The sequence below is a fragment of the Brevundimonas sp. SH203 genome (assembly GCF_002157625.1).
Taxonomy (GTDB): Bacteria; Pseudomonadota; Alphaproteobacteria; order Caulobacterales; family Caulobacteraceae; genus Brevundimonas.
The window spans coordinates 669,374-725,924 of record NZ_BDMM01000001.1; the positions used below are offsets into that span (position 1 = coordinate 669,374).

The 56,551-nt window shown below is 65.9% G+C and carries 55 protein-coding genes (1 of these 55 only partly in view); 15 read left to right on the forward strand and 40 right to left on the reverse strand.

From position 1 onward, the window contains the following. Window positions 1–1,512: the 5' portion of a TonB-dependent receptor gene (locus tag SH203_RS03350; RefSeq protein ID WP_159457526.1), read on the reverse strand. The gene continues 822 nt to the left of window position 1, outside the view; only the first 1,512 of its 2,334 coding nucleotides appear in the window; the start codon lies at window positions 1,510–1,512; its stop codon lies off the left edge, out of view. 327 nt (window positions 1,513–1,839) lie between these two features. Next, window positions 1,840–2,253: a hypothetical protein gene (locus SH203_RS03355; RefSeq protein ID WP_143275671.1), complete on the reverse strand. Its 414-nt coding sequence runs from the start codon at window positions 2,251–2,253 to the stop codon at window positions 1,840–1,842. Between the two features lie 271 nt (window positions 2,254–2,524). On the opposite strand from SH203_RS03355, the gene SH203_RS03360 reads away from it, so the two are divergent. Further along, a complete protein-coding gene (locus tag SH203_RS03360) occupies window positions 2,525–3,505 on the forward strand; it encodes a hypothetical protein (protein ID WP_087119413.1) in 981 nt (326 codons plus the stop codon). Window positions 3,506–3,576: 71 nt separating this feature from the next. After that, window positions 3,577–4,683 (forward strand): phosphotransferase family protein, encoded by a 1,107-nt coding sequence (locus tag SH203_RS03365; protein ID WP_087119414.1) that lies wholly within the window; start codon window positions 3,577–3,579, stop codon window positions 4,681–4,683. A 175-nt stretch (window positions 4,684–4,858) separates the two neighbouring features. On the opposite strand, the gene SH203_RS03370 is transcribed toward SH203_RS03365, so the two are convergent. The 15 genes from SH203_RS03370 to SH203_RS03440 all read right to left on the reverse strand — a co-directional run bounded on the left by SH203_RS03370 (window position 4,859) and on the right by SH203_RS03440 (window position 18,387). Next, the gene (locus SH203_RS03370; RefSeq protein WP_143275672.1) at window positions 4,859–6,193 is read right to left on the reverse strand and encodes an MFS transporter; all 1,335 of its coding nucleotides are present in this window, start codon (window positions 6,191–6,193) and stop codon (window positions 4,859–4,861) included. A gap of 261 nt (window positions 6,194–6,454) precedes the next feature. Next, a complete protein-coding gene (locus SH203_RS03375; protein ID WP_087119416.1) occupies window positions 6,455–7,465 on the reverse strand; it encodes an NAD(P)-dependent alcohol dehydrogenase in 1,011 nt (336 codons plus the stop codon). Further along, window positions 7,462–8,103, reverse strand: a complete 642-nt coding sequence (gene leuD, locus SH203_RS03380; RefSeq protein WP_087119417.1) for a 3-isopropylmalate dehydratase small subunit — start codon at window positions 8,101–8,103, stop codon at window positions 7,462–7,464. Before leuD ends, SH203_RS03375 begins: the two co-directional genes overlap by 4 nt. Then, window positions 8,103–9,506, reverse strand: coding sequence for a 3-isopropylmalate dehydratase large subunit (gene leuC / locus SH203_RS03385; RefSeq protein WP_087119418.1), 1,404 nt, complete (start codon window positions 9,504–9,506; stop codon window positions 8,103–8,105). The genes leuD and leuC overlap by 1 nt, the downstream gene beginning before the upstream one ends. Beyond that, window positions 9,506–10,420, reverse strand: coding sequence for a hydroxymethylglutaryl-CoA lyase (locus SH203_RS03390; RefSeq protein WP_087119419.1), 915 nt, complete (start codon window positions 10,418–10,420; stop codon window positions 9,506–9,508). The genes leuC and SH203_RS03390 overlap by 1 nt, the downstream gene beginning before the upstream one ends. Then, window positions 10,417–11,664 carry a CaiB/BaiF CoA-transferase family protein gene (locus tag SH203_RS03395; RefSeq protein WP_087119420.1) on the reverse strand — a complete coding sequence of 416 codons (1,248 nt, stop codon included), beginning with the start codon at window positions 11,662–11,664 and terminating at the stop codon, window positions 10,417–10,419. Before SH203_RS03395 ends, SH203_RS03390 begins: the two co-directional genes overlap by 4 nt. 101 nt (window positions 11,665–11,765) lie before the next feature. Then, window positions 11,766–12,590 (reverse strand): SDR family NAD(P)-dependent oxidoreductase, encoded by an 825-nt coding sequence (locus SH203_RS03400; protein ID WP_087119421.1) that lies wholly within the window; start codon window positions 12,588–12,590, stop codon window positions 11,766–11,768. A 24-nt stretch (window positions 12,591–12,614) separates the two neighbouring features. Beyond that, complete coding sequence (locus SH203_RS03405; protein WP_087119422.1) at window positions 12,615–13,589, reverse strand: nitronate monooxygenase family protein; 975 nt, start codon at window positions 13,587–13,589, stop codon at window positions 12,615–12,617. Continuing rightward, window positions 13,586–14,371 carry an enoyl-CoA hydratase-related protein gene (locus tag SH203_RS03410; RefSeq protein ID WP_087119423.1) on the reverse strand — a complete coding sequence of 262 codons (786 nt, stop codon included), beginning with the start codon at window positions 14,369–14,371 and terminating at the stop codon, window positions 13,586–13,588. The genes SH203_RS03405 and SH203_RS03410 overlap by 4 nt, the downstream gene beginning before the upstream one ends. Then, the gene (locus SH203_RS03415; protein ID WP_087119424.1) at window positions 14,364–14,738 is read right to left on the reverse strand and encodes a Zn-ribbon domain-containing OB-fold protein; all 375 of its coding nucleotides are present in this window, start codon (window positions 14,736–14,738) and stop codon (window positions 14,364–14,366) included. The genes SH203_RS03410 and SH203_RS03415 overlap by 8 nt, the downstream gene beginning before the upstream one ends. After that, entirely contained in the window at window positions 14,735–15,907 is a 1,173-nt protein-coding gene (locus tag SH203_RS03420; RefSeq protein WP_087119425.1) for a thiolase domain-containing protein, read from the reverse strand. Before SH203_RS03420 ends, SH203_RS03415 begins: the two co-directional genes overlap by 4 nt. Before the next feature lie 7 nt (window positions 15,908–15,914). Then, window positions 15,915–16,340 (reverse strand): MaoC family dehydratase, encoded by a 426-nt coding sequence (locus tag SH203_RS03425; protein ID WP_200808775.1) that lies wholly within the window; start codon window positions 16,338–16,340, stop codon window positions 15,915–15,917. Window positions 16,341–16,405: 65 nt separating this feature from the next. Continuing rightward, on the reverse strand, window positions 16,406–17,062 hold the full coding sequence (locus tag SH203_RS03430; RefSeq protein WP_087119427.1) for a 3-oxoacid CoA-transferase subunit B: 657 nt from the start codon (window positions 17,060–17,062) through the stop codon (window positions 16,406–16,408). Further along, window positions 17,059–17,766 (reverse strand): CoA transferase subunit A, encoded by a 708-nt coding sequence (locus tag SH203_RS03435; protein WP_200808776.1) that lies wholly within the window; start codon window positions 17,764–17,766, stop codon window positions 17,059–17,061. Before SH203_RS03435 ends, SH203_RS03430 begins: the two co-directional genes overlap by 4 nt. Before the next feature lie 9 nt (window positions 17,767–17,775). Continuing rightward, window positions 17,776–18,387: a VOC family protein gene (locus SH203_RS03440; protein ID WP_200808777.1), complete on the reverse strand. Its 612-nt coding sequence runs from the start codon at window positions 18,385–18,387 to the stop codon at window positions 17,776–17,778. Window positions 18,388–18,630: 243 nt separating this feature from the next. On the opposite strand from SH203_RS03440, the gene SH203_RS03445 reads away from it, so the two are divergent. Next, a complete protein-coding gene (locus SH203_RS03445) occupies window positions 18,631–19,467 on the forward strand; it encodes a helix-turn-helix transcriptional regulator (protein ID WP_159457527.1) in 837 nt (278 codons plus the stop codon). 12 nt (window positions 19,468–19,479) lie between these two features. Here SH203_RS03445 and SH203_RS03450 read toward each other — a convergent pair whose 3' ends face one another. Together SH203_RS03450 and SH203_RS03455 are read right to left on the reverse strand one after the other, a co-directional pair. Continuing rightward, complete coding sequence (locus SH203_RS03450; RefSeq protein ID WP_087119430.1) at window positions 19,480–20,622, reverse strand: acyl-CoA dehydrogenase family protein; 1,143 nt, start codon at window positions 20,620–20,622, stop codon at window positions 19,480–19,482. Between the two features lie 16 nt (window positions 20,623–20,638). Continuing rightward, the gene (locus SH203_RS03455; RefSeq protein WP_087119431.1) at window positions 20,639–21,820 is read right to left on the reverse strand and encodes an acyl-CoA dehydrogenase family protein; all 1,182 of its coding nucleotides are present in this window, start codon (window positions 21,818–21,820) and stop codon (window positions 20,639–20,641) included. A gap of 230 nt (window positions 21,821–22,050) precedes the next feature. Here SH203_RS03455 and SH203_RS03460 point away from each other — a divergent pair, with 230 nt between their 5' ends. From SH203_RS03460 to SH203_RS03475, 4 genes are read left to right on the forward strand one after another with little or no spacing between them, the layout of a single operon-like run. Beyond that, entirely contained in the window at window positions 22,051–22,974 is a 924-nt protein-coding gene (locus SH203_RS03460) for an SDR family NAD(P)-dependent oxidoreductase (protein ID WP_087119432.1), read from the forward strand. A gap of 1 nt (window position 22,975) precedes the next feature. Further along, complete coding sequence (locus SH203_RS03465; protein WP_087119433.1) at window positions 22,976–24,154, forward strand: S9 family peptidase; 1,179 nt, start codon at window positions 22,976–22,978, stop codon at window positions 24,152–24,154. Further along, the gene (locus SH203_RS03470) at window positions 24,111–25,334 is read left to right on the forward strand and encodes an acetyl-CoA acetyltransferase (RefSeq protein ID WP_234989358.1); all 1,224 of its coding nucleotides are present in this window, start codon (window positions 24,111–24,113) and stop codon (window positions 25,332–25,334) included. Before SH203_RS03465 ends, SH203_RS03470 begins: the two co-directional genes overlap by 44 nt. Then, the gene (locus SH203_RS03475; protein WP_087119435.1) at window positions 25,334–26,959 is read left to right on the forward strand and encodes a class I adenylate-forming enzyme family protein; all 1,626 of its coding nucleotides are present in this window, start codon (window positions 25,334–25,336) and stop codon (window positions 26,957–26,959) included. The genes SH203_RS03470 and SH203_RS03475 overlap by 1 nt, the downstream gene beginning before the upstream one ends. A 162-nt stretch (window positions 26,960–27,121) precedes the next feature. Here the strand turns inward: SH203_RS03475 and SH203_RS03480 are convergent, their stop codons facing one another. Beyond that, a complete protein-coding gene (locus SH203_RS03480; RefSeq protein WP_159457529.1) occupies window positions 27,122–27,943 on the reverse strand; it encodes an SDR family NAD(P)-dependent oxidoreductase in 822 nt (273 codons plus the stop codon). A gap of 170 nt (window positions 27,944–28,113) precedes the next feature. On the opposite strand from SH203_RS03480, the gene SH203_RS03485 reads away from it, so the two are divergent. Beyond that, window positions 28,114–29,784: an FAD-dependent oxidoreductase gene (locus SH203_RS03485; protein ID WP_087119437.1), complete on the forward strand. Its 1,671-nt coding sequence runs from the start codon at window positions 28,114–28,116 to the stop codon at window positions 29,782–29,784. Between the two features lie 40 nt (window positions 29,785–29,824). Here the strand turns inward: SH203_RS03485 and SH203_RS03490 are convergent, their stop codons facing one another. From SH203_RS03490 to SH203_RS03525, 8 genes are all read right to left on the reverse strand, one after another. Then, window positions 29,825–30,589, reverse strand: coding sequence for an SDR family NAD(P)-dependent oxidoreductase (locus tag SH203_RS03490; RefSeq protein ID WP_087119438.1), 765 nt, complete (start codon window positions 30,587–30,589; stop codon window positions 29,825–29,827). 35 nt (window positions 30,590–30,624) lie between these two features. Further along, entirely contained in the window at window positions 30,625–31,383 is a 759-nt protein-coding gene (locus SH203_RS03495) for an SDR family NAD(P)-dependent oxidoreductase (RefSeq protein ID WP_087119439.1), read from the reverse strand. After that, window positions 31,380–31,715 carry a hypothetical protein gene (locus SH203_RS03500; RefSeq protein WP_087119440.1) on the reverse strand — a complete coding sequence of 112 codons (336 nt, stop codon included), beginning with the start codon at window positions 31,713–31,715 and terminating at the stop codon, window positions 31,380–31,382. The genes SH203_RS03495 and SH203_RS03500 overlap by 4 nt, the downstream gene beginning before the upstream one ends. Further along, complete coding sequence (locus SH203_RS03505; RefSeq protein ID WP_087119441.1) at window positions 31,712–32,938, reverse strand: SRPBCC family protein; 1,227 nt, start codon at window positions 32,936–32,938, stop codon at window positions 31,712–31,714. The genes SH203_RS03500 and SH203_RS03505 overlap by 4 nt, the downstream gene beginning before the upstream one ends. A gap of 2 nt (window positions 32,939–32,940) precedes the next feature. Next, window positions 32,941–33,315, reverse strand: coding sequence for a nuclear transport factor 2 family protein (locus SH203_RS03510; RefSeq protein WP_159457530.1), 375 nt, complete (start codon window positions 33,313–33,315; stop codon window positions 32,941–32,943). 58 nt (window positions 33,316–33,373) lie between these two features. Next, entirely contained in the window at window positions 33,374–35,836 is a 2,463-nt protein-coding gene (locus SH203_RS03515) for a TonB-dependent receptor (protein WP_087119443.1), read from the reverse strand. Window positions 35,837–36,054: 218 nt separating this feature from the next. Beyond that, the gene (locus SH203_RS03520) at window positions 36,055–37,326 is read right to left on the reverse strand and encodes an NAD(P)/FAD-dependent oxidoreductase (protein ID WP_234989359.1); all 1,272 of its coding nucleotides are present in this window, start codon (window positions 37,324–37,326) and stop codon (window positions 36,055–36,057) included. A 2-nt stretch (window positions 37,327–37,328) separates the two neighbouring features. After that, window positions 37,329–37,649: a 2Fe-2S iron-sulfur cluster-binding protein gene (locus SH203_RS03525; RefSeq protein ID WP_307190373.1), complete on the reverse strand. Its 321-nt coding sequence runs from the start codon at window positions 37,647–37,649 to the stop codon at window positions 37,329–37,331. A gap of 265 nt (window positions 37,650–37,914) precedes the next feature. On the opposite strand from SH203_RS03525, the gene SH203_RS03530 reads away from it, so the two are divergent. Together SH203_RS03530 and SH203_RS03535 are read left to right on the forward strand one after the other, a co-directional pair. Beyond that, window positions 37,915–39,111 (forward strand): cytochrome P450, encoded by a 1,197-nt coding sequence (locus SH203_RS03530; protein ID WP_087119444.1) that lies wholly within the window; start codon window positions 37,915–37,917, stop codon window positions 39,109–39,111. A 5-nt stretch (window positions 39,112–39,116) separates the two neighbouring features. After that, window positions 39,117–39,497, forward strand: coding sequence for an EthD domain-containing protein (locus SH203_RS03535; RefSeq protein ID WP_087119445.1), 381 nt, complete (start codon window positions 39,117–39,119; stop codon window positions 39,495–39,497). A 144-nt stretch (window positions 39,498–39,641) separates the two neighbouring features. Here SH203_RS03535 and guaA read toward each other — a convergent pair whose 3' ends face one another. The 5 genes from guaA to guaB all read right to left on the reverse strand — a co-directional run bounded on the left by guaA (window position 39,642) and on the right by guaB (window position 45,206). Then, a complete protein-coding gene (gene guaA, locus SH203_RS03540) occupies window positions 39,642–41,198 on the reverse strand; it encodes a glutamine-hydrolyzing GMP synthase (protein WP_087119446.1) in 1,557 nt (518 codons plus the stop codon). Further along, window positions 41,195–41,899 carry a 5'-methylthioadenosine/S-adenosylhomocysteine nucleosidase gene (locus tag SH203_RS03545; RefSeq protein WP_234989361.1) on the reverse strand — a complete coding sequence of 235 codons (705 nt, stop codon included), beginning with the start codon at window positions 41,897–41,899 and terminating at the stop codon, window positions 41,195–41,197. The genes guaA and SH203_RS03545 overlap by 4 nt, the downstream gene beginning before the upstream one ends. Beyond that, window positions 41,896–43,206, reverse strand: a complete 1,311-nt coding sequence (locus SH203_RS03550) for an RsmB/NOP family class I SAM-dependent RNA methyltransferase (protein ID WP_087119447.1) — start codon at window positions 43,204–43,206, stop codon at window positions 41,896–41,898. Before SH203_RS03550 ends, SH203_RS03545 begins: the two co-directional genes overlap by 4 nt. A 9-nt stretch (window positions 43,207–43,215) precedes the next feature. Then, window positions 43,216–43,611, reverse strand: coding sequence for an MAPEG family protein (locus SH203_RS03555; RefSeq protein ID WP_087119568.1), 396 nt, complete (start codon window positions 43,609–43,611; stop codon window positions 43,216–43,218). A gap of 137 nt (window positions 43,612–43,748) precedes the next feature. Beyond that, complete coding sequence (guaB, locus tag SH203_RS03560) at window positions 43,749–45,206, reverse strand: IMP dehydrogenase (RefSeq protein WP_087119448.1); 1,458 nt, start codon at window positions 45,204–45,206, stop codon at window positions 43,749–43,751. 266 nt (window positions 45,207–45,472) lie between these two features. Here guaB and SH203_RS15235 point away from each other — a divergent pair, with 266 nt between their 5' ends. Together SH203_RS15235 and SH203_RS03565 are read left to right on the forward strand one after the other, a co-directional pair. Then, window positions 45,473–45,706 (forward strand): hypothetical protein, encoded by a 234-nt coding sequence (locus SH203_RS15235; RefSeq protein ID WP_143275673.1) that lies wholly within the window; start codon window positions 45,473–45,475, stop codon window positions 45,704–45,706. Window positions 45,707–45,782: 76 nt separating this feature from the next. After that, on the forward strand, window positions 45,783–46,310 hold the full coding sequence (locus SH203_RS03565) for a DUF2061 domain-containing protein (protein ID WP_234989362.1): 528 nt from the start codon (window positions 45,783–45,785) through the stop codon (window positions 46,308–46,310). Here the strand turns inward: SH203_RS03565 and SH203_RS03570 are convergent. Together SH203_RS03570 and SH203_RS03575 are read right to left on the reverse strand one after the other, a co-directional pair. After that, window positions 46,307–47,362, reverse strand: coding sequence for a DUF2332 domain-containing protein (locus SH203_RS03570; protein ID WP_087119450.1), 1,056 nt, complete (start codon window positions 47,360–47,362; stop codon window positions 46,307–46,309). The genes SH203_RS03565 and SH203_RS03570 overlap by 4 nt on opposite strands. Beyond that, the gene (locus tag SH203_RS03575; protein WP_087119451.1) at window positions 47,359–48,069 is read right to left on the reverse strand and encodes an RlmE family RNA methyltransferase; all 711 of its coding nucleotides are present in this window, start codon (window positions 48,067–48,069) and stop codon (window positions 47,359–47,361) included. Before SH203_RS03575 ends, SH203_RS03570 begins: the two co-directional genes overlap by 4 nt. 72 nt (window positions 48,070–48,141) lie before the next feature. Here SH203_RS03575 and SH203_RS03580 point away from each other — a divergent pair, with 72 nt between their 5' ends. From SH203_RS03580 to SH203_RS03590, 3 genes are all read left to right on the forward strand, one after another. Then, the gene (locus SH203_RS03580; protein WP_087119452.1) at window positions 48,142–48,603 is read left to right on the forward strand and encodes a peptidylprolyl isomerase; all 462 of its coding nucleotides are present in this window, start codon (window positions 48,142–48,144) and stop codon (window positions 48,601–48,603) included. A gap of 72 nt (window positions 48,604–48,675) precedes the next feature. Next, the gene (locus SH203_RS03585) at window positions 48,676–49,770 is read left to right on the forward strand and encodes a glycosyltransferase family 4 protein (protein ID WP_087119453.1); all 1,095 of its coding nucleotides are present in this window, start codon (window positions 48,676–48,678) and stop codon (window positions 49,768–49,770) included. Then, window positions 49,763–50,824 carry a glycosyltransferase family 1 protein gene (locus SH203_RS03590; RefSeq protein WP_159457531.1) on the forward strand — a complete coding sequence of 354 codons (1,062 nt, stop codon included), beginning with the start codon at window positions 49,763–49,765 and terminating at the stop codon, window positions 50,822–50,824. Before SH203_RS03585 ends, SH203_RS03590 begins: the two co-directional genes overlap by 8 nt. Here SH203_RS03590 and SH203_RS03595 read toward each other — a convergent pair. The 5 genes from SH203_RS03595 to SH203_RS03615 are packed head-to-tail and all read right to left on the reverse strand — an operon-like array spanning window position 50,764 to window position 56,470. Next, window positions 50,764–51,975 (reverse strand): glycosyltransferase, encoded by a 1,212-nt coding sequence (locus SH203_RS03595; protein WP_143275674.1) that lies wholly within the window; start codon window positions 51,973–51,975, stop codon window positions 50,764–50,766. The genes SH203_RS03590 and SH203_RS03595 overlap by 61 nt on opposite strands. Continuing rightward, window positions 51,972–53,207, reverse strand: coding sequence for an O-antigen ligase family protein (locus SH203_RS03600; protein ID WP_087119456.1), 1,236 nt, complete (start codon window positions 53,205–53,207; stop codon window positions 51,972–51,974). The genes SH203_RS03595 and SH203_RS03600 overlap by 4 nt, the downstream gene beginning before the upstream one ends. Continuing rightward, window positions 53,192–54,109: a glycosyltransferase gene (locus SH203_RS03605; protein WP_087119457.1), complete on the reverse strand. Its 918-nt coding sequence runs from the start codon at window positions 54,107–54,109 to the stop codon at window positions 53,192–53,194. Before SH203_RS03605 ends, SH203_RS03600 begins: the two co-directional genes overlap by 16 nt. Then, on the reverse strand, window positions 54,106–55,254 hold the full coding sequence (glf, locus tag SH203_RS03610) for a UDP-galactopyranose mutase (RefSeq protein WP_087119458.1): 1,149 nt from the start codon (window positions 55,252–55,254) through the stop codon (window positions 54,106–54,108). The genes SH203_RS03605 and glf overlap by 4 nt, the downstream gene beginning before the upstream one ends. After that, on the reverse strand, window positions 55,238–56,470 hold the full coding sequence (locus tag SH203_RS03615) for an oligosaccharide flippase family protein (protein ID WP_159457532.1): 1,233 nt from the start codon (window positions 56,468–56,470) through the stop codon (window positions 55,238–55,240). Before SH203_RS03615 ends, glf begins: the two co-directional genes overlap by 17 nt. Between the last annotated feature and the right edge of the window lie 81 nt (window positions 56,471–56,551).

Here is a 56,551-nt window from a genome sequence, read left to right on the forward strand (position 1 = left end):
GGCCGCATACAAGGTCTGGTTTGGAGCGGGATGCCAGGTCAGCGTGACTTCGGGAGAGAAGTTGTTCTCCTCATAGGAGCCATTCAGGACGCCGGGCTCGCTTTCGCCCGGGAAGGTCACCCCCACGACGTTGAAGGCGCCGAAGCCGTAGTTGACCCGCTGATGGTGCGTCTTGCGCTCATTGGTGTATCGACCGCCGACCGCGAACTCCAGATCGGGGACGATCTTGTAAAGCAGTTGGCCGAAGGCCGACACCGCCCTGCCATCCTGCTGGACGCTGGTATCGGTCGTCGTCACGCGGTTGTTCGCCGGATTGAAGTAGGCGTACCCGAGGCTGATGTCCTGGTGCACGCGTCTCGAAGTGTCTTGATAATAGAGGCCTGCCGCAAAGTTCAGCTTGCCGCCGAAGTCGCTGACGACCCGGATTTCCTGGCTGAACTCCTTGATCTCATCATCCTCGGTGGCGAAAAGCTGCGAGAACGAGGTGTTATCGAGGCCGTAATCCGAATTGAACTGATTATGGTTGAAGCCGGTCAACGACGTCCAAGTCAGCGGACCCTGATCGTAGGACATATTGAGGGACACCGATTGGAAGTCCGTCGCCCCGTAGTTTCTCCCGTCCCCACGGCTGTTCGGCAGCGCAGCACCGACAGCCGCCGGCAGATCGCCATTGGTCATGTGATTGTCGATGCGGCATTCGCCGAACGGATCCGCCACGCCATACATTCTCGGCGCGCTGCCGGTGCACGGTCCGATGTTCTGTCCACTCGCGCCAGCGCCGTCGTCCCGATAGCGATCTGCGAACAGTTTTAGAGTCGCCTGGAACGGGCCATCCGGCGTGTAGGCCAAGGTCAGGCGGCCTAGGAGTTCGGTATTGCCCGAGCGCGCGTTGTGCGCGCCCGGCAAGGTCGCGAACCCGGCGGGCATGGTCGCTGGATTATAGAACGGGTTCGGCGCTTCGCGAGAATCGTTGAAAAGCCATCCTGCGAGGTCACGGTAGCGAGCCGCCAAGCGGAAGCCGAAGTCCTTGCCCAGGGGGCCGGAGACCGCCGCTTCGCCAATCCACTCCCGTCCGCCGAATTCGTAGCCAAGGCTCCCCGATGCCTCCAAGGTGTCCGTCGGTCCCCGCGTCGTCACCGCGATCACGCCCGCCGGGCTGTTCTTGCCGAAGAAGAGAGCCTGCGGCCCCTTCATGAACTCGATCTGCTGCACATCGAAGATGCCGATCTGAGCGATCTTGCCGTTGCTGGTCTGAACGCCGTCAAGAGCGACCGACACGCTTTGTTCGAACCCCACGACGCCGGAAGGCGAACTGACACCGCGGATGGCGATTGATCCGCCACCCGAGGACCTGGAATTGGCGATGATCACGGAGGGAACGACTTCCGCCAGTTTGGGCAGGTCCGTTGCGCTGGCGCGGGCCAGCGCGGCGCCCCCAATCGCAGTCACAGCGACGGGGACGTCCATGAGGTTCTCGGCGCGGCGGCGAGCGACCACGACGATCTCGTCCACGGAGTTGACTTCAGGCTCAGTCGTAACCTGAGCATCGGCTTGAGCATTGGAGGGAATAGACGGCGTCGCGCTTGAGGATTGAGCCTTTGATGCGTCGGCGCACGCTGTAGAAGCGATCACCACCGCTCCGGCCAATAGCCAATTTTTAAAACTCATTCCCTGCAGCACCGTATCGCCTCCCGTATTATTGCGCAGTCATTTCGACACGCTTATCGATTGACGCTACGGAAGCCGAAGAATGTTGTCAGTCCCGGCAAATAGGGACACCACGACTGTGAAATCTCCGGGGTGCTTTAGGCCTTTGCCCTATCGCTTCCTTGCCCGCCACTACTTGCCCGCCAGGAGCGCCTCAAGAGCGGGCGCATCCGTTGTATTGGATAGTCCAGAAGCGGCGAACCAGGACCGCTCGAGACGAGCCTGATGACGGGCATGTTCCAGAATGGCCGTCCGAGCGCCCTCGTTCGAAAGCAAACCCCCGGCCTCTTCGATAAGGCGCTCGATCGCCAGTCCCAGGCTCTGGGTCACAGACCTCATCGCCCCAAAGTCGGCGTGATCAACCAGGCGGGCGGAGTCGCGACCTCTGACGACCTCTTCAGCCGGGTCATCAGTCGCCGCCAAAAGGGCGTCCGCAAGGTCGACCAGGTATCGGAGCTCAAGGGCGGCGACCTGAGGGATGTACCGCCACTGCGTTTCTAGAACCTTGAGATGCCCAATCGCGATCTCGGCCTGCTCGATCGCCAACCTTTGGTCAGCTGGCAGTGCGGGAACGATGACCTGTTCGAGCGCCTTGGCGACACTGCGAAGCCTTGTATCGATTGATGGAACCACCGACGCTCGCTCCCTCGCTGTTCCGCCAGGTCGGTCCAGCATAGCCGACAGCGCAGTGGTTAGCCCGGACAGCCACTTCGACGCAGTCCTATGCGACAGGGACAGCCCGCAAAGGAGCTGTCGGCTATCAAGCCGTTGTGTTCGGCGCGTTCGAGAACTCACATCCCGAAGCCTAGGAATCCCGATGTTTACCGATGAAGACGTTCGCTATCACCTTCCTGAAACGGTTCCTTACAACTGGGCGGAAACGAGCTTCTTCTACTTCTATGTCCCGAAAGCCAACATCATCGGCCTCTTCTACATCGTCGCCCGCCCCGGCGTCGGGACGATGATCAACGAAATCGAAATCTGGAGCGAGATGTCGGACGATCTGCTTCGTGCGTCCTACATCGACACGCAACAGAACCTCCCCATGCCCGAACGCTTCGAGAAGTTCTCGCTGCCCAACGGCACGTCTTATGAGGCCAAGGGAATCCGCAGCTACAGGATCGATCACGTGGGGTCCTACGACACCGAGCTGCATCTCGACGTCGTGGGGCTAATGCCGCCTTACGACATTCATGATCCCGAGATGGATCCTCTGGCATTGCCGCATGAAGACTCGGCCGTGGCCTCCGGCGTAGGCGCGAGCTTCTCCGCGCATTTCGATATGACCACGCGCGTTACCGGGACCATCAAGGTGCGCGGTCGGTCCTACGACGTGGACTGCATCGCGACCATGGACCACAGTTTTGGCGTGCGTTCCGAACGCGGTGGGCATCCCATGGCCTGGATCAACGCCAACTTCAGCGAGACCCATGCCTTCCACGCCATCTGGAAGTTTTTCCCGGACAGGCCGATCGACCAGCAATATGAGCTCGTTCACGGCTACGCCCTGATCGATGGCAAGGTGCGAGGGGCGAAGGGCGGACGCATGATCGCCCGCCATCTGGGGCGTGTCGCCGTGTCCTATGAGATGACAATCATCGACTGCGACGACGTCGAGCATAGGATGTACGGAACGGCGACCGCGTCTCACACCCTCCAGCCCTATGGGTATGTGACGGTCCCCGTCACGCTGACGCGCTGGCATAAGGGCGACCAGATCGGCTGGGGACATAGCCAGGAGGTCTATCTTCTGCACAAGCAGTCTGGACTTCATCTCGACGAAAAGGGCTCGGAGTGAACGCGCGGAGCCAATCCGCCCCAACAAGCGAACGGGCGGGTGGCGCAAGCCCCTATGTCACCGAACGGCGCGTGGGCGAGGTGTTCGACCGGAAGATCGCGCTCAGGTCCGGTCCGCGCTACGCCGTGAAAACGGATGCGGAAGTCCGAGCCGCTCTCGAACGACTCTTCACCGCGCATGGTTTCCGGGACATCACGATCTCAGACTTGCGGCGCATGACGGGCGGAGCGTCCAAGGAACAGTTTGCTTTCCGACTGGATCACGCCGCTTCGGATCAATCGGAGCGCCTGGTCCTTCGCATGGACCCCTACGCCAGCGCGGTCGACACCTGCCGGGGTCGCGAGGCGGAGATGATCCAGGCTGTAGTCGACGATCTGCCTGTTCCCTCTATCCGCCTCGTGGATCGCGACGGAATCCACCTTGGACAGCCCGGCATGATCATGGCGCTCGTCCCAGGCGTCTCGATGCCAAGCCAGATGGCCGGACGGGCCGTCTCGGGCATCGGAGGCAGCTACGGCGCCATTGGCGAACGGTTGGCGCCCCAATTCACGCGGCACATCGCCGCTCTTCACAATCTCGATTTTACGACACGCTCTCTGGAGCTTTTTGACGTGCCTCGCGCGAACAGCACCGACGCCGCGCTTTGGCAGGTCAATGCCTTCGCCCGCTCTTGGCATGACGATCGCCTTGAGGCCGCACCGATCCTTTCCTTGACGGAGCGCTGGCTGCGGGAAAACGCGCCCGTATGCGAGTCACCCTGCCTCGTGCATGGCGACTACCGGATGGGAAACTTCCTCTTCACCGAGCCGGATGGCCTGATCACGGCGGTACTCGACTGGGAGCTCTCGCACATCGGCGACTTCCACGAGGACCTTTCCTACATCCTGCGGCCCCGGTTCGGCAGCGTCGGTCCCGACGGCCAGCTTCTCGTCTCAGGCCTGATGCCGAAGCCTGTCTTCCTGGAGGAGTACGAGAAGCTCTCGGGCAGGCGCATCCGCAACGCGGTCATCGCTTATTACGACGTCTTCAGCGCCTGGAAGGCGGCGGTTGTCGTGCGGGCGTCGGCCGTCCGCGCGGCGCACGAGGGTCACAACCATCAGGACCTGCTGCTCGCTTGGCTTGCGACCGGGACAGGCAATCACCTGCGCGAACTCGCCGACATGATGGACCGTCTCTAGCGAGCGGCGATCCCGACCTCCTGGACGCCGTGCTCGAAGCGGTCACGGCTGAGTGCGGCGATGTGCGCGACTATCTGAACGCCGTGTTGCAGATCAACGCAGGCGATGTTCCGAACGATTGGACGGCGCCTGCTCATGTGAGCCGACGCCGAAAGTCCACCGCCGCTCGCCAGACTCAATCGGGTTGATGATCCATTCGTCGGCTAGCCTTCAAGCAAAGCAGAAAAGCCAGGCAAGACAATCCGCCCGCGAGGGCGGCATTGACGATCATGCCATGGATCAATGCGTTCGGCCCGGTCCAGAACTTCGCCAGACCCACGACCACCAACGGCCCCAAGGCATAACCAAACAGGGACGTCGCCAGGATATACAGCGATGTCAGACGGGCGCGGATCATTCGAGGGCCGAACATCTGCAGGGCGAGGGGCGCCAATACGCCCACGGACGCCAGGCCGAACATGGCGACGAAAAACGCGCCCAGGACCAGGTTCAGGCTCGACTGGCCGATCCCGAGCACAAGCGCGGCCACCGCGATGGCGCCGCTCGCCAACAGCCCGATCAGAGTTCCGTCCTTGCGTCCTTTCCCGGCGAGCCATTGCGCCAGCCAGGGCCAGAAGATCGTGGACAAGATGCCGGCGGTCAGGCCCATAGCGCCGACCTGATAGCCTGCCTGTTGAACGCTGCCACCGAAGTTCCGGACGATGGCTGTCGGCATCCAACTGATGGTGCCCATCGAGACTGTCGTGATGAGCGCCAGACCGAGATAGAATGCCAGATAGAAGCCCGAGCGCCCACGCAGATAGCCGAGCATCTCGACGAATGTCATGCCGGCCAGCTTGGTCGTGTTCGCCTGAGGCGCATGCCTCGGATCCTTCACGGTGAACAGCATCAAGAAGGCGATGAGCAATCCAGGGCAACCGAGAAAGATGAACGTCAGTTGCCAGGCGGCGAGGCCCACCTTGTGATCGATCGTGCCTGAGAAGGCCAGGACGGCCCCGCCGATGACGAACGCCCCTGTGCTCATCATGCTGCCCATGGACCCATAGACGGCGGTCGGTACTGCGCGGCGTTTCTGCGGGAACAGATCGCCGATCAGGGACACTGCGGCAGGCGTCAACACCGCCTCGCCAAGAGCGACGCCGGAACGCAGAGCGAAGAGGGTCCAGAAGTTCGAGGCGAACGCCGACGCCATGGTCATGACGCTCCAGAGCGCTACCCCCGCGACGACGATTTTCACGCGATCGTTCCGGTCGATCCGGTCCGCGATCGGCAAACCACTGAGGGCGTAAACGATGGCGAAGCCCGCCCCGAGAAGCAGGGCCAGTTGCCCATCCGTCAGGGTCAGGGCGCTCGCGACAGGCTGGGCCAGCAGGGCGAGCAGCAGTCGATCAGTGAATGACAGGGCGTAAAGAAGCGTGAGGAGGATGACGACATACCAGGCGCGTCGTGCATCCGGAAACTCGGCCGGTCCGGCGTCCGCCACGGCCGAACCGCTTTTGCTCTGACCCATCGTCCCTGCCCTCACCCTCAAAATCCTCAGCCTCGCTGGGCCGAGTTCCAGACTCTTCGCCCCCGAGAATCCGAGACGGCAAAAAGGGACACTACGTCTGTCTCAAACAGGAAATCAGTCCCGGCGGCTTGGGACAGACCGTACCGAGCGGTTTCCAACGTCATCCCGGACATCGGATATCGTGAGACGAGCAGGCTGGAGATCGCGGGCGATCCAATGTCCTGATCAGCCGATGTCGACCTTCTCATTGATCTGTTGAACTCAGACCTTGATCACGATCTTGCCGACATGTCCGGCGGCCTTGAGATGATGGAAGGCGGCAGGCGCCTCGTTAAAATCGAAAACCCGATCGATCTGGGGCCTCAGCGTATGGAGTGCGATCATGCGGTTCATCGCGTCGAGGTCCGAACGAGACCCCACTGTGACGCCTCTCAAGGCTCGCCAGCCGATCAGGCTGCGCGGGTTGATGGCTCCGTCCGTCAACACTCCAATCATATGGACCTGACCCGAAATCGCGGTCGCTGCGATGGATTTCTCCAGCGTCCCGCCGCCGCCCACCTCGACGACATGATCGACGCCGCGACCGCCCGTCAGTTCAAGCACGGCCTTCTCCCAATCGGGCTCCTCGCGGTAGTTTATGACATCCCACGCCCCAAGTCGGCGAGCCGCCTGCAGCTTGGCGGCGCTAGAGGATGTCGAGATGACCCGCGCGCCGGCGGCCTTGGCGAACTGTATCGCAAAGCAGGACACGCCGCCCGTGCCAAGAGTGAGCACGGTATCCCCGACCTTGATCGGGCGTGGCCCGTAGAGCGCATTCCAGGCCGTGACGCCGGCACAAGGCAGGCATGCGGCCTCCTCGTAGCTCAAATGGTCGGGTATGCGAGCCGCAATGGCCGCGTCGCAGACGAAGCACTCCGTCAACACGCCGTCGACCGCCGGCGAACCGTGGGTCAGAGCAAGGTCAGTTGCACTTGGCGGTCCCGCCGCCCAGCAGCTGGAAAAGCCAGGGGTTACGCGATCGCCCGGCCGGAACCGATCGACCCCCTCCCCGACAGCGACCACCTCGCCGGCGCCATCGGACAGAGGAATGTAGTCGCCTTTTACATCTCGCCCGTAGCGACCTTCAGCGATCAGGAGGTCCCTGAAGTTCAGGGACACCGCCCGGATGGCGATCGAAATCTGGCCGGGTCCGGGAGAAACCGACACTTCCTCTTGGCGCCTCAGACCGCTGAGTCCTTGGGAGAGATCGAGGCGATAGGCCCGGTGTCTCACCGCAAGTCCTGATCGACGAGGTCGCTCGCCACGATGTCCCGTCCCCACCGATCACCCGTGGCCGCCTCCCAGACGCGGATTGCGTCTATGGCCATGAGCGACTGGCCGATCTCGTCACGTCCTTCGAGCAAACCTCGTTTGCGGTCCGGATCGACATCGAAATGGAAGACGGCCCCACTGGCGAGGGTGACGGTCTGGGCTGGCAGATCGACCGTCATGGCGGCGCTGCCGGCCGTCTCGGCCGCCGCAATCAGGATTTGCATGGCCTCAGCGCCGAGAAGCACCGGAAGAATGCCGTTCTTGAAGCAGTTGTTGTAGAAGATGTCGGCGAAGCTCGGCGCGATGATGCAGCGGATGCCGAAGTCCAACAAAGCCCAGGGCGCGTGCTCGCGACTGGAGCCGCAGCCGAAGTTGGGCCCGGCGATAAGGATCGATGCGCCCCGCCACGGATCGCGGTTGAGAACGAAGTCTGAGCGATCCGAACCATCCGCCGCGTATCGCATCGCGTGAAACAGATGTACGCCCAATCCCGCTCGGCTTGTGGTTTTCAGGAACTGGCCCGCCAGAATCTTGTCGGTGTCGATGTTCACGAGCGGCAAGGCGGCCGCCACGCCTGTCAGGCAAGAGAAGGACTGCATCAGGCCAACCCCCGCGAATCCACGATCCTGCCGTTTACCGCAGCGGCGGCGGCCATGGCCGGCGACATGAGGTGGGTTCTTCCACTTGGTCCTTGCCGACCTTCAAAGTTGCGGTTGGAGGTCGACGCGCACCTCTGTCCGGGCTTTAGCTGGTCAGGATTCATGCCCAGGCACATGGAGCAGCCCGCCTCGCGCCACTCGAAACCGGCATCGACGAAGAGGGTCGCCAAGCCCTCTTGCTCGGCTTGCACCTTGATGGCTCCCGAACCCGGAACAACGAGCGCCCGAACCCCGGGCGCCACCTTCCGTCCTTCCACGATCCTGGCAGCGGCGCGGAGGTCCTCGATCCGACTGTTGGTGCAACTGCCGATGAAAACGACATCGATCGGCAGACCCAGCAAAGCCTGGCCCGGCGTCAGCCCCATGTAGTCGAGCATGTGGTTGGTTTCGGCTCTGCGCCCCTCCGGAACCTGGTCCAGTGTCGGCGCCGAGCCATGAATGGATACGACGGCCTCGGGGCTCGTTCCCCATGTGACCATCGGTTCAATCGTGGCGGCGTCGATTTCCACGATCCGGTCGAAACTCGCCCCGGCATCCGACGCCAGCTCTCGCCACATGACCTTTGCGGCGGCGAAGTCTTCGCCTTTTGGCGCCAGCGGCCGGCCTTCGATCCAATCGAAGGTCTTGTCGTCGGGGGCGATCAGGCCCGCGCGCGCGCCGGCTTCGATCGACATGTTGCAGACCGTCATTCGCCCCGCCATGTCCAGAGCCGTAATAGCTTCGCCGGCGTATTCGATGACGTAACCCGTCGCCCCGGCAGTCCCCAGTTGTCCGATGATCGCCAGGACGAGATCCTTGCCTGCGACGCCGGCGCCGAGCTTTCCCTCGACCCTGACGAGCATGTTCTTCGCAGGCTTCTGGATCAGGGTCTGGGTCGCCAGCACATGCTCGACCTCGGACGTCCCGATCCCGAACGCCAGCGCTCCAAACGCCCCATGGGTCGAGGTGTGGCTGTCGCCGCACACGACCGTCATCCCCGGCAAAGTCATGCCCATCTCAGGGCCGATGACGTGGACAATCCCCTGCAGACGACTACGCAACGGCACATAAGGAACCCCGAACTCGGCCACGTTGCGCTCTAGCGTCTCGACCTGGTTTCGGCTCGCCGGGTCCTCGATCGGGCGGTCGCGGTTCTCGGTGGGGACGTTGTGGTCGGCGACGGCGATCGTGCCGCCGGGTCGGCGCACGGATCGCCCCGCCAAACGCAAGCCCTCGAATGCCTGAGGGCTGGTGACTTCGTTGACCAGGTGGCGGTCGATGTAAAGAAGCACGCCCCCTCCGGCGGCAGGCCCTACGACATGAGCGTCCCAGATCTTTTGGAACATCGTCCTCGGCGCGGACATCAGGACGACAATCCCAGCGCCGGAGCCAGAACATCGCGCACACGCCCGCCGATGAGAGCGCCGGGCAGTTTGGTTCCCGCAACAGCAGCCCCCACCAGCCGGCCCAGATCCAGACCGGTGGAGATTCCCATCTGTTCGAAGGTCCATACGACGTCTTCGGTCGCGACATTGCCGGTCGCGCCGGGTGCGAACGGACATCCGCCCAGGCCCGCGAATGAGGCGTCGATGACATTGATGCCCGCGTTCCATGCCGCGACGACATTGGCGACGCCCAGACCGTAGGTGTCATGGCCATGATAGGCCCATCGCCTGGCTTGCGGGAAGCGCGCCTTCGCCGCAGCGAACAGCGCAGAAACCCGATCAGGAGTCACCTTGCCCGTCGTGTCGCACAGGCAGATTTCGGCGTCCGGAAGAATGTCCACCAGCGGCTCCAGCAAGGCCAAGGTTTGTTCCGGGGGCATCTTGCCGTCCCAGGGACAGTCGAAAGCGGTCGCCACATTGAGGCGCATTCGCGCGCCGTCAGGCAACAAGTCGGCAATGGCGCGATAATCTTCGACCGACTCCAGCGGCGTGCGCCGGACATTGTTCTGATTGTGCTTTTCGGACACCGAAAGCACGAAGGCGAGGTGCGCGGCGCCTGCGTCCAGCGCCTTTTGGGCGTTGCGCAGATTGGGCACCAGGACCTGGACGTCCAGACCCTGCATGGACTGAGCGTGCCGCATGACCTCGCCGGCGTCGGCGAGTTGCGGCACCGCCGCTGCGCTGACGAACGCCGTCGCCTCCATGCGCCGAATGCCCGCCGCATAGAGCTGGTCGATCAAGTCCAGTTTGGTCGTCGTCGGTATGACCGCCGCAATGGACTGAAAACCATCACGGGGACCGACCTCCACGATGGTCAGATGGCGAAACCTCATGCCAGGGCTCCTTGCGCGCGCAGGGCGGAGATCCGGTCGGCGTCGCAGCCGAGAAGATCATGCAGAATTTCGTCGCCGTGCTGACCGATGTCCGGCCCGGTCCAGCGTATTACGCCGGGACTTTCGGGCACATGAGGCACAACGCCGGCGTGAAGAATCTCCCCTAACCCGGGGTCCTCCACCGCTCGGACCATGCCTCGGGCGAGATACTGGGGGTCGGACGCAATGTCGGCGGCCGTATAGACCTTGGACGACGGAATATCGGCGGCCTCCAGCCGTGCGGACAGGGTTTCTGTGTCGAGGCTCCGCGTCCAGTCGGAGATCATTTCATCCAGCACAGCGACATGGGCCACACGCGCCGCATTGCCGATGAAGCGGGGATCGGTCGTCAGTTCCGGTCTTCCCATGGTGCTGGCCAGCTTGCTGAATAGCGGTTCGGAATTGGCCGCGATCAGAATCCAGTCCCCGTCCTGCGTCGGATAGGCGTTGGTCGGCGCGGCCGTGGCGATGCCCCCGCCGGTCGGCTGCTTGATCTTGCCGAGGCGGCCGTACTCGGGAAGCATGGCCTCCATCATGCTGAAGACGCTTTCGGTCAGGGCCACATCAAGGCTTCTGCCCGCACCATCGCCGCCGGCTCGGTCGCGTTGCCACAGGGCGGCCATCACGCCGAACGCGGCATAGAGGCCGGCGATGGAATCTCCGATGCTGACGCCGACCCGAACTGGCGGCAGGTCGTAGGTTCCGGGCGCGTGGTTGGTCAGATGTCGCAGCCCGCCGATCGCTTCGCCGATCACGCCGAACGCAGCACGGTCGCGATAGGGGCCGGTCTGACCATAGCCGGAGATGTGGGCGACGATCAGTCCGGGGCGTCGCGCGCGCAACGCATCAGGCCCCAAACCCAACTTAGCCAGTTGACCAGGTCTGAAATTCTCGACCACGACATCGCATTCGGCCACCAGATCCAGCACCAATGCTCGCCCGGTCTCGGACTTCAGATCGATCGCGATGCTGCGTTTGTTACGGCCGTGAACCGACCACCACAGGGATCGACCGTCGACCTGTTCGCCCCATTGCCGGGCGGGATCGCCGGACGGCGGCTCCACCTTGATGACGTCGGCACCGAGATCGCCCAGGAGCCGGGTGCAAAAAGGCGCCGCCACGAAGTGACCTAGCTCCAGAACGCGCAGCCCCTTCAGGACAGGCGCGAGGGATGTGGGCGATTGACATGAGGGCGTCGAGGACATGTGCGGCTTGCTCCCAGGAGGAAGGTCCACACACTAGCCGCCGTCGGCGCCTGGACTATCCCCGGTCCGGGGGACAGTGAGGCTCCAACACGGTGAGATGGCTACTCCTCGTACAGACCAGCCTCAAGCAGGCGGATCGAGGACAGGTCGGCGCCGTTTCGTCGGGCGAAGAAACTTGTCGTCAGCCCGCCGTCCACCGGAAGGATCACCCCCGTCAGATAGTTCGAGGCGTCGGACAGCAGCATGACCACCGGCCGGGCGATGTCGTCCGCGGTCGCGATACGGGCCAGGGGCGTGCGATCCTCCACCGCCTCGACAAAGGCCGCAGGGATGGCGTTGCGGAGCAGCGGCGTATCGACAAGCGTCGGCGCGATGCAGTTGACCTGCAGACCGAACCGGCCCCATTCCAGCGCCAGCGACTTCACCAAACCGTTGACCGCGTGTTTGGAGGCGACATAGGCGGTCCGACCGGATTGGGCCCCCAACCCGTCGATCGATCCGATCACGACGATCCGGCCCGCGCCCCGCGCGATCATCGCCCGGCCGAAGGCCCGGCAACTGAAGAAGGCGCCCAGCACATTGACATCCATGATCCGCGCCCAGTCCTCGCGCGGCGTCTCCAGGCTGGGGCTCGCCCCCCCAATCCCGGCGCAGGCCACCAGGCCGAAGACAGGCCCCAACTCGACCTCGAAACGGGTCGCAGCAGTGCTAAGGGCGGCCTCATCCCGAACGTCGAGGGCGACACCGAGAACACGGGCGCCCAGCGCCTCAAGCTCGGCGACGGCGGCTTCGACCGCGGTCGCATTCAGATCGACCAGCCCGATCACAGCGCCGTCATGCGCCAGGGTTCGGGCCGTAGCGAGGCCGATGCCCGACGCGCCGCCGGTCACGACGACGACCCTGTCCTTCAGTCCGTAGTTCAGCATTTCGGCCTCCTCAGGCTTCGGCGTTCAGTCGGCGGGCTGGTCGAGCGCCGCGTCGACGAGTCGGTCGGTGAAGATGGCGACGCGGGCCGCAGCCTCATACTCGCACGCGAGACGATCGACGAGTTCGGCCACAGAGGGCGTGTCGGTGATCTGATCAACCCCCTGCCCTGCGCTCCAGATATCCCACCATGGGCGAACGCCGGGTGGCGCGGGCGTCAAGTCGTCTGCGGGGTCGAGCCCCGCCGCGACGAGCGAAGGGACCAGCCAATGGGCGGGCGCGCCTCCAAGTCTCGCGGTGTAAACGAGGTCGGCCGATGTCGCGGCGACCAGCATGGCCTTGTAGGCGTCCAAGACCGCCGCCTCGCGGGTGGCGATGAACCGCGTCCCCATGAAGGCCAGGTCTGCACCGAGGATTTCAGCGGCGCGGATCGCGGCGCCGGTCGACAGCGCCCCTCCCATCAGGACCGTCTTGTCGAAGCGAGCTCTGATCGCAGCCACAAGCGCCAGATGACTGATCCGGCCCGAATGGCCGCCCCCTCCGGCGCCGATGGCGTTGATGCCGTCCACCCCGACCGACATGGCTTTTTCCGCGAACTTCAGATTCACGGCGTCGGCATAGACCAAGAACCCCTTGTCGTGAGCGCGGCGGGTCAACTCTGTCGGATTGCCGGTCGCGTTGATGATGATCTCAACGCCGTAACGCCGGCAGGCCTCCAGGGTCTCTTCGAATTCCTGCGGCGGCAGGTTGGAGGCCATATTGACCGCGATGGCGCCTATGGGCGCCTCTGGCTCCTCGTCGCGCCGACGATCCAGAGCGTCCCGTATATCAGCCAGCCAGTGGACGAACTCCTCCAGCGATCGGGCGTTGTGCCGCGGCAGTCCGCCGATCACTCCCGCCAGACAGCATTCGCGCACGAGGTCGGGCCCCGAAACGCTGAACATCGGTCCGCAGACCAGAGGCAGGCGAAGCCCCGCGCGAATCTGGGGGGCCAGACTCATCGCCCGATGAACCTGGGCGGGCGTTTCTCCAGAAAGGCGCGGTTGCCCTCCTGACAGTCCTCTGTCGCCGGGATAGTCGTCTGCATAAGGCGTTCCCGAGCGAGACTCTCCTCGAACCGGCTTTCCCCGGCAGCCCAACACAACTCCCGCACGCCTGAGAGAGCGACGGTGGGTCCCTCGGCCAGTCTGACCGCCAGCGACAGCGCCCTCTGCGACAGGTCTGCGTCAGCTGTCACCTCGGTTACAAGTCCCCAGTCCAAGGCGCGTCTGGCGGGAAGCTTGTCCGCCAGCAGAAGCACCTGCATGGCGCGGGTGCGACCGATGGACCGCGTCAGCAAGGCGGCCACGCCGCCGTCCGGCGCCAGACCAATGCGCGCATAGGGCGCGAGGAAGTAGGCGCTTTCGCCGAGCACGATGACATCTCCCATCAGCGAGAGCGCCATGCCCAGCCCGGCGGCGGCGCCCTGGACCTGGACCACCAGAGGAATCTTCAGGTCGCGCAGGCGCTGGACCATCGGATTGTAATGCGCTTCCAGAATTAGACCGCCATCGACCTCCGGCCCCGGCGTGGCGCTGGGATCGGACAGGTCCACACCGGCGCAGAAGGCTCGCCCGTCGCCGGACAACAGGATGGCGCGGGCCTCCCTCTCCGCCAGATCGCACAAGACGATCAGCCGCGCGGCCATCGCCGGCGTCAGCGCATTGAGGCGCGATGCGGCGGCCAGGGTGATACGGGCGACGCCGCCCGTCAGATCATAGCGGACGTCATCGACCTCAGTCATGGCGCGGCCTGAAGAAGGGAACCCAGCCGTTTTCGACCTGCTGGAAAATCAACTCGACTCTCTGATCGATCGCGAGCCTGTCCGGCTCGGCCTCGACGATGTTGGTGAGGATGGACACCCCCTCCTCCAGGGTGACGTAGGCGATCACATAGGGGCCCTGCGGCCCCCTTCCCGTCAGGCTGTAGCTGTAGATGGTCCCGCGCCCCGACGAAGCCTTCCGCCCCACGTCCGCGCTGAAACAGAAGGGGCAGACCCGGCGGGGATAGTAGTGAACCTGATCGCAGGTCCGGCAATGGCCGAGTTGCAAGGCGCCTTCGGAGGAACGCCATTCGGCCTGACCCGACGTATCGACATCGTCCATCGTCATGCCTCCCGCTCCAGGATCAAAGTGCCGCCGATGTGTCGCGTGCCGAGGAAGCCTCCGGTGCCGTGGGCCAGGGCCAGAGCCAGATCCGGCACCTGGACCGCCGGGTGAGCCTCGCCGCGCAGTTGCCGCACCGCCTCGATGACCTTGGTCATCCCGCCCCGGTTGGCCGGATGGTTGTTGCAAAGACCGCCGCCGTCGGTGTTCACCGCAAGCGGACCCTGGCCGGAAATCAGTTTGCCGTCGGCGACGTATCGCCCTCCCTCGCCCTTGGCGCAGAAGCCCAGATCCTCGAGCTGCATCAGGACGGTGATGGTGAAGCTGTCGTAGATGGAGGCGTAGCGAATGTCCGCCGGCGTCACCCCGGCCTCGGCGAAGGCGGCGGCTCCGGAATCGCGGGCCGCGCTGTAAGTCAGATCGACGCGACCTCCGTCGAGGGTTTTGTAGGCTTCGCCTGATCCCCTGATCTTCACCTTGGGCCGATTGAGAGATCGTGCGACCTCGGGACTGGCGACGATCAGGGCGCCGCCGCCGTCGGTGACGACGCAGCAGTCCAGCTTGTGAAGCGGGTCTGCGATCATCGGCGATGCGAGCACATCCTCGATGGTGACTGTATCCCGAAGCATGGCGTGGGGATTGTGCTGGGCGTGGTGTGATGCCGCGACCTTGACCCAGGCGAGTTGTTCTGAGGTCGTGCCGAAAGCGTGCATGTGGCGGCGCGCCGCCAGGGCGTAGGCGTTGACGATGTTCAGACCAAACGGCGCCTCATAGGGCACCTCGGGCACGATCGGATCAGACAGAAAGGGCATCTCGCCCTGAAGCTCAACCCCGGTGCGCGGCCGTCCAGCGAGCGTGACCAGGGCCACGGAGCATTTGCCCATGGCGATCGCCGCCGCCGCATGGCCTGCGGCGATGATGTAGCCCGAGCCGCCGGTGCTGGTCGTGTCGATGTAGCGTGGACGCAGGCCCAGATACTCGGCCATCGAGACCGAGCCGAGGCCCGGCGCGTCGGTGCCGGTGAAATAGCCGTCCACATCGGCCAGCGTCAGGCCGGCGTCGGCCAGGGCGCCGGCGGCGACCTCGGCATGAAGTTGCGGGATGGTCTTGTTCGGCGCCTTGCGCAGCGGATGCTCATAGGCGCCGACGATGTAAGCGCGGCCGTTGATGCTCATCCCGGCCTCAATCGAAATAGAGGAAGACGATCTCGGCCGCCATCGCGGGCTTGTCCGAACCTTCCAATTGAATCTCGGTGGCCGTCGTGATCCGCAGGCCGGCGCCCTGAGGATCGGCGGCTATGACGGTCTGCGTCAGGCGGATGCGCGAATTGACCGGAACCGGAGCGAGGAAGCGGAGCTTGTTCAGCCCGACGTTCAGCACACGCGGCGAATCCACCGTGTAGATGGTCGGCTGCAGCTTCCCGAGCAGGGACAGCAGAAGATAGCCGTGTGCAATGGTCTTGCCGCCCGGCGCTTCTCGCGCAGCCCGTTCGACGTCGACATGAATCCACTGGTTGTCACCCGTGGCCTCGGCATAATCGTCGATCTGCTTTTGAGTAATTTCAAACCACTCGCCCGGCCCGATCGGCTTGCCGATCTCTGCGGCCAAGGCCTGGGCGTTCTCAAATCGTCTCATGGGGCCTCCGGCCGGTCGCTTCTTCGGCTGACCGTGCATCAGTGTTCGTAATGTGCGGGTGTCTTGCTGGCGACCTCTTCCGCAGTGACGCCCGGCGCCAGCTGCGTGAGACGGAACGGCGAGGAGCGGTCGGGGCGGCGGAAGACGGCCAGATCCGTAACGATCATATCCACCACGCCCACCCCGGTCAGTGGCAGGGAGCAGGACTTCAGGAATTTCGGCTCGCCGGATTTCGACGTGTGCTCCATCGTCACGATGACGCGCTTGACGCCCGCAACAAGGTCCATGGCGCCGCCCATACCCTTGATCATCTTGCCCGGTATCATCCAGTTGGCGATGTCGCCCGTCTCGCTGACCTCCATGGCGCCCAGGACGGTCAGGTCGATGTGACCGCCCCGGATCATCGCGAAGCTGTCCGAGGATGAGAAGAAGCTGGAGGACGGCAGGGCGCTGATGGTCTGTTTGCCGGCATTGATCAGGTCAGGGTCGACCTCGTCCTCGAACGGAAATGGGCCGATGCCCAGCATGCCGTTCTCGGACTGAAGGGTCACTGTCAGGCCGTCGGGAATACAGTTGGCGATCAGCGTCGGAATGCCGATGCCGAGATTGACGTAGAAGCCGTCCTCAAGTTCACGGGCCGCCTGGGCCGCCACCTCGGCGCGCGTCCAGCCCTTGGAAGCGAGTTGTCCGCTCATCCTGCCGCCCTTTTACGCACTGTGCGGAACTCGATGGTCTTTTCGTAAGGCTCCGGTCGCACGATCCGCTTCACATAAACACCCGGCACATGGATCTGGTCGGGGTCCAGGCTTCCGATGGGAACGATCTCCTCCACCTCCGCGATGGTCATACGGGACGACGTGGCGACCGGCTGATTGAAGTTGCGCGCGGTCTTCCTGAACACGAGATTGCCCGCTTCGTCGGCCCGCCAGGCCTTGACCAGCGCGATGTCGCCCACGATGCCGCGCTCCAGCAGGAAGGTCTGCCCGTCGAAATCCTTGGTTTCCTTGCCCTCGGCGACCTGAGTCCCGACGCCGGTGCGGGTATAGAATCCTGGTATGCCCGCACCGCCCGCCCGGATGCGCTCCGCCAGCGTCCCTTGCGGACAGAATTCGACCTCCAGCTCGCCGGCCAGATACTGACGCTCGAACTCCTTGTTCTCACCGACGTAAGACGAGATCATCTTGCGGATTTGCCGGGTGCGTAGAAGCTTGCCCAGACCCACGCCGTCGATCCCGGCGTTGTTGGACACGCAGACAAGACCGGCGGCCCCGGTGTCCCGGAGCGCGTCGATCAGGGCTTCCGGCACGCCGCATAGGCCAAAGCCTCCCACGCAGACTGTCATGCCGTCGCGGACCACGCCGTCCAGAGCCCGCGCCGCCGAAGGAAAAACCTTGCTCATGATCGGGTGTCAGTGACCGCCGCCGGCGTGCGCCCGGATCAAGGCGATCATCGCTTCCTGAAGGTCTTCCCCCGCAGCCTCCGCAGCCTTCTTGCCGTCGCACCACATCGACAGATCGGCCATCCCCTTTTCCGTATGGCGGTTCCAGTTCGGGTCGGTGGGCGTTGTGATCTCCAAACGGATGCCGTTCGGATCGCGGAAATAGATGCTGTAGATCAGACCGCCGTGGTCGGTCGGCCCCGTGATCTCGACCCCGTTCTGCAGCAGCCAGTCCTTCCAGCGATCGACCTCAGCGTGGTTCTTCACCTCAAGCGCGATATGATCGAAGATGTCGTAAGCCGGATGGCTGACAGGCGGCCTTTCCGGCAGCCCCGGAGCTTCGAAGAAGGCGATGGTCGAACCGTCGACCATGCGGAAGAAGATGTGGAAATAGGGAAAATTGTCGCCGGTCGAGGGGACGCTGTCGCCGACGACCGTGCTGGCCAGTTCCATGCCCATGATCCGCATATAGAAGTCTGCGGTCGTCTCCACGTCGTGAGTGACCCATGCGGCGTGGCTGAGCATCAGGGGCGTCAAACCCGGATTTTCCGGTCGAGTTTTGGTTTCGACAGTTGCGACCATGACCAATTTTCCAGCTTTCGGTGACTGGCCTCACTATCTCAGACCCATCGGACAGCCGCTGTCCCCCACGAGCGGGACGGCCGCGATTGCCAATCATTCTTATGTATAGAGCGCCGTTTCTTGGAGTGCATGATTGCCCTTGCCGAGCGAACCTTGCGTGTTACGCTAAGTTCAACATCTCACCCCTCGATGTCCGGCTTCGGCCAAGGTCATCGGAGAGAAGGCGAGGTACAGGGAGTCGAAATGAGCCATACTGCCGTGAGCATTCGGCCGTTAACCGGGCCGACAAGACTGCAATCTCTGATTGACGCGATCGGGGAGCAGGAATTCGAACTTGAGTTGCTTTCGTTGCTCAACGAAACCTGTGGCGCGGAGCATTGCGCGATCTTCGGCCTGGACGGCAGCGCGCCCCGCGAGTTGGCGGCCGCCAGCCTAGACGGCACGAACACCGCCCATGTGTGTGCGACCCAGTATCTGCAGACCCAATCCTGGCGGCGCGATCCCACAATGGGCGCCGCGCGGAAGCAGGGGCTCAACGACACTCCGAGCCTGATTCACCTGAATATCGGCCAGCTTGAGGATCAGGAACTGCGCGATGTGATCTACGCGCGCATGAGCGAACGGCTCCTGCTGTGCGGTCCCTCGGCCGCCGGACGTGTCGCGCTCAGCATTCTGAAATCCGGCAACGGGTCGTTGTTCGAATCGTCCGGCGTCATGGACTTGGAGCGGTTCGCGACCGTTCTGCTTCCGATCCTGGGCAAGCACGCCACGGCGACCTGGCAACGCAGCCGACTGCTGCTCGCCCTCACGTCTCTGGAAGAAATCGAGAGTTGCGTTCTGGCCTGCGCCGATAAATTCCCGCGCCGCGAAAGCCAGGTCTGCGCACGGATCGTCTATGGCATGTCGTCGACCGGCATCGCCATTGAACTAGGCATCAGCGAAGAGACGGTGATGACCTACCGCAAGCGTATCTATCAACGCCTAGGCATTGCGACCCAGCGCGAACTGCTGATCTGGTACGTTTCACAATGGGCCAAGGCCCCTCGCCTGGTCTCGCCGGCTTCGTCCGCCCGCCACTAGCCGCGCGGAGCGTCAGTCGGCCGCCCAGCCGGCGGTATCGCTTCCGGCCTTGACCACCGCCTTCATGTGGCGGTCGATCGAGCCGTACTGGTTTTCCAGCACCGTCGCGCGACGGAACAGATGACCGATGGCCAGTTCGTCGGTCATCCCCATGGCGCCGTGCATCTGAACCGCTTCCTGGGCGACATGACGAAGGGCCCGGGATATTCGGGCCTTGGATGCGGCCACCGCCGGTCTGCGCCGCTCCGGCTCGGCATCGGCCATTCCTGCGGCGAAGAAGGCCATGGCCTGCGCATGCTCATACTCGACCTGCATGTCTGCGAGCCGATGCTGCAGGACCTGGAAATCCGCGAGGAAGGCGCCGAACTGACGACGCTGTTCCAGATAGGCCAGGGTATCGGCGATCAGCCGACGCATGATGCCGACCGCTTCTCCGCACAAGGCGGCGGTGGCGCGATCGACGGCTTCTGCAAAGACCTCCGCGCCGCGACCGCCGCCTATCAGACACGCATCGGCTGACAGCGAGATGTTCTCGAAACGGACCTCGGAAGAGACCCGGCCGTCGATCGTGGGCCCGGACACCAACGCCACGCCGGGATGATCGGCGGCGAGGAGGAACACCGCCATGTCGCCCTCATCACCCGCGCGCGCCGTGACGAGAATGTGGGTCGCGCCCGGCAGGCCCGTGACGCGCGACTTGACGCCCCTCAACCGCCAGCCGCCCTCCACACGTGCCGCCGATGTAAACGGAACCGTCGGCGACATCGGCCCGTCCTCAAGATCGGCGATCGCCAGACGGACCTCGCCCGCGACGATCCCGGCAAGCAGATGACGTGCGACGTCGCCCTCAGCGCGCATCAGGACGGCCGCGCCGAGCACGCAGGTCTCCAGATAGGGTTCGACGACGAGGGCGCTCCCCAGCGCGTCCATCACCAGCATATGATCGACCGCGCCGCCGCCCAGACCGTCCGCCCATTCCGGCAAGCCCAGCCCGAGGATGCCGAGTTCGTGGGCGAAGTCGTTCCAGACCGTCGGCGACCACCGCTCAGGCGACGAGACAATCTTCAGGCGCGAGTCATGGTCGTAGCGGTCGCGCAGATAGGCCGTGATCACGTCGCGGATCTGACCCTGTTCCTCTGAGAGGTGGTACTGCAAATCGGGCCTCTCGGGATCAGACGCCGTATTGGCGGAGTTGTTTGAAGATGATGCCGCGCTGAACCTCGCTGGAGCCGCCGAAGATGGTGGCCGAGCGACCCATCATGTAGCTCAGCATGATCTCCGGCCCGCCCTGCGGCCCCGCGACGGGGAGGGTTCGGTCTTCCAGCCCGAGGCTCTGGTCGAGTCGGCCCCATTCGCCGAGCGCCAGCCGGCCGACTTCGGAAATCGCCTGCTCGATTTCGCTGCCGCGCAGCTTGAGCATCGAGGACATGCGGCTTTTCAGCCCCGGATCGGGCGCGGCGTCAGCCCTATGGATCAGGCATTCCAGCGCCAGAAGATCGACCTCCACCTCGGCGAGCCGTCGAGCGAAGATCGGATCGTCCATCATGACACCGTCGCCCTCATCGTCCGGTGAAGAAGCCGCTAGCGCCCGGACATGGCCCAGCCGCATGCGCAGATAGGCCGCGCCGGCGACGCCGTTCCGCTCATGCTGCAGAAGATATTTCCCGACCGTCCAGCCGTCGTTCTCCGCTCCGACCCGATTTGCGACCGGCACGCGGACGTCGTTGAAGAAGACCTCGTTGAGATGGTGCAGCCCGTCGATCGAATGGATCGGTCTGACGGTGATGCCCGGCGTCTTCATGTCCACCAGCAGGAAGGTGATGCCGGCCTGAGGCTTGCCTTCCGACGACGTTCGGACCAGGCAGAACATCCAGTCTGACCGGTGAGCGTAGCTAGTCCAGATCTTCTGGCCATTGACGACATAGTCGTCGCCGTGGCGCACGGCCTGGGTGCGCAGCGCGGCCAGATCGGAACCCGCGCCAGGCTCCGAATAACCCTGACACCAGACCACCTCTCCAGACCGAAGAGGCCCCAGGTGCCTCGCCTTCTGCTCGTCCGATCCCAGTGCAATCAGGACCGGACCGATCATCTGCAGATTGGGCGACAGCGCCGGGGCGTTGGCGCGCACCAGCTCTTCCTCGAAGATCGCCTGTTGTTCACGCGACCAGCCCGTGCCGCCATAGTCTTCGGGCCAGGTCGGAACCGCCCAGCCCCTCCCCGCCAGCCGCTTGTGCCAAGCCTGCTGCAGGTCCACGTCGAGCAGCATGATGGTGCGCGGCGCCGTCCGCATCTCGGGCGTCAGCGCGGCTTCCAGAAAGGCGCGCACCTCGGCGCGAAAGTCTTGGTCCGACATCGGGCATTCCTCGTGTTCGGCACGCGCCGCGACGATGCCGTGAGCCTTATCGTCCTTTTGCCGCTGACATCAGTCCCGGCTGTGTGGGACATCGAAGAGGATGAGCCCCGCCACGGCCGTCCCCCATAGACGGGACTGATGTCGGGGACGTTGAAAACTAAAGCTGCTGGCGTTCGCGTTCCACGCCGCGATCTCGCCTGACCCGCCTTGTCTTGAGGAGTGTACCGACCATGGCCGTCAACCTGCAGGGCCGCAGCGCCATCATCACCGGTGCAGGTGCCGGTCTGGGCCGGGAGTATGCGCTTCTTTTCGCCCGTCTCGGCGCGAAGGTGGTGGTCAACGACCTCGGCGTCAGTCTGAATGGAACCGGCGAAAACGCTTCGGCCGCCGATGCTGTCGTGGATGAAATCCGTGCGGCCGGAGGCGAGGCCGTCGCCAACCGGGCCAATATCGCCGATCCGATCGCCGCGCGCGGCGTCGTTCAGGCTGCAATCGACGCATTCGGGCGGCTGGACATCGTGGTCAACAACGCCGGCATCCTGCGGGACAGCAGCTTTCCCAAGATGACGGACGAAAATTTCACCGACGTCCTGAACGTGCATCTGTTCGGCGCCTATTACCTGACTCACGCGGCCTGGCCGGTGATGACGGCACAGAAGTACGGCCGCATCGTCTTCACGACTTCTCCAGCCGGGACCAACGGCAATTTCGGCCAATCGAACTACGGCGCGGCCAAACTCGGTCTGGTGGGAATGATGAACTGCCTGGCCCTGGAGGGACGCAAGCATGACGTCCTCGTCAACGCGATCTCGCCCAGCGCCCTGACCCGGATGACCGAGGGCGTCCCGATGGGGGAGCTGGCCCAATGGCTGCGCGCCGATCTGGTGGCCCCCGCCGTCGCCTGGCTCTCCAGCGAGGCTTGCACCGAGACCGCCCACATCATCTCAGCGGGAGGCGGGTTCTTCGCGCAGCACCGCATCTTCGAGACGCCCGGCGTACAGTTCGACCCCAAGGACGAGATTACCGTCGATATGTTCGATGAGGCCTTCTCAAGGATCGTCGACATCGAGGGCGCCAAGCCCGTCAAGCCGGGGCCGCTCGGGGATCTTGTACCGCGTCTGATCGCCATGGGGCGCATGAGCGCCGAGGCCTGACATGGCCTTCGAGCTCGACTTTGAATGGGTCCATGTGGCCTATGACGAGACCGCCAGATTCACCGAGACCTATGGATTCTCCGGCAACCAGGGGGCGGTGAATCTGGAAGGCGTCCGCATCAGACCGAAAGGCGTCCCGTCGGACACCTTGTTGATCTTCATGCACCCGGCCTCGACTTTGCAGTTGCTGCCCGTTCCGCGCGCCGCAGCCGCCCGAGGCGCGCATGTTCTGTGCGCCGCCAGTCGTTATGCCAAAAACGATACAGCGGCGATCCTCGAAAAGGTCCTTCTCGATCTCGGAGCCTATATTCGGCACGCCAAGACGACATGGGGCTACCAAAAGGTCGTTCTGGTGGGCTGGAGCGGCGGCGGGTCCCTGTCCCTGTTCTACCAGTCCCAAGCCGAAGCCCCGACGATCGAGGAGACGCCTGCAGGCGATCCTGTCGATCTGGTCGGCGCAGGACTGATCCCGGCAGACGCCGTCGTTTTCCAGGCCGCCCACATGTCGCGCAGCCAGTTGCTGGCCGACATCATCGATCCGTCCGTCCGGGATGAACTGAACCCCGACGATCGCGACCTCTCGCTGGACATTTACGACCCTGCCACCCCCCATCAGCCGCCCTATCCCGCCGACTTCATCGAGGCCTATCGTTCGGCCCAGACAGCGCGCATCCGGCGGATCACCGATCGCGTCAAGGAGACGCTGGAAGCGCTCCGTCGACGGAACACGGGCGAGTTGGAACGCGGGTTTATCACGCACCGGACCATGGCCGATCCGCGCTTCCTGGATTCGACCCTTGATCCCAACGCGCGCCGTATCGGTTGGTGCTATATGGGCGCGCCCGAGACCGTGAACAACGGGCCGGTGGGACTGGCGCGCTTCTCCACGCTCAGGTCCTGGCTGTCGCAATGGTCGCTGGACGACAGCAACGGCGACGGCCTGCTGTGCGCCGCGCGGATGAAGGCGCCCCTCCTGGTCATCGAGAATACGGCGGACGACGCGGTGCCCCAGCCGCACCCGCTCAGGATTTTCGAGGCCTCCGGCTCGGCGGACAAGACCTTCGCCGCCATCGAAGGGGCGACCCACTATTACGCGGGCCAACCCGAGTTGCTGGCCCAGGCGACCGACCTCACCCTTGGCTGGTTGGCCCAACGCAACCTCTACGATCCCAAATCCTGAAGGACCCGCCATGCCCGCATCCATTATCGGCTGGTCGCACACGCCCTTCGGCAAACATGACGGTGCCTCGCTCGAAACCCTGATCGTCGACGCCGCCACGGAAGCCCTGGCGCACGCAGGTCTCCAGGCCAGCGAGATCGATGAGATCGTGGTCGCCCATTTCAACAGCGGTTTCTCGCACCAGAGTTTCGCCGCCGGCCTGGCCCTGCAAGTGTCGCCCGACCTCCGATTCAAGCCGGCGACCCGTGTCGAGAACGCCTGCGCATCCGGGTCTGCCGCCGTCCACCAGGGAATTCGCGCCATCGAAGCCGGTCGGGCGCGGGCGGTTCTGGTGGTTGGGGTCGAGAAGATGACCGACACCCGTGGCGAAGCAGTGGGCCAAAACCTGCTGGGCGCCTCCTATATTGTCGAAGACGGCCAGGTCCGGGGCGGCTTCGCGGGACTGTTCGGCCAGATCGCCCAGGCCTATTTCGACCGATACGGGGATCAGTCCGACGCCCTCGCCATGATCGCCGCCAAGAACCACCGGAACGGGGTGAACAACCCTTGGGCGCAACTCCGAAAGGACCTGGGCTACGAATTCTGTCGCACCGAAAGCGAGCGAAATCCCCTTGTCGCAGGTCCTCTGAAACGCACCGATTGTTCGCCGGTGTCCGACGGGGCCGCCGCAATGGTTCTCGCTGGCGACGAACTGGCGCGGCGGTCGGCGCGTGCGGTCGGCTTCCGGGGCGCGGCGCATGTTCAGGACTTCATGCCGATGTCCCGTCGCGATCCGATCCTTTTCGAAGGCTGCGCCGAGGCGTGGAGACAGGCTTTCGACCAGGCCGGAGTCGCTCTTGATGATCTCAGCTTCGTGGAGACCCACGACTGTTTCACCATCGCCGAACTCATCGAGTACGAGGCCATGGGGCTAACGCCTCGCGGCCAGGGCGCGGTCGCGATCAAGGAGGGATGGACGCAGATGGACGGCAAGCTGCCGATCAATCCATCCGGCGGTCTGAAGGCGAAGGGCCATCCGATCGGCGCCACCGGCGTGTCCATGCATGTCCTGTCCGCAATGCAGCTTTGCGGGGTTGCGCCAGACGGCATGCAGGTGCCCTCGCCAAGCCTCGCCGGGGTCTTCAACATGGGCGGCACCGCGGTGGCCAACTACGCTAGCATTCTGGAACGCACACGCTGATGACCGCCGACATGCTGACACCCGCCCACGGCGTGGCAACGCCGGATCACGCCGATGGTCTGGCCCTTTTCACAGCGGCGGTTCGGGCCGCGCCCGATCGCCCCTGCGTCCACTACTTCGATGCGACCTTGACCTATGCGGACATCGACCTCGCCAGCGACAGGCTGGCTGCGGCGTTCCAGGGCGCGGGCGTGATCAAGGGCGATCGCGTCGCCGGATACATGCAGAATATTCCGCAGTTCCTGATCGTCCTGATCGCGACCTGGAAATGCGGTGGCGTTTTCGTGTCAGTCAACCCGATGAACCGCAGCCGGGAATTGGGATTGATTCTGGATGACGCCACGCCCCGCGTGCTGGTGATGGAATCGGCCCTGATGGAGGCGGCGTATGATCGGCTGGAGCTGAACGTACACCGGCCGTCCCTGGTCCTGAGCACGTCCGGTTGGGCCTTTCAGAGCGCGCCGGACACGCGGCTCTTCGTCGGCCCACCGCCGCCGACACCGGCAGGAACGACGGACCTTTTCGACTTCATGGGCGCGGCCGATACGAAACCAACGCCGGTATCCATCGCGCCCGACGACGTCGCGATGCTCGTCTATACGTCCGGCACCAGTGGTCGGCCGAAGGGCGCGATCAACCTGCACAGGGGCGTCGCCTGGGGCGGGCAGTTGTCGCGGACGTCGCAGGACCTCCCGGACCACGTCACGACTCTGGCCATAGCCCCCCTGTTCCATATCGCCGGCCTGATCATGACGGCCGCAAGCACCATCCACGCCAAGGGCGCCCTGATCCTGAGCTACCGATTCGATCCGGCCATCGTGATCGAGGCCATCGCGCGCCATAGGCCGCAGACGACCTCGGGGTCGGTCACGGTCTATATCGCCCTGATGAATGCGCCGGGCGCGACGGGAGACATCCTGTCCAGCATCACCAAGCCCTTCAGCGGCGGCGCCCCGGTGCCGGTGTCCGTCGTTGAGCAGTACCTGAACTATTCAGGGTGCATGCTGAGGACGGGATACGGCCTCACCGAGACGACCGGCGGCGCCTTCATGGAGCCGACCGATGGATCGCGGAAGATCGATCCAGCCACAAACACCCTGTCGGTCGGCAAGCCTGTCGCCACGTTCCGGGTCCATATCCTGGACGACGACGGCGCCCCTCTGCCCGCTGGCGAAGCCGGAGAGATCGTCTTGTCGGGGCCGGCCGTGTCGCCGGGCTATTGGAACGATCCGGCAGTCACCGCCGAGGCGATGCGCCCGGAAGGCTTCCATACTGGCGACGTCGGATTTCTGGACGAGGATGGATGGCTGTTCATCATCGACCGCAAGAAGGACATGATCATCGCCGGCGGCTACAAGATCTGGCCGCGCGAAGTCGAAGACGTGATCTACAGCCACCCCGCCGTGAGAGAAGCGGCGGTGATCGGCGTGGCCGACGACTATCGCGGAGAGACTGTGAAGGCGATCGTCAGCCTGAGGCCCGGCGCCGCGCTGGAGCCGGCCGATTTGATCGCCTTCTGCAAGGCGCGCATGGCCGCCTACAAATACCCGCGCCTGGTCGAAATCATCGCAGACCTGCCCAAGAGTCCGGCAGGCAAGATCCTGAAGCGCGAACTCAAATCCTGAAGATGAGACGCCCAGACGAAAGGCCCGGCGATCTCTTCGCCGGGCCTTTTTATGTGGACAATGTCGACCTATTCGATGTCGGACGGCATGCGGCGACCCGCGCGAGTGCAGATGAAGGCCCGACCGCGAGCCGAGCTCGAACCCGCGGTATGATGTGAAATTTCAGGCGGTATAGACGCCCGCCTCAAGCAGACGCTTCGACTGCAGGTCGGCGCCGCCGTGACGGTTGAAATATCCGACGGACAGGGCGCCATCGACGGGCAGGATGACCCCGCTCTGATAGGCTGCGGCATCGCTGAGAAAGCCCAGGCAGGCGTGGGCGATGTCATCCACCTCGCCGATCCGTCCCATCGGCGTGCGGTCGGTGACGACGTCGAAGAAGTAGTCGGGCAGTCCTCGCCGAACGAGCGGCGTATCGACGATGGTCGGCGCCACGGCGTTCACCCGCACCCCGTGGCGGCCCCATTCCAGGGCCAGGTTCTTCACCATGCCGTGGACGGCGTATTTTGAGGTCGAATAGGCGATGCGGCCGGCATGCGCGCCCATTCCATCCAGCGAACCGATGACCACGATCGAACCACTTCCTCGCGCGATCATCCCGCGTCCAAAGGCCTGACAACACAGGAAGGCGCCCAGGACGTTCACATCCATGACGCGGTTCCAGTCCTCCACGGAATAGGTTTCGGCCGGGGCCGCGAACGACGTCCCGGCGCAGGCGACCAGGCCGTGAACGTCCCCGAACCGGTCCAAGGTCCGCTCTGCGGCGGCCGCGACCGCATCCGGGTCCGCCACGTCTGCGGGGATGCCGAGCACCTTGACGCCTGTCTTCTCGACCTCGGCGACGACCTCCGCGATCCGGTCCTCGCTCAGGTCCATAAGCGCGATGTCGGCACCGGCGACGGCCAGACGCCGAACCGTCGCCAGACCGATGCCCGACGCGCCGCCCGTCACCACCACCGTCCGGCCTGCGAGCCCATAATCCATGATCGCCTCCTCACGACGGCCCTTTCTAAAGCGGGAGCCCTGCACGCTCGCAGACTTCCGCCAGGCCGTTGAGAGGACCATCCCCTCCGAAGGGGACGCGGGGCGCCCCGTTGGGCGGGGACAGACCCCCCGCAGCGCATGGCGGACGATGGGGCCTGAAAGGAACCGCCATGTTTCCCAATACAGTCGACGTCATCATCGTGGGGTCCGGCGCGGGCGGTCTGACCGCCGGCGTCACCGCCGCACATCACGGCCTGTCGGTGCTGGTGCTGGAAAAGGCCGACGCAATCGGAGGCACGACCGCCTGGTCGGGCGGCGGCGTCTGGATTCCGACCAATCATCTCATGGAGGCCGCAGGCGAGCCGGACAGCCCGGAAAAGGCGCAGACCTACATCCAGGCGGTGCTCGGCAATCACTACGACAGCGGGATGGCGCGCGCCTTCGTGCGGCACGCCGCCGATGCGGTGCGGTTCCTTGAGACGGAGACGCCGTCCGTGCGTTTCGTCAGCTACGCAGGTTCGGACTATCATCCCGATCTGCCGGGCGCGGCACACAAGGCGCGCACCCTTCTGCCCAAACCGTTCGACGGTCGCCGCCTGGGCCCGTGGCTGAAGCGTCTGCGGCGCCCCAAGCCTGAGATGACCGTCTTCAACGGCATGCAGATCGAGACGGCGGAGATACGCGACTTCCAGAACATCCTGCGGTCGCCATCCGCCTTCCTGCGCTGCTTCGGATTGATGGCGCGATACGGGAAGGATGTCGTCGTTCACGGCCGAGGCACGCGGATGATCCGGGGGACCGCCCTGGCCGCCGCCATGCTGGAAGCGGCGCTGGACAAGGGTGTGGATATTCGTACCGGCGTGACCGTGCGCGGGCTGGTGCGCCAGGGGAAGCGGGTTGCGGGGGTCGAGGTGGAGACCGTGTCCGGCAGGATAACGATCAACGCGCGGCGCGGCGTCGTCCTGGCGACCGGTGGCCTCTCCGCTAGTCCTGAGCTGCGTTCCACCCTCATCCCTGACGCGGCGCATCACCAGCAGGTGCTTCCCCGAGAGAACACCGGCGACGGAGCCGTCTATGCGCGCGACGTCGGTGCGGTTCTGGGCGGTGACGTCGGCTCCAACGCCATCTTCGCGCCGGCCTCAAGCCGAAGGCTCAAGTCCGGCGAAACGAGCGTCTATCCGCACTTCGGCTTCGACCGCTGCAAGCCCGGCGCCCTGATCGTGGGGGCGGACGGCCGTCGTTTCGTCAACGAAGGCGAGTCCTACCACACCCTGGTCAAGCGCATGCACGAGCGAGGCGTTTCGCCCGCCTGGCTGATCGGGGACCACCCCTTCCTTCGCGCCTATGGCATGGGCATGGCCCGTGCAGCCCCCTATCCCTACAAGTCCTTCGTTCGCGAGGGTTATCTGATCCAGGCCGACACCCTGGAAGCGCTGGCGGCGAAAATCGGCGTGAACCCGAAAGGGTTGCTCGAAAGCGCCGCCAACATGAACCGTTATGCCGCATCCGGCATCGACGAGGAGTTCGGTAAGGGATCGGACATCTACACGCGCGTTCTGGGTGACGCCGAGCACGGGCCGAACCCCAGCCTGGGACAGATCCGCACCGCCCCCTTCTATGCACTGGCGTTGCGCCCGACCGATGTCGGGGCCAGCCTGGGGATCGCCATCAACGCCGATGGACAGGCCGTGGACGCGAACGGCGCCCCGATCGCCGGCCTCTATGCAGCAGGACTGGACGCCCACGCCGCCCTGCGCGGCTACTACCCCGGGGCGGGAACCCAGATCGGTCAAGCCATCGCCTTCGGCTACGCCGCCGGTCGGGCCTTGAGCAGAACCTGAGGCGCGCCGGCGGCGGCCCCGGCCACCGTCTTTCGCAGGTTCAGAGCGCCAGACCGCCGTCCACGTTGACCACGGCGCCGGTGATGTAGCGGGCCGCATCGCTGAACAGCCAGGCCACGGTCTCGCCGACTTCGTCCGGCTGGCCGACCCGACCGAGCGGCATGACGCGACTGGCGAAGATCTTGCTGTCGTCGCCTGCGCCGCTGCCGCGTTGACTGGTGGCGCGGAAGGCCGGGGTGTCGATCAGACCGGGTGCGACGCCGTTCACGCGGATGCCCGCCGGTCCCAGGTCGGCGGCGGCGTTCTTCACTACCCCGATGAGGGCGTATTTGGACACGCTATAGACGCCCAAGGCCGGCGAGGGCCGCAACCCGGCCGTGGACGCGGTGAAGACGATGGAGCCTCGTCCCTGCTCGATCATCGTCGGCGTCACCGCCTGCATCGACAGAAGCGCCCCTTTGACATTGATGCCGATGACCCGGTCGAAATCCTCGAGCGAAGCTGACCGCAGTGGGCCGCCTTGGCCCACGACGCCTGCATTGCTGTGCAGTCCGTCGATCCGGCCGAAGCGGGCCAGTGTCTGACGCACGGCCTCATGCGTTTGAGCCGCGTCGGCGACATCGGCCTGCACCAGCAGGATGCGATCCTCATCGAGACCTTCGGCCGAAGCGCGCAGCAGGTCGCCGTCGTAATCGACCAGACAGACCTGGTATCCCTGACGGACCAGAACACGCGCGGTCGCCTCGCCAATGCCGCTGGCGGCGCCGGTCACGATGGCGACGGGGTTGTCGGAAACTGAAGTCATACGTCCTCTCGGGGAAATCGGGAGCCGTCCAGCGATCAGGCACCGCGCGCGCCGTCGATCTGATAGACGGCGCCGCTGACGAAGGTGGATTCCGGTCCCAGAAGCCAGACGATCAGATTGGCCGCCTCCTCCGGCGTGCCGGCGCGGCCCATCGGCATGGACTTGAGCTTCTCGTCGTAAGACGGTCCTCCGGGCACATGCAGGGCGGCGTTGCTGGATCGCAGCAGATCCGTCTCGATCGCGCCCGGCGCGACGCTGTTGACGCGAATGCCGCGCGGCGCGAGCTCGACCGCCAGGGTCTTGGTCAGGCCGATGACCGCCGCCTTGGACGCGCCATACAATCCCATACCCGGCGCGGCCCGTATGCCGAACAGCGACGACATGTTCACGATGGAGGCCCCCTCGGTCATGTGCATCGCCGCCGCCTTGATCGCCACGAAGGCCGCGCGAAAGTTGACGGCGAAAACGAAATCGAGATCGTCCAGGGTCGAGTCCAGCGCCGGCCCTGAACGCCCCGTCACCCCGGCGTTGTTGTGGAGCATGTCGATGCGGCCCCACCGTTCGACTGTCCCCGCGACGAACGCCTCGATCTGTTCTGGGGCGGTCACGTCCGCCACAATGGCGTGGGTGCGTTCGCCAAGGCTGTCAGCGACGCGATACAGGGCTTCCGGGTCGCGATCGACCAGACAGACCTTCGCCCCCTCGGCGACGAGGCGACGCGAGACCGCCTCCCCCATGCCGCGGGCTGCGCCGGTGACGATGGCCACCCGATCCTGGAACCCGGTCTGGCTCATGACGGACTCGATCCTTGCGTGACACGCAGGGTGGTCGGCCAGGTCACATTCTTCGGGCCGGGCTGATTGTGGCGTTCGACGGCGACGGCCACATGGGCCAACGCCATGAGCATCTTGAAGAGCGTCGCGCTCTCGGCGGGGATCGCATCCAGAGGATACTGTTCCAGATGCTCCAAGGCTGCGTTCGCACGCGGCTCCATGACGTCGTAAAAGGCGCGGATGTCGTCCATGCCGCTCTCGAAACGGGCTTCGAACCGCGCCTGAAAATCGTCGCGTGACCAGGCGTCGACGAAGGGCTCCAGCGCTTCGAACCCTGTGGGCAGACGGCTCATCCTTCGACCTCGGCCATCGCTTCGGCCACAGTCCTCGCGTGGGTCCAGCGCCGGATATGCTCGGCCGCGTGCTGGATCATCGCCTCGCTTTCAGAGAGCTGCATATAGTCCGTGCCCCGCGAGTTCACGCCCCGCTGCGTCCGCTCCACGTTGCTCAGGTCTTCCAGCACGATGTCCACCGCGTGGGCCATGCGGTGTTCGATCGCGAACCGCTCGCGCACGCTTAACGGCTTGCCGACATAGAACCGCGCTTCGTGGCGGGTCTCGTTGACGCTGATCGGCCAGAACTGATGGGTGAAAAATCCAAGCGGATTGGCGTCCAGATGGGTGTTCGGAAAGACGTAGTTGACGTCCATCGACCAGTCCCGGGTCTTGGTCGGATTGATCGCCGGATGCTGGTTGAAGCGGGCGATCGCCGCGCGGCCTTCTTCCGACCTATGGGACGGATTGAAGGCCAGTTTCTCGACGGTCTGATCTTCGCGCGGCGCATAGTCGCCGTAGCCGTACATGGAGTTGACGCCGTGCGGGCCGATGCCGCGAATCTCCAGCGGCCGTCCGAATGGATTGTCCGAGCTGGCGAAGCGGGGCTTCAGGCTGACCGCGTGGATCGCCGGTATATGATAGGCCTCGGCGAAGGCGTCGGCGACGATCTTCCAGTTACACTTCAGATGGGTCTGGATGACGATGGCGTCATGGGCGTTGATGTAATCGATGCCGCCCAGATAGTCTTTCAGGTCGCCTAAATAGTCCTCCAGCGACACTTCCGGCTCGCGCTGGAAGTTCAGGAAAATCCACCCGTCCCAGATTTGAAGGTGGATAGGCGGCAGGCCGCATCTGGACTTGTCCAGACCGGGGAACGCCGCTTGGTCCGGCACGCCGCGAACCGTTCCATCCGTCGAGAATGACCAGTTGTGGTAGCGACAGACGAAGACCGGCGTCGATCCGCGCTCTTCCCAGACGACCTGGTTCGCGCGGTGTGGGCAGACGTTGTAAAAGGCGCGAACGACCCCGTCCTTTCCGCGCACGATCAGCGCCGCGGCATCCAGAATTTCCACCTGTTTGACGACGAAGTCGCCCGGCTTGGCCACCTCCTCCTCGCGTCCGACGAGCAGCCAGGCACGGCCGAACAGGTTTGTCTTCTCCGCCGAGAAGATTTCGGCGGATCGATACGGTTCCAGAGGAACGGCGCCGGGCGGCAACGGCTGTGAGGCGGACGACGGCATGGTCAGGACTCCTTGGCGTCCACGATGCGACGGCTTTCCAGATACTCGTCCACCCGCAGAACCTTGCCGTTCTCGACCTTGGCCACGATGCAGACGGGCCGCGGTTCGAACTGCGTTCCATCCTTCAGCGTGGTGTGAATGACGTGCTGCTGGACATAACCGTCTTCGGTGCGCGCACGGCGAATGTCCGTGTACCGAATCTCGTCGGCCTTATCGAAAAAGCCCATGAGGAAGGCCAGAGTCGTCTGACGGTCCTGCTCCTGGCGGTCGTAGCTGTGCCAGACCACGGTCTCGTCGGTGTAGAGGCGATCGACGGCCTCCACATCCCGAGTGGTGATGGCATGGCTCAGAGCCTCGGCGACAAGCAGGGCGTCCATCATCGGTCCTCTATCCATAAATCGGGCGGGATGTGGCATCCACATCCCGCCCTCTGGCTTAGTAGCGGTAGGTCAGTTGCAGCAAGACTTCCCGACCGCGCGCCGTGGTCCCACGCTGCTCGCCGAAGTTACCCGGAACGCTGGCGCCGCCGGTACGATCCGAAGCGAAGGCGACATAGTATTCGTTCGACAGGTTCCGACCGATCAGCGACAGTCTCCAGGCGTCATCCTGAGTGGCGACGCTGGCGCTGGCGTTGTAGCGCCAGAAGGAGTCTTGGACAGCGTAGGGGCTGAACGTGTCGGAGGCGTTGTAGCGCCCCATGTAGGAAGCATCGCCCGTGAAGGTCCACAGCAGGTTCCCCGCCGTCAAATCGTAGGTGAAGCCGGCGTTGCCGCTCCAGTCTGGAGAGCGCGCCGGAGCCCTGCCCTCGTTGTTCTGCTGCAGCGCCAACGTCGTGGTGTTGGCGAACTCGCAGTTCGGCGGAGGCGTGGCCGTGGCCCGCGTCGAACCTGCCGGGAAGGCGTAAGCGTAGCACTGACCGACATAGTTGGAGAACCGGTTGCGCACATAGGTCACGGCTGCCCGCAGGGTCAGGGCGTCCGTGGCTTTCAGCGAGGCGTCGAACTCGACGCCGCGTTGCTTCAGGGCCCCGGCGTTGCCGACGATGAAGGTGGTGCGGGCTGGATCGTAGGCGTTCACCTGCAGGTCTTCGAAATCATAGGCGAAGGCTGCGGACGTGACCCGCAGACGCCGGTCGAGAAGATCGGCCTTGGCCCCGGCCTCGAAGCCCGACACGGATTCCGAGCCGAAATCGATGTCGCTGATCCGCGTCGTCGTATTGGGCAAGGCCGCCTGATAGCCGCCCGATTTGAACCCGGTCTTGTAGGCCAGGTAGTAGGTCATGTCGCGGTTCGGACGCCACGTCAGGGTCGCCTCCGGCGACCAGTTCGTTTCCGCCACCTTGCCGGTCAGTTGGCCGGGAACGGTCTCGCCCGGGAACAGCATGTTGGAGACGTTGAAGGCGCCGACGCCATAGAGAACGCGCGTGCGATCCTTCTTGGTCTCGTCGGTGTAGCGAGCGCCCGCGGCAAGCTCGACCGTGGGGCTGATGTTCCAGATGGCCTGGCCGAAGATCGAATAGGTCCGCCCCTGGATATCCGTGGTGACATCGACCGAGTCGAAACGCCCCGTCGCCGGATTGTAGGCGTTGTCGGTCAGTTTGACGTCGGCGTGATAGGCGCGATCCGTATCCTGGTAATAGACGCCGCCAGCGAAGTTCAGGGGACCGTCCAGGCTGGTCGAGAAGCGGATTTCCTGACTGAACTCGCGGATCGCATCCGTTTCGGCGGAATAGAGTTGCGAATAAACGGTGTGATCCAGCCCGTACTGCGACCAGACATCGGCGTGGTTATAGCCCGTCAAGGCTGTGATGGTGAACTTGTCGTAGTCGAACACCAGTCGCCCGGAGACCGAGGTGAAGTCGAGCCGACCGAACGACGATCCCGTGCCGTCCGTCAGAGGAATGCCCGCCCCGATCGTCGGGCTGGTGTCGCCGGTGCTGGTGTGATTGTCCGCGCGGCATTCGCCGAAGGGATCGGCGACCCCATACATCCGCGGCGTCGGACCGACGCAGGGGCCGATGTTTTGCGACGCCGCGCCGGGTCCGTCGTCCCGATAGCGCGAATGGAAGACCTTCAGGGTTCCGGTGATGTTGTCGGTCGGCCGATACTGCAGCGTCAAACGGCCGAGCAGTTCGTCGCTGCCGACACGACTGTTGGCCGCGCCGGGCAGTTGCGCGGCGCCCGCCGGCATGGTGTTCGGATTATAGAATGGGTTCGCGATGGGTCGGGCGTCGTTGTACATCCAGCCCTTGAGGTCTCGACTGCGCAGCGCGACCCTGAAGCCGAGCTTATCCGTGATCGGGCCGGACACGGTGGCGTCCAGGAACCTTTCGTCACCCTCGAATTCGTAGGCGGTGCTCAGCATCACCTTCAGGTCATCGGTCGGCCCCGCGCTGGTGACCGATATGACGCCGGCCGGGCTGTTCTTTCCAAAGAAGAGCGCCTGCGGGCCGCGCATCACGTCCACTTGCTGAACGTCGAAGAAGCCGACGCCGGCGATCCGGCCATTGCTGGTTTGCACGCCGTCCAAGGCGACGGAAACCGCCTGCTCGAAACCGGCGACATTGGCCGGCGAGCTGATGCCGCGCATTCCGATGGACCCGCCGCCGGTCTGCTTGGTCGAACTGATGATCACCGACGGCGTGATCTCCGCGATCTTGGTCAGATCGGTGGCGACGCTTCGGGTCAGGGTTTCCGGCGAGATGGAGTTGACCGCCACGGGAACGCTTATCAGCGTTTCTCCACGGCTGCGCGCCACGACGACGATCTCATCGACCTCGGTGGCCTCGCCGGCGTTTGGCGTCTGCTGCGCCTGGGCGGCGGCCGCGAAAGGCAGGAAGACGGCGAATGCTGAAACACCACCGAACAAACAACGCTTGAACCGAGTTGAAGAACGCATGTGTATCCCTCCCTTGGATAGACGCCCCTGGGCGCTTGGCTCGCCTCGACTTTGCGCGAGGCTTTGAACCGCCTAGCGTTCTCCCACCCTTGCCGATCCTGGTATGTCCCCGCTGTGCGGGACAGCAAGGGTCGCCTTATGCGAACCCTGACTTCCTCCGGGCGCAGCAGGAATCTCGTCGCCACGGGCGGCGTCCGCGCCATGGATTGAGGCGCAAGTCAAACGGGTGTGTGCGAGCCCTGGGCCTGGGCGGCCGGGACGGCCGGGACGGCTTTCAACGGCGTCAGCGGATCGCGAAGCGCTTCCACATCGGGCGAACGTCGATCGAGTATCCACGCCCGCGCCTGAACATAGTCCTTGACCGCGTTGACGCAGTCGATGGCGATCATGCGCCCGTCTCTGAGATAGATGACAGAGAAGGCCCGCTGATCCGGCCGGCCTCGAACCACGACCTGATCGTGCCCCTGCGAGAGCCCGAGGGTCTGAAGCTTCAGATCGTACTGATTGGACCAGAACCAGGGCAAGGCGACGTAGGGTTCGTCGCCTCCCATGATGGTGCGCGCAACCGTCACCGCCTGGTCGCTGGCGTTCTGCACCGATTCAAGCCGCACCAGCCCGCCGTCGGAATAAGCATTGGGATGCCGGGCGCAATCGCCGATGGCGTAAACGCCGTCGAGACTGGTTCGGCACAGGGCGTCGACGAGAACGCCGTCGCTCATCTCGGCGCCCGCCTCCTGCAAAATCTCCACGGCTGGCGCCAGACCGACGCCGACGATAACCGCCTCGGCAGGTAGGACGGTTTGGTCGCCAAGCCGCACGCCACTGACGCGCGCGCCCACGGTCTCGATGCAGACGACGCTCGTCGATAGACGGATATCCACGCCATGGCGGCGATGCTCGGCCTCGAAGAAGCGAGAGAGCGGTTCGGCGGACACTCTCGCGAGCACCCGCTCGCCCGCTTCCAAAAGAACGGGCGGCTTGCCTGACTTGGCCAGAACTGCAGCGGCCTCCAAACCGATGTATCCGCCGCCGATGATCACGACGCGCGGATTGAAGCCGAGAGCTGCGTTCAGTCGATCGACGTCTGCCTTCTCCCGAATGGTGTAAACGCCATCGGCGTCGTGCCCTTGGCAGGTCAGTCGCCGAGGCGTCCCGCCCGCAGCCCATACGAGGGCCCCGAACTCGATGACCTGACCGTCGTCGAGCCGGACATGGCGATCCGTCGACGAAACCTCGACGACGCGGCGCCCCAGCGTCATTCGAATGCTTCGCTCCCGCCAGAAGTCTTCCGGCCTGATCAGGAGACGATCGAACGACTTGTCTCCAGACAGATATTCCTTCGAGAGGGCGGGCCGTTCATAGGGGGCCTCGACCTGGGCGGCTACGATTTCGATGTCGCCCTCGAACCCTTGCTGACGCAGGGCGATCGCCGTCTGGGCGCCGCCGTGTCCCGCCCCGACGATCAGAACGTCGCTTCGTCGCATCGCCATGCTCAGCCTTCTGGCGGGATGGTGATCGAAAGCCCGTTCAGGTCTTCCGTGACGAGAAGCTGGCAAGACAGGCGCGAGTTCGGTTGTCGATGGTCACTGCTGTCCAGAAGATCGTCCTCATCGGCCGAGGGCGCCCCGAAGACGCCTAGATGCTCCTGATCGACATAGACATGACAGGTCGCGCACGAGCAGTTGCCGCCGCACAGAGCCAGGATTTCATCGAATCCCGCGCTCCTGAGCGCCTCCATGAGGGACGTTCCCGATGCGGGATGGATCGTGCGCTGCAGGCCGGACTGATCCGTGACGGTTATGGAAGGCATCATTGAACCTGCTGGGATGACGTGGACGGCCCTGAGATCCTGGGCCGCCGAAGCGCCTTTGTCGGACCAATCCTAGCGTTCCCCTGCGGGATGTCGGTCCCAAGATCGGGGGACAGAAGCGCGCGCTTCTTCAGTCACCGCCGTAGGGGACTGGCGCGGCGTTCGGTCCAACCTAGTCTGGACAGGCTTTCCTCCCGGAAACTTCGGCGGGGCCGTTAGGCGTCTTTCCGGCTCCGCCCCTTTCCGCGAACTGGCGAAGGACTTCGACATGGACGCTGCGACAGGGCTCAGGACACCCCCAGAGATCGACATCGATCCCTATGCCGACGACGTGCTGCGATCGCCCGACCGCTTTTACGAGATCCTTCGTGAGGCCGGTCCAGTCGTCCGTCTATCCCGCTATGGCGCCTATGCGGTCGGACGCCATGCGGAAGCCAAGGAAGTGCTTTCGGACTACGCCCGCTTCACCACCACCGGCGGGGTGGGTCTGGCCGACGCCCGCAAGCCCGGTGACGCCCGCGCCCTGAGCGAGCTTCTGGAAGTCGATCCGCCCGACCACGGCCCGGTCCGTTCGGCCGTGCAGCGCATTCTGTCGCCCGTCGTCATCAAGACCTGGCGCGCCGATTTCGAAGCCGCGGCCGACAGACTGGTGCAAACCCTCGTCGGTCGGAACGTCGAGGCCATGTCCGACCTGGCCGAAGCGTTCGTCTTCGAAGTCTTCCCCAAGGCGCTTGGCATCCGGTTCGAGCCCGAGGCGATCCGCGCGATCGGGCTGATGATGTTCAACCAGTCCGGCCCCAAGAATGCACTCTGGCACGCCGCTGTCGCGGGCGGCACGCCCTATCTTGAGTGGCTGACGGACACCTGTCGCAGAGAGAATGTCGTTCCCGGCACGGTCTCGGAACAGTTGTTCATCGCCGAGGAAGAGGGGCGTCTGCGCCAGGGCGTCGCCGCCAACATCGTTCGCGCCTTCGTTCGCGGAGGCACCGACTCGACGATCGCGGGCATCGGCGCCCTTCTGAAGAATCTCTCGGAGCAGCCGGATGTCTGGCGTCGGCTCAAGGAGGAACCGACGAAGCTCAAGATCGCGCTGGACGAAGCGATCCGGCTGGAATCGCCGTTTCACGTCACCTTCCGAACAACCTTGGAGCCGACCGAACTGGCCGGGTACGCCCTCGACGGCGACACCAAGATCGGCGTCTTCCTTGGCGCTGCGGGCCGGGACCCCAGAGCCTGGGAGGCTCCGGACATCTTCGATATCGACCGCCGCGTCGCCGGAAGTCATGTCTCCTTCGGCGCCGCGGACCACAATTGCATCGGTCAGATGCTTGCTCGCCTGGAGTCGGAAACCCTCATGGGCGCGCTCCTTCGTCATTGTGACACGATCACGCCGGCGGGGCCCGTCGCCTACCGCACCATCAACCAGATGCGGATGATCGAAACCCTGCCGCTGCGCTTGGGCTGACGCCGATGCTGAAGATGTCGCTCGCCATTCGCCGCCGAGCCGACCTGACGCATCGCGAGTTTCTGGACTACTGGCATGACGTGCATGCCCCGCTCGTCGTCCGACTGGCGGCCGATATCCGTTTACTGCGCTATGTGCAGCTCCATGGGGAAGACGGCGAACTCGCGCGTCAGTACGTCGCCTACAGGGGCGTGGACGGAATGCACGACGGCGTGGCGCAGCTTTGGTGCAAGAGTGAGGCGGATCGGCTGGCCGCCTCGGCCACGTCGGAGGGCATGGAGGCCGCTCGCCTTCTGCGCGAGGATGAACAGCAGTTCTGCGACCTTGCTCGTTCGACGGTCTGCTTCGGCCATGAGAGACCAATTCTCGGCCAAATGACTTCGTGATGCGGTCGTCTCCAACATGCCGCGTGCAGCTTAAAGTGGACACCTGAAGCGCTGGAAAGGTCGAGCTTTTCCACCCGCCCTACCACCTTAAGACTGCCGGACCGTTTAAAACTACACCGACCGATAGAACCTACGGGGCCGCCTTTATTCCCACTCGATCGTGCCCGGCGGCTTCGACGTCACGTCATAGACCACGCGGTTCACACCGCGCACTTCGTTGATGATGCGGGTGGCGGTCTTGGCCAGGATGTCCCAGGGGAATTGGTAGAAGTCGGCGGTCATGCCGTCGGTGGAGGTGACGGCGCGCAGGGCCAGGACTTTTTCGTAAGTGCGGGCGTCGCCCATGACGCCGACGGTCTTGACCGGCAGCAGGACGGCGAAGGCCTGCCAGATGTCGTCATAGAGCCCGGCCTTGCGGATTTCGTCCAGATAGATGGCGTCGGCGTCCTGGAGCGTGGCCACGGCGTCGGGGGTGATCTCGCCGGGGATGCGGATGGCCAGGCCCGGACCGGGGAACGGATGGCGGCCCACGAAGGCGTCGGTCAGGCCCAGTTCGCGGCCCAGGGCGCGCACCTCGTCCTTGAACAGTTCGCGCAAAGGCTCGACCAGTTTCAGCTTCATATAGTCGGGCAGGCCGCCGACATTGTGGTGGCTCTTGATGACGTGGGCCTTGCCGCTGGACGAGGAGACGCTCTCGATCACATCGGGATAGAGGGTGCCTTGAGCCAGGAATTCGGCGCCTTCGATCTTGGCGGACTCGCGGTCGAAAATCTCGATGAAGACACGGCCGATGATCTTGCGCTTGGTTTCCGGGTCCGACTGACCGGCCAGTTCGCCCAGAAATTCCTTCGACGCATCAACATGCACCAGCGGGATATTATAGTGTTCCCTGAACAGGGTCGTGACCTGTTTCGCCTCGTCCTTACGCAGCAATCCGGTGTCGACGAAGACGCAGGTCAGTTGGTCCCCGATGGCTTCGTGGATCAGGACCGCCGCGACCGAGGAATCCACGCCGCCAGACAGGCCGCAGATCACCTTGGCGTCGCCGACCTGTTCGCGGATCTGGGCGATCTTCTCGTCGCGATAGGCGGCCATGGTCCAGTCGCCCTTCAGGCCCGCGATGCCGTGGGTGAAGTTCTTCAGCATCTGGTGGCCGCGCGGGGTGTGCATCACCTCCGGGTGGAACTGCACGCCATAGAAGCGGCGCGTCTCGTCTGCGATCACCGCATAGGGCGAACCGTCGGACGAGGCGACCACGTCGAAGCCCTGCGGGATGGCGACGATCTTGTCGCCGTGGCTCATCCAGACGGTTTCCTCTTCGCCGACCGGGGCCAGACCGGCCAGCAAGGGCGAGGTCTTTTCCACCTTGATCTCGGCGCGGCCGAACTCGCGCGTATGGCCGCCCTCGACCTTGCCGCCCAGTTGCTCGCACATGGTCATCTCGCCGTAGCAGATGCCCAGAACCGGCACGCCCGCCTCGAACACGCCCTGCGGCGCGCGGGGGCTGCCTTCCTCGTGGACGCTCTCGGGACCGCCCGACAGGATGATGGCCGCCGGTTTCATGGCGGCCAGGGCGGCCTCGGCCTTCTGGAACGGATGGATTTCGCAATAGACGCTGGCCTCGCGCAGGCGGCGCGCGATCAGCTGCGTCACCTGACTGCCGAAATCGACGATGAGAACCTTTTGGTGCGGCGTGGTCATGACGTGATCGAATCCGGGGAGCGTTGCGCGGGGTCTTGGCCCTGTAGGGCCGGGATTTCAAGGGCGGCGAGGCCGTCGGCCTCCAGCACGGCGATCAGCCGATCCAGCGCGACGGCCAGATTGCGATCGACGTGGTGCAGGGTGGCGGTCCAGTCCTCCAGCGCCTTCAGCTCGGCCCGGCCGTCCGACACGCCGCGAAGCGCGATCAGAGGCAGGCCGAAGGTCTGGGCGGCGCGGACCAGGGCCCAGGTCTCCATGTCCACCATCTCGGCGTCGATGGCGTCATAGGCGGCGCCGGACACGACGTTTGCGCCGGTCGACAGGCGCGCGACCGGCGCGCCGGGAATGGGGCATGGCAGGGTCAGGACCGCAGGCTGGTCCAGCAGCGGCGTCACCCCTTTCGGAAAGCCCAGCGGGCTGGCGTCCATGTCGCGATAGGCGACCGACGCGGCCTGATAGACGGCGGCGTGTTCCAAGACCCGCGATCCGCACGACCCCAGCGACACGATCAGGTCGGGCAAGTCGCCCGCCGCCTCAAGCCGCGCCAGGGCGGCGGTCAAGGCGACCGCGGCCTCGACCGGGCCGATGCCGGTCATCAGCGGCTGGATGCGGGCGCGCAGGTGATCGCCGTACTCGGCCGGGGCCGCCATGACATAGAGGACCGAGACCTCGCCATGCCGCTCCAGCCGCGCCGCCGTCACGCCGTGCGCTCGTACAGGGCGATGAAGAAGCCGTCAGTGTCGGCCGATGCGGGCGACAGGCGCAGGCGCGCGCCGGACGCCAGTTCGGCGAACTTCGTCCCGGCCGCCTGGGTCAGGAATCCTCTCGCCTCTCCCGCTTCGCCGGGAATGAGCGGAACGGGACGGAACTCGGGGTGGGCGGCCTCGAAGGCGTCCGCGCTGGCCTCGTTCTCGCGCGCCAGCATCGAACAGGTGACATAGGCCAGACGTCCGCCCGGCTTCACCAGCTTGGCCGCCTGGCCCAAGATACGGACCTGCAGACCGTGCAGCTTCTCGACCTCCTCCGCCGTCAGACGCCAGGCGTCCTCGGGGCGGCGACGCCACGTGCCGGAGCCGGAACAGGGCGCATCGACCAGCACCAGATCGGCCTGCCCGTTCAAATCCTCCAGACCGCCGCCGTTCTGGCCGATCAGGACCAGATCCGCCTCGACGCCCGCGCGTTGCAGGCGGGGCCGGATGTTCTCCAGCCGCTTGTTCACGACATCGGACGCGACCAGTTTCCCCTGCCCGCCCATGGCCTGCGCCAGCCCCAGGGTCTTGCCGCCGCCGCCGGCGCAGTAATCCACCACCGTCGCGCCGGGTTCGGCGCCCGCCAGCCAGCAGACAACCTGGCTGCCCTCGTCCTGAATCTCGAACCGGCCGACCTTGAAACCATCCAGCGCCTGGATGTTGGGCGGCGGCTCGCTGGGCAGGCGCAGGCCCCATTCGGACCAGGGCGTGCGCGACGGCTCCAGACCGGCTTCGCGCAGTTCGGCCTCGACCTCTTGCACCGTGGCGACGGCGCCGTTGACGCGCAGGTCGATGGGCGCGCGCGGCGCCATCAGGGCGTGGGCTTCCTCGGCCCAGCGGTCGCCGAAGGTGGCCTTGAAATCCTCGACCACGAACTCGGGCAGGCCCGCCGCGACCCAGCCGGGCAGCTCGCCCTGCCCCGCCGTGATGCGGCTGCGCTCCTGCTTCGACAGCGGGCGCGGACCATAGCCGTCGCCCGAATGCAGGGCCTCGATCTCTTCCAGCGACAGGCCGTCGATGGCGTGCAGCGAGCCGATGACCAGCGCCCGGCCGTCCTCGCGTCCGCCCATGATCCACGACAGGCGGCCGCGCGCGCGCAGCACCTTATAGACGCGGTCGGCGATGGCGCGACGGTCCTTGGACCCGGCGTAGCGATTGGCGCCGCCCCAGGCTTTCAGGACGGCCTCGGCCGGTTGGCGGCCCTGGGCGATGGAGTCCAGGACGGAGGCGGCGGCGGCGAGACGGGCGGCTGGGGTCAAGACAGGCTTTCAGACAAGAAACAGGGACGCCAGCACCATGACCAGCCCCGCAAGCGAGACCACCCAGACCAGCGACCGGACATAGGGAACGCCGAAGGCGTAGAGCGGCACATAGACGACGCGCGCCCAGAAATAGAGCGCCGTCCCCCACACGGTCAGGGGGCCGGCGGCGCCGATCACATGGGCGATCAGCACCGCGCCGATGAACAGCGGCAGGGTCTCGAACAGATTGGCCTGGGCCCGTTCCAGACGGCCGGTCAGCGGGCGGGTCGACGTCGGCGTGACGTCGCGCGCGCCCGCATTCCATTTCGAACCGAACTCGGCCGTCCGCGCGCCCGCGGGCAGGAAGACCTGGACCAGCGCCAGGATCAGCGTCAGGGCCAGATAGGTCAGTTCGGTCGTCATGGCCTTATCCTCAACAGCGTCATCCCAGGCCTTGTGCCTGGGATCCATAAACACGGGCCGCTGACGTCGGGGGACCAACCATCGAACACCGGGAGTATGGATCCTCGCCACAAGGGCGAGGATGACGAACTAAAACATTATCCTTGCCGGTAATTCGGCGCCTCGCGCGTGATCATCACGTCGTGGACATGGCTTTCCCGCAGGCCCGCGCCGGTGATCCGCACGAAGCGGGCGCGTTCCTGGAAGTCGGGGATCGTCGCGCCGCCGACATAGCCCATCGAGGCGCGAAGCCCGCCGACCAGCTGGTGCAGCACCGGCGCAATCGGCCCCTTGTAGGCGGTCTGGCCCTCGATGCCCTCGGGCACCAGCTTCTCGGACGAGACTTCCTTCTGGAAATACCGATCCGCCGATCCGCGCGCCATCGCCCCGACCGAACCCATGCCGCGATAGGATTTGTAGCTGCGGCCCTGGTACAGGAAGACCTCGCCGGGGCTTTCGTCGGTGCCGGCGAACATCGAGCCCATCATGGCCACGTTCGCCCCGGCCGCGATGGCCTTGGCCAGGTCGCCCGAATATTTGATGCCGCCGTCGGCGATGACCGAGGCGCCCGTGCCCCTGGCGGCGCGCGCGGAGTCCATCACCGCCGTCAGCTGCGGCACGCCCACGCCCGCGACGATGCGGGTGGTGCAGATGCTGCCCGGGCCGATGCCGACCTTCACCGCATCGGCGCCCGCGTCGATCAGGGCGCGCGTGGCGTCATAGGTGGCGACATTGCCGGCGATGATCTGCAGCCGGTTGTTCTCGCGCTTGATGCGTTCGACCACCTGGGCGACCGAGGCGGAATGGCCGTGGGCGGTGTCGATCACCACCACGTCGCAACCCGCGTCGGCCAGGGCCATGGCGCGCTCGAACCCGGCGTCCCCGACGGTGGAGGCGGCGCCGACCAGCAGGCGGCCCTGCTCGTCCTTGGCGGCGTTGGGGAAGGCCTGGGCCTTCTCGATGTCCTTCATGGTGATCAGGCCGACGGCCCGATAATCCTCGTCCACCACGATGACCCGCTCGATCTTGCGGGTGCGCAGCAGTTCGCGGGCCTCTTCACGGCTGGCGCCCTCGCGCACCGTGATCAGGTCGCCCGTGGTCATCAGCGAGGCGGCGGTGACGTTCAGGTCGCTCTCGAACCGCATGTCGCGGTGGGTCAGCATCCCGACCAGCTTGCCGGTGTCGGGATCGACGACGGGGAAGCCGGTGATCTTCCTGGCCTCGACGATCTGGCGCACCTCGCCCAGCGTGGTCCGGGGGCCGACCGTGACCGGATTGACCACCATCCCGCTTTCATAGCGTTTGACGGCGCGGACCTGATCGGCCTGCTCCTCGATGGTCATGTTCCGGTGCAGCACGCCCAGGCCGCCGGATTGCGCCATGGCGATCGCCAGACGGCTTTCCGTCACCGTATCCATCGCAGACGACAGCAGCGGGATGTTCAATTTGATGTCGCGCGTCAGCTGGGTCGAGACATCGACCATCGCCGGCATGAACTCGGACGGGCCGGGTTCCAGCAAAACATCGTCGAAGGTTAGTCCTTCGCGTATCTCCATGGGGGAGTCTCCGTTTTGCGGGCCGCGTATAACGGGATGCGGGGGTCGGGGGCAAGGGCTACGCCGACTGATTTTCCGTGTTGTCAGGACCGCACCGCACAACAAGGCCCCCAAGATTTTACCGTCCACCCACCCCATGATGCGACCATCAAAAAAACGCGCTGACCGCGTTGCGGCGGTGGAAGGCATGAGACCGTCGAGCACGGTGCATTCTTGTGTCAGACATGTCGTGACATTTCGATTGCCGCTTAAACAACGAGATCGTCATGACTGCGGCGCGAAAATCGAAGGCGGTTAGAGCGGCCCAAGAAGCTGCCATCCTGGCTGAACTGAAGGCCAGAAAGGATGTGGCCGATGCGACCGGAGCGGAAGCACGCAAGCGTAGCCGCTTAGCTGAAATCGAAACAAAGCTCGCTTGGCCTATCGTGCTCAAAGACTTCTTTTTCAGGATGGGCTTTGCTGCGTTTCTAGCAACCGTCTTATCTTCCTTCAAAAGGTGACGCTCCTTATCGCCGCGATAGATTTTATTGCTTTGCAACCGTCGCGGCCCCTCACCATTCTGATCGCATGGTCGGCATGATCCTCAGCACCGCGCGAAAACTGGCGATGAAGATCGCCAGCTACGGGCTGATGCACCTGGTGGTGGCCATATTGACGGCCTTCGTCATCACCCGCGATTGGCGCGTCGCCCTGGCGGTCGGGGTGGTCGAGCCGATCTTCCAGACGCTGGCCTATTCCATCCACGACCGCGTCTGGCACCGCATCGAACGCCGTCGCATGGCGTCGGGGCTGGAAGAGGCGACCGAGGCCGTCGCCGCCCGCCTGGACGTCATGTCGCCGCAGGAACAGGCCCGCGTCCACGATCACGCCGCCCACAGCCACGCCCTGCCCCGTTCGTTCCGACAAATCGCGATGAAGACCCTGACCTATGGCGTCATGCACTTCACCGTCGCCGTCTCGGTCGCCTTCGCCCTGACGCACGACATCCGCACGGCCCTGGCCATCGGCATGATCGAGCCTCTGGTGCAGACGGTCTTCTTCACCCTGCACGACCGCATCTGGACGCGGATCGAGGCCCGCCGGGCCCTGATCGCTGCGGCCTAAATCTTCCAGTCGATCTCGGCGCCATGCGGCTGACAGATCGCCAGGCGTTGCGTCTCGCCGCCGGGCCAGACGGTCAGATCGAGCGTCGGCCGCCGGTCCACAGTGTCCGACATGGCCTCGAAACTCAGCCAGGCCAGAGGCGCGTCTTCGGTCGCCCTTGCGCCCGTCGCGGCGAGGCGGGCGCGAATACGGGCCTGCCCCTCGGGCGAGAAATACTGATAGGCGATGGTGTGCATCACGACGCGACAGACGCCCGTCTCGGGCGCCGTCGACAAATTCGCCTCCAGCCAGTCGGCGGCGTCGGCCTGGTCGATAGGCGGTGGATCGGCGGCCGCCAGATCCAGCGCCGCCTCCAGCCGCGCCAGCCGCTCGCGCTGATCCGCCCAGACATAGGCGGCCAGTCGCGCACGGGTCGCCGGGTCGCGCACGTCCAGCGGATTGCGATCCACGCCGGCTCTCCGCGCGATCTCGACATCGCCCCTGGGCGGCGAGACGCCGGTCCAGGTCGGCGTCAACCGCACGGGCGACCCGACCATCCCCGCCTCGATCTCCCCCAGACGATAAGAATAACGATCCAGCACGGTGTTCAGCCCCGCGCTGGCGCCCAGTTCATACAGCGCGAACGGCAGGCCGAACCGATCGGCCAGCACCAGGAGGCCCGCCATCAGGGCGGCCGACCGGCCCACCTCATTGGTCTGCGGCGGGCCATCCAGCCAGGGCGACAGAAACGCGGCCTGCTCGACCAAGACCCGCCCGACCATCGACCACACCGCCTCGTCATCGGGCGCCGTCGCCGGAGGATAAATTGCCGACAGCGCCTTGTCTCGTCCCGACCGCGCCAGGGCGTGCAACCCGCCCATAAGCCGCAGCGGCAGGGCGTCCCCCTGATGCGAAGCCACGCCGGTCCAGCCCAGCACCCGCCGCCCGACCTCGCCTTCGGCCGTCAACCGCTCTCCGATCAGCCGACAGACCCGTCCGGTGAACGGCGCCCCCGCAGCGGTGCAGATCACCGCCTGATCCGCGAACGCCTGTCGGACGGCGGCCTCGGTCATCGCTTGTTCAGCGCCACCAGAAACACCTCGGCGCTGTCCTTCCGGCTGGACGCCGGCTTGACGTATTTCACCGTCTCGAACTCCTCGCGCAGCCGCGCCAGAACCCCGCCGGCGTCCCCGCCCTGGAAGTTCTTGGACACGAAGCTGCCGCCGGGCCGCAGGGTGCGGATGGCGAAGTCGGCGGCGATCTCGATCAGGGCGATGATCTTCAGATGGTCCGTCTGGCGGTGGCCCACGGTGTTGTGCGCCATGTCCGACAGCACCAGGTCAGGCGGCCCGCCGATGGCCTCCAGCAGTTGCTGGTCCACGCCCGGATGAGTGAAGTCGGCCTGGATTATCGTGGCGCCCGGCACCGGCTCGATCATCAGCAGGTCCACGCCCGCCACCGCCGCCGCCCCGCGATCCACCGCAACCTGCAGCCAGCCGCCCGGCGCGGCGCCTAGGTCGATCACCCGCGACCCGCGCTTGATCAGACGGAACCTGTCGTCGATCTCGATCAGCTTGAAGGCCGCGCGCGAGCGCCAGCCCTCGGCCCGCGCCTTCTCGGACCATTTGTCCGACAACTGGCGCTTGATCCACTGCTGGCTCGACATCGACTTGGTGTCGGCCGTCTTCATCTTCGTGCCCATGCCGCGTCCGGCGGCGGTCCCGCCGGTGGGGGGACGCACCATGCGGCGGCGTTCGGGGGGCTTTTCGTCCTCGTTCATCGTTCCCACATAGCCCCGACCGGCGTTGCGGGCTATGTCCCGCCTCAAATCAACCCAAAGAGGACGACCGACATGGCCGACACCCTGACCTTCACCCTGGACACCGGCGACGGCGAAGCCCGCGACGTGGTCATCAAGCTGCGCCCCGATCTGGCCCCCGGCCATGTCGAACGCATCACCGAACTGGCCCAGGAAGGCTTCTACGACGGCGTGGTCTTCCACCGCGTAATTCCGGGCTTCATGGCCCAGGGCGGCGATCCGACCGGCACCGGCACCTCGGGCTCCAAGAAGCCGAACCTGAAGCAGGAGTTCTCGGCCGAGCCGCACGTGCGCGGCGTCTGCTCCATGGCCCGCACCTCGGACCCCAACAGCGCCAATTCGCAGTTCTTCATCTGCTTCGACGACGCCACCTTCCTGGATCGCCAGTACACCGTCTGGGGCCAGGTCGAATCGGGCATGGAACACGTCGACGCCCTGCCCAAGGGCGAGCCGCCGCGCAGCCCCGGCAAGATCGTCAAGGCGACGGTCAACTAGGAACACAATCTTGACGTTTTCCGACGATGGCCTTCAGTTGCAGAACTGATCCATCGTCGGGGGACGACTGGCGTGCGTATTCTTCAGGTCATCGAGCCGTCCGGCGGTGGCTCGGGACGTCAAGTCGTCGACCTGACCCAGGCCTTGATCGACGCCGGACACCAGGTCGCCCTCGCCTATTCGCCCCTGCGCGCCGAACCGCGGTTCGAGGCCGAGGTCGCGGCCCTGCCCCTGACCGCCCTCGAACGGCTACCCTTGCGTCGCGCCGTCGGTCCCTGGGACATCCCGGCCCTCAGGGCCCTGAACCGACTGATCGCCCGGCGGGGGCCGTTCGAAATCCTGCATGGCCACAGCGCCAAGGCCGGAGCCCTTATCCGCCTGGCCCGTGCGCCGGGCGCCGCCAAAATCTATACGCCCCACGCCCTGCCGATGATGGACGCCGGGGGCCTGTCCAGGGTCGCGGCCGGCGTCGCGGAGTGTGTTCTGGCCCACGCAACGACCGACGCCGTCATCGCCGTCTCGACCGAAGAGGCAGCCGTCGCCCGCCGATGGGGCCTGCCCCGGGATCGTCTGCACGTCGCGCCGAACGGTCTGGCCGCCCCACCGCAACCCGACCGCGCCGCCGCCCGCCGGCTCATGGGCGTTTCGGACGACACCGTGGTCGTGGGTTTCGTGGGCCGCCTGTGTCGCCAGAAGGATCCGCTGCGGTTCGCCCGGGCCGTGCGGATGGCCAGACGCGCCGCCCCTCGCCTTGTGGGCGTCATGATCGGACAGGGCGACCTGGCCGCCGCCACAGCGAACGAAGGCGGCGACGCCGTGCGTCTGCTGGGCGCGGCGGATGCGCGCGGGCTGATGGCGGGCTTCGACCTGTTCGCCCTGACCAGCCGCTATGAGGCCGACGCCTACGCCCTGATCGAGGCCGCCGCGCTTGGCCTGCCCATTGTCGCGACCGAGGTCGGCGGGACCAGCCGCCTGATCGCTTCCGGCGCGCGGATCGACCGCCTGCCGACGGATGCGCCCGCCGAAGACATCGCCCAGTCCATCCTGTCCGCCCTGTCCCGCCCGCCAGGGCTCCGTCCGGCGGCCCTGCCCTCGGCCGCGCAGATGGCCGCTCGGACGGCGGACATCTATCGTCAGGCTTTCCAGCGGCGCCGCCTGGGTGGATGAGCCGATCCTGATCAACGGGCGGTTCCTGACCCAGCCCCTCAGCGGCGTGCAGCGCTACGCCCGCGAGATCGTCCGCGCCCTGGATCGCCTGCCGAACGCCGACCGTCGCTACCGGCTCATGGTCCCCAACGGCGCCGATCCCCTGCCCCTTGATCGAATTCCCGTCTATCGCCTTCCGGGCGTCGTCGGCCATCTGTGGGAACAGGTCCGCCTAGCCGAGGCCGCGCGCGACCATCGCCTGCTGTCCCTCTGCGGCGCCGGCCCCGTCGGACATTCGCGACAAGTGGTTGTGATCCATGACGCCGCCGTCTTTCGCCGGCCCGACCTGTTCAAGCCTCGCTACGTCCTGGCGCATCGCGTCCTGGATCGACGACTGGCCAGACGCGCGCGACTGGCCACCGTCTCGCGCTTTTCCCGGGCCGAACTGGCGGCCGTGCTGAACTTGTCGCCCGACGCCATCGCTGTCGCCCCGAACAGCGCCGACCACCTGCGAGACATCGTCCCGGACACAGATGTCCTGCGGGCGTTGAACCTGCCCGGCCGCCGCTATTTCGTCTGCATCGGCAATCAGACGCCGAACAAGAACCTGGCCGTCGCCGCCCGCGCCCTGGCCCGCCTTCCCGATCCAGACATCCGGCTGGTGCGGGTCGGCGCCCGTCTGACCGGCGTGGCCCACGCATCGACCGCGCCCGACGATCCGCGCATCGTCCGGGCCGGTCGCCGCACGGATCGGGAGATCGCCGCCCTGCTGCGGGGCGCGACGGGGCTAATCTTCCCCAGCCTCTACGAAGGCTTCGGCATCCCGCCGCTGGAGGCCATGGTCCACGGCTGCCCGGTGATCGCCTCCGACATTCCCGCGACGAGAGAGGTCTGCGCCGACGCGGCCTTCTATTTCGACCCGACCGACGACGCCGCCCTGGCCGAGCATATGCAGACGCTGCTGAACACCCCGGCCCTCGCACGTCTCGAAGCGGGCCGACGCCGCGCCGACGCCTACAGCTGGTCCCGATCCGCCGCAGTCCTCGACGCCCTCCTGGACAGCAGTTGGTCATAGATCGCCAGATGCGCCTCGACCACCGCCGCCTCGGTCCAGCGCGACGGCCCGGATGCGGCGAACCGCCAGCGTTCAGGCTCTGACATCGCCGCCTGCATGGCCTGCGCCAGGGCCGCGACATCGCCGGGTTGGACCAAGGCCGACGCCCCCGCCCCCTCCGCCGCCTCGGGCAGGCCCCCGATGCGCGAAGCGATGACGCCCCGCCCCTGCTGCACCGCCTCCGCCACCGCCCGCCCGAACGGCTCGGCCCACAGCGCCGGCGCGACCAGCACGTCCACCGTCGGCCAGAAGTCGCCCGCACCGACCTGTCCCAGCCAAACGATGCGCGGGTCGGGAAACTCGGCCCGAAGCCGCGCCGAATAGGCCGCATCGCCGCGCCCCCCGATCCTCAGCCGCCAGTCCCCCTTCAGCCGCGTCGTCGCGCGCAACAGGGTTTCGATCCCCTTTTCCGCCTCGACCCGCCCCAGGAACCCGAAGGTCAGCACCGGCTCCCTCGACCACCCCGGCCGCCGCGTCGGCGCCCTTTCAGGCGCGGCGTTGCCGATGACCGAGCCGGCGCTGTCACAAAAATAGCCGGCGTCGCGATGCGCCTCCAGAACCGGGCGGCTCAGGCCGATCACATGATCGACCCCTTGCGACCGCGCCCGCTTCCCGGCCGTCAGCATGACGCAGGACGCGCACCGCCGCGAGCAACGGGCCCCCTGCCGAAACATTGACGCCCGCGCGCACATCATCGACCAGTCGCGCAGGGTCTGGACCAGCGGCAGGCCCCGCCGCGCCGCCGCGCGATGGACGGACTGCGAAAACCCGGTCGTCAGATGCAGATGGACCAGATCGGGCTGGACCTGCGCCGCCACCCGATCCACGACGCCGTCCATCAGCGGATTGGCGGCCTCCAGCCCGTGCCACAGCGCCCGTTTCATGGCCGCGCGCGCCTCGCCGTCATAGGGCCAGTACAGGTTCCTCAACCGCCGTCGATGAACGACCACGCCCCCCACCGTCCGCTCCACGGCGGCGTCTCCGGGCGACAAGGTCAGCACCGAGGTCTCCACACCCGCAGCGGCCAGCCCCTCGGCCAGTTGCGCCACGCTGCGCTCGGCCCCGCCGATGTCGGCCGGGGGATACAGGGTGTTGACGATCAGCACCCTCATGGCGGCGTCGCCCTCCGCCAGACCAGGGCGGCGACGAGGCAACACAGAAAGACGAACCCCGCCCCCTGCGTCAGGTCCTCCGCCAGCATCGCGACCAGCAGACAGGCCGACAGCGGCGTAAAGGCGTCCATCCGCGCAACGGACGCCAGATGCAGGACCAGAAGCACGACCGCCGCGGCCGCCCCCACCGTCCGCGCCATGAACAGATAGCCGTTGTGACTGACCGACGCCGCGCGATCGGCGCCCATCTCCTGCGCCGTCGTCCAGCCCGCGCCCCAGGGCCGATCCGCCGCCTGATCCAGCGTCCGGCGCCAGGTCTCGACCCGCCCGGCCAGATTGTCCGCCAGCGCCGCCCGGTCGAACCGTTCGGCGAAGCGCACGTCGTCCAGATCGGCCCCGCCCTGCAGCATCAGCACGCCCGCCGCGACGACGCACAGCGCCAGAACCGCGCCGGGGACGTTGAACCGCTCGCGCCACCGCCGACCGACCGCGATCCGCGCCAGCCAGGCCACGCCCGCCGCCGCCAAACCGGCGCGCGACAGGGTTCCCGCGAACCCCGCAAGGGCCAGAGCGACCCCGGCCCAGGTCGCGACGCTCCGCGTCCACCGCCCGCGCGCCAGGGCGATCCCCGCCGGAACCGCCAGTCCGATCATGGCCATGGCGGCGTTCGGATGCTCGGCCAGGGTCGTGATCCGCACCTGGGCCGCGGCGGTCGTGACCATGGCGCGCGGCGAGGCCAGTCCCACGGCCTGCAACACCTCCCGTCCGATCAGCAACGACAGGCCAGAGGTCGCCACATGAACCGCCGCGCCGATCAGGACCGCCGCGAAGAACAGCCGCCGGCACGCCTCATCCCGCACCAGCAGGCCCGCGACCGGCGGCGCGACCAGGCTGGCCGCGATCCATCGAAACCAGAAGGCGGCGTCCCCGCCATCGAACGACGCGCCGACCGCCGACTGCTGCGCCAGCATCGTGACCGTCAGGAAGAGGCCGGCGACCCAGCCGACGGCGCGCAGCGGCGGCGTCATCCGCCCGAACTCCACCCCCGCCATCGGCAAGGCGATCAGCAGCGCCAGATCGCCCAGACGCGGCCCGCTGAGCAGTCCCGGCGTCAGGAACAGCGGCGCCGTCGCGCCCATCCCCAGCAGCGCCAGACACGTCCGCCCATAGGCCGCCGTGACCTGCGACCACCGCAGACGGCGCCGACGCCCGGCGGCTACGGCCCCGCGCAAAACTCGACCTCGGGATCGAAGCGCGCGCCATCCAGCACCCCGGCGACCAGCACCCCCGCCTTGCGCCACCGCCCCTTCAGCACCAGTCCGCCCGCCATCCGTAGCCGGGACGCCGCATAGCGCAGCGCCGACCCCGCCCCCTCGTGCCGCCGCTTGGCCAGTATGACGTTGCGCGTCAGATAGCGATGCAGCCGCTCGCGTTCCGCGTCCGGCTCTGTCTCTATGCTCAACCGCCCCGGCGCGGCGCGGACGTGGACCACCCGGCTGGCAGCGACCAGATGCCCCGGCCCGTCGCGCGACAGTCGCAGCGTATATTCCGTATCGTCGCCCCAGATGAACATCGGCGCCAGCGGCAGGCCGTGCCGCGCCACCGCCGCCCGCCCGATCATCAGCGATACGAAGGTCGCCTGCCGCACCGGGATCAGCCCCCGGTCCAGACGCTCGCCCCAGGCTGGATAGCCCAGCCCATTCTCCCGCCGGTCGATCTCGGGCGTATTGGTCAGATGGCCTTCGGGCGAACGGACGCTTGAACACAGGAAGGCGGGCGCTGCGCCTTCTCCAACCAGCGCCGCTTCCGCCGCCAACAGGGCCTCCAGCGCATCGGGCGCGGCCAGCACGTCGTCGTCCATCAGCCACAGCCGTTCGGCCCCCGCCTGCATGGCCGCGCGAACCCCGGCGTTGAACCCGCCCGCCCCGCCGGTGTTGGTCGCCATCCGCACCACCGACGCCCGTCCGGCCCAGGCGTCGGCCAGCATCTCGGCGGTGCCGTCGTCGCTGGCGTTGTCCACCACGATCAGGCCGTCGCACGGCCGCGTCTGGGCGATCAGATGCGCCAGACATTGCTCCAGCAGGGCGCGCCGGTTCCACGTCACCACCACGGCGAAGACGACGGGCGACCTCACGCCGCCATCCCCGCCACGGCCGGCGCCAGTGTCTTTTCGACCAGGCTCAGCGCCCGCCCTGCCGCCTGGTCCATATTGTAGTAGCGGAAGTCCGCCAGCCGCCCGGCGAACCAGACCTTGCCCGCCAGCGTCCGCGCCATCGCCCTGTATTCGTCCGCCAGCCGCCCCGACGCCTCGGACAGGACCGGATAATGCGGCTCGGTCACGCCGGGCGTGTGGGCCATCGGATATTCCGCGACGAGGGCGGTCGTCGGCCCCGCCTCCCCCGTCAGATGGCGGAAATCGGTGACGCGGGTGAAGTCGGGCGCCTGGGGGTGGTTGACCGTACCCACCGGCAGACCGTCGCGCACGTCCACGGCCCGATGCGCGAACCGGACGCTGCGATAGGGCAAGGCGCCCGCCGACCGGCCGAAATAGTCGTCCAGCGGCCCGCAATAGACCATCCGGTCCCACGCCGTCGGCTCGACCTCGGCCATCTTCGTGTTCAGCGACACATGGATGTTCGGGTGATCCAGCATCCGCGCGAACAGGGCCGAATAGCCGTCGCGCGGCATGGCCTGATGACGATCGGTGAAATAGCGGTCGTCCTGCCCGACCACCACCGGCACCCGGGCCAGGACGGCGGGGTCCAGATCCCCGACCGGCACGCCCCATTGCCGAGCCGAATAGTCGGCGAAGACCTTGTCGAACACATAGTCGGCGACCAGCCTCAGATCGGGGTCGTCCGCCGCCGCCCTCAGATCGTGGATGGTCGGCCGCGCGTCGGGGCCGAACGCCCGCACCAGCCGCTCGGACAATCTCGCCGCCGTCGCCTCGGGGAACAGCATCCGCAGGGACGTCAGGTTGAACGGCAACGGAACCAGCCGCCCGTCGATCCAGCCCCGCACCCGATGTTCATAGGGTCGCCAGGCCGTGAACCAGCTCAGATAGTCGAAGATGCGGTCGCTGTTGGTGTGAAAGACGTGCGGCCCATAGGGGTGGATCAGCCGCCCGCCCTCGTCGCGACGATCATGGACGTTGCCCCCGACATGATCGCGCCGGTCGATCACCAGCACGCGCTGATCCAGACCGCGCGCCAGCCGTTCGGCGACCACCGCCCCGGTGAACCCCGCCCCGACCACCATCCAGTCATACCGCCGGGACATGACGGCTCCGTGCGGGAAACAGCGCGCCCCAGTGGCCTTTCAGACAGGCCGCGCAGATCACGACGACCGCCGCCTCGCCGACGATCCTGGCCCCGGCCATGCCGACGGCGCCGAAAGCCGGGGCCAGCGCCCACGCCGCCCCCAGCGTCGCCGCGCACCCCGCCGCCGTCATCGCCGCGAACCGCCCGTCCATCCGCAGCGACGTCATCAGATGAAGGCCCAGCACCTGGCTGATCGCCACCAGCGGCAGGGTCGCGGCCAGCAGACGCAAGGGCGTCTTCGCCCCCATGAAGCCCGCGCCGAACAGGCCGCGCATCAACATCGGCGCCGCGACTGTCAAACCTGCGGCCACGACCGCCGCCGCGCCGAAGACGCCGATCAGCGTCCACCGCGCGGTGCGAAAGGCCGCGACCGGATCATGGGTCAACAGGCCGGCGATCCGGGGCGCGATCACCCCCGCCAGCGGCCGCATCAGCGACCCTGCGGCGGACACCAGCCGATCCGCGACCCCATACAGGGCCGCCTGCGCCGGCCCGGCCAGAACGGCGACCGCGAACACGGCCGCGCCAGTATAGGCCGCGATCACCGCGCGGCTGAGAAACAGCGGCCCACCGTCCCGCAACGCCGCGACCACCGACGACCACGACGGCCGCGCGATCCGCTCCCTGCGCCACACCCCCACGACGCCGACCGCCACCCCGCACCAGACCCCGGCCGCCTGCATCGCCAGGGCCCCGGCCACGCCCAACCCCGGCCACGCCAGGATGATCAGGGCCGCCGCCAGCATGAAGCCGACCTCGCGCATCGCCATCGGCGCCGGATTCCCGATCCCCTGAAAATACCACAGCAGGCCGGCGCCCTGACCGACGCCCAGCAGGATCGCCACGGCCGTCGCCCCGGTCGCGCCGCCCGGCACGGGGGTCAGGGCCGATAGACACAGACCGACGCAGACGGCGAGCGGCGCCAGCAGAACCCGCACCGCAACGGCCCGGCCGACGATCTCGCCCCTGTCCGCCGGACGCGCCGCGATGTCGCGCGGGCCGGACACCGACAGGCCGTAGTCCACGACCACCGAGACGATCAGCGCCAGCGACAGACCCGCCGCATAGACGCCGAACCCCTCGATCCCCAGCCGTCGCGTCAGAACCGGATAAAGCAGCAGCGGCGCGGCGTATCGGGCGATGTGGGCGACATACAGCCAGCCGGCGTCGGCCACGCTACGCGCAGACAGTCCTAGCCGCCGCTCCCGCCCCAACTGCCGCCCCCGACACTCAACCTTGGCGGGACGTTACACACG

Bases quoted from the DNA above. Each gene is read 5' to 3' on its own strand.
- SH203_RS03360 (WP_087119413.1), top strand. From the start codon at position 2,525: ATGTTTACCGATGAAGACGTTCGCTATCACCTTCCTGAAACGGTTCCT.
- SH203_RS03370 (WP_143275672.1), bottom strand. From the start codon at position 6,193: ATGGGTCAGAGCAAAAGCGGTTCGGCCGTGGCGGACGCCGGACCGGCC.
- leuD (WP_087119417.1), bottom strand. From the start codon at position 8,103: ATGCAGTCCTTCTCTTGCCTGACAGGCGTGGCGGCCGCCTTGCCGCTC.
- leuC (WP_087119418.1), bottom strand. From the start codon at position 9,506: ATGTCCGCGCCGAGGACGATGTTCCAAAAGATCTGGGACGCTCATGTC.
- SH203_RS03390 (WP_087119419.1), bottom strand. From the start codon at position 10,420: ATGAGGTTTCGCCATCTGACCATCGTGGAGGTCGGTCCCCGTGATGGT.
- SH203_RS03395 (WP_087119420.1), bottom strand. From the start codon at position 11,664: ATGTCCTCGACGCCCTCATGTCAATCGCCCACATCCCTCGCGCCTGTC.
- SH203_RS03400 (WP_087119421.1), bottom strand. From the start codon at position 12,590: ATGCTGAACTACGGACTGAAGGACAGGGTCGTCGTCGTGACCGGCGGC.
- SH203_RS03405 (WP_087119422.1), bottom strand. From the start codon at position 13,589: ATGAGTCTGGCCCCCCAGATTCGCGCGGGGCTTCGCCTGCCTCTGGTC.
- SH203_RS03410 (WP_087119423.1), bottom strand. From the start codon at position 14,371: ATGACTGAGGTCGATGACGTCCGCTATGATCTGACGGGCGGCGTCGCC.
- SH203_RS03415 (WP_087119424.1), bottom strand. From the start codon at position 14,738: ATGACGATGGACGATGTCGATACGTCGGGTCAGGCCGAATGGCGTTCC.
- SH203_RS03420 (WP_087119425.1), bottom strand. From the start codon at position 15,907: ATGAGCATCAACGGCCGCGCTTACATCGTCGGCGCCTATGAGCATCCG.
- SH203_RS03430 (WP_087119427.1), bottom strand. From the start codon at position 17,062: ATGAGCGGACAACTCGCTTCCAAGGGCTGGACGCGCGCCGAGGTGGCG.
- SH203_RS03435 (WP_200808776.1), bottom strand. From the start codon at position 17,766: ATGAGCAAGGTTTTTCCTTCGGCGGCGCGGGCTCTGGACGGCGTGGTC.
- SH203_RS03440 (WP_200808777.1), bottom strand. From the start codon at position 18,387: ATGGTCGCAACTGTCGAAACCAAAACTCGACCGGAAAATCCGGGTTTG.
- SH203_RS03445 (WP_159457527.1), top strand. From the start codon at position 18,631: ATGAGCCATACTGCCGTGAGCATTCGGCCGTTAACCGGGCCGACAAGA.
- SH203_RS03455 (WP_087119431.1), bottom strand. From the start codon at position 21,820: ATGTCGGACCAAGACTTTCGCGCCGAGGTGCGCGCCTTTCTGGAAGCC.
- SH203_RS03460 (WP_087119432.1), top strand. From the start codon at position 22,051: ATGGCCGTCAACCTGCAGGGCCGCAGCGCCATCATCACCGGTGCAGGT.
- SH203_RS03465 (WP_087119433.1), top strand. From the start codon at position 22,976: ATGGCCTTCGAGCTCGACTTTGAATGGGTCCATGTGGCCTATGACGAG.
- SH203_RS03475 (WP_087119435.1), top strand. From the start codon at position 25,334: ATGACCGCCGACATGCTGACACCCGCCCACGGCGTGGCAACGCCGGAT.
- SH203_RS03480 (WP_159457529.1), bottom strand. From the start codon at position 27,943: ATGGATTATGGGCTCGCAGGCCGGACGGTGGTGGTGACGGGCGGCGCG.
- SH203_RS03485 (WP_087119437.1), top strand. From the start codon at position 28,114: ATGTTTCCCAATACAGTCGACGTCATCATCGTGGGGTCCGGCGCGGGC.
- SH203_RS03490 (WP_087119438.1), bottom strand. From the start codon at position 30,589: ATGACTTCAGTTTCCGACAACCCCGTCGCCATCGTGACCGGCGCCGCC.
- SH203_RS03495 (WP_087119439.1), bottom strand. From the start codon at position 31,383: ATGAGCCAGACCGGGTTCCAGGATCGGGTGGCCATCGTCACCGGCGCA.
- SH203_RS03500 (WP_087119440.1), bottom strand. From the start codon at position 31,715: ATGAGCCGTCTGCCCACAGGGTTCGAAGCGCTGGAGCCCTTCGTCGAC.
- SH203_RS03505 (WP_087119441.1), bottom strand. From the start codon at position 32,938: ATGCCGTCGTCCGCCTCACAGCCGTTGCCGCCCGGCGCCGTTCCTCTG.
- SH203_RS03510 (WP_159457530.1), bottom strand. From the start codon at position 33,315: ATGGACGCCCTGCTTGTCGCCGAGGCTCTGAGCCATGCCATCACCACT.
- SH203_RS03515 (WP_087119443.1), bottom strand. From the start codon at position 35,836: ATGCGTTCTTCAACTCGGTTCAAGCGTTGTTTGTTCGGTGGTGTTTCA.
- SH203_RS03520 (WP_234989359.1), bottom strand. From the start codon at position 37,326: ATGGCGATGCGACGAAGCGACGTTCTGATCGTCGGGGCGGGACACGGC.
- SH203_RS03525 (WP_307190373.1), bottom strand. From the start codon at position 37,649: ATGATGCCTTCCATAACCGTCACGGATCAGTCCGGCCTGCAGCGCACG.
- SH203_RS03530 (WP_087119444.1), top strand. From the start codon at position 37,915: ATGGACGCTGCGACAGGGCTCAGGACACCCCCAGAGATCGACATCGAT.
- SH203_RS03535 (WP_087119445.1), top strand. From the start codon at position 39,117: ATGCTGAAGATGTCGCTCGCCATTCGCCGCCGAGCCGACCTGACGCAT.
- guaA (WP_087119446.1), bottom strand. From the start codon at position 41,198: ATGACCACGCCGCACCAAAAGGTTCTCATCGTCGATTTCGGCAGTCAG.
- SH203_RS03555 (WP_087119568.1), bottom strand. From the start codon at position 43,611: ATGACGACCGAACTGACCTATCTGGCCCTGACGCTGATCCTGGCGCTG.
- guaB (WP_087119448.1), bottom strand. From the start codon at position 45,206: ATGGAGATACGCGAAGGACTAACCTTCGACGATGTTTTGCTGGAACCC.
- SH203_RS15235 (WP_143275673.1), top strand. From the start codon at position 45,473: ATGACTGCGGCGCGAAAATCGAAGGCGGTTAGAGCGGCCCAAGAAGCT.
- SH203_RS03565 (WP_234989362.1), top strand. From the start codon at position 45,783: ATGATCCTCAGCACCGCGCGAAAACTGGCGATGAAGATCGCCAGCTAC.
- SH203_RS03570 (WP_087119450.1), bottom strand. From the start codon at position 47,362: ATGACCGAGGCCGCCGTCCGACAGGCGTTCGCGGATCAGGCGGTGATC.
- SH203_RS03575 (WP_087119451.1), bottom strand. From the start codon at position 48,069: ATGAACGAGGACGAAAAGCCCCCCGAACGCCGCCGCATGGTGCGTCCC.
- SH203_RS03580 (WP_087119452.1), top strand. From the start codon at position 48,142: ATGGCCGACACCCTGACCTTCACCCTGGACACCGGCGACGGCGAAGCC.
- SH203_RS03595 (WP_143275674.1), bottom strand. From the start codon at position 51,975: ATGAGGGTGCTGATCGTCAACACCCTGTATCCCCCGGCCGACATCGGC.
- glf (WP_087119458.1), bottom strand. From the start codon at position 55,254: ATGTCCCGGCGGTATGACTGGATGGTGGTCGGGGCGGGGTTCACCGGG.